General features: G+C 53.1%; 66 protein-coding genes and 2 pseudogenes (2 of these 68 running past the window's edge). 17 read left to right on the top strand and 51 right to left on the bottom strand.

Annotated elements, in window-relative coordinates; all coding sequences use genetic code 11:
* The 3 genes in view from pseC to G7K71_RS14675 are tightly spaced (at most 38 nt apart) and all read right to left on the bottom strand, a layout consistent with a single transcriptional unit that may run on beyond the window.
* Positions 1–99, bottom strand: the 5' portion of a protein-coding gene (gene pseC, locus G7K71_RS14685) for a UDP-4-amino-4,6-dideoxy-N-acetyl-beta-L-altrosamine transaminase (RefSeq protein WP_166347836.1). The gene continues 1,137 nt to the left of window position 1, outside the view; 99 of the gene's 1,236 nt are visible here — the first part of the coding sequence; it begins with the start codon at positions 97–99; the stop codon falls past the left edge of the window.
* Between the two features lie 38 nt (positions 100–137).
* Positions 138–554, bottom strand: a complete 417-nt coding sequence (locus G7K71_RS14680; RefSeq protein WP_166347833.1) for a putative toxin-antitoxin system toxin component, PIN family — start codon at positions 552–554, stop codon at positions 138–140.
* A complete protein-coding gene (locus G7K71_RS14675; protein WP_166347830.1) occupies positions 551–847 on the bottom strand; it encodes a type II toxin-antitoxin system Phd/YefM family antitoxin in 297 nt (98 codons plus the stop codon). Before G7K71_RS14675 ends, G7K71_RS14680 begins: the two co-directional genes overlap by 4 nt.
* A 420-nt stretch (positions 848–1,267) precedes the next feature.
* On the opposite strand from G7K71_RS14675, the gene G7K71_RS14670 reads away from it, so the two are divergent.
* On the top strand, positions 1,268–2,053 hold the full coding sequence (locus G7K71_RS14670) for a hypothetical protein (RefSeq protein WP_166347827.1): 786 nt from the start codon (positions 1,268–1,270) through the stop codon (positions 2,051–2,053).
* 194 nt (positions 2,054–2,247) lie between these two features.
* The gene (flgM, locus tag G7K71_RS14665) at positions 2,248–2,550 is read left to right on the top strand and encodes a flagellar biosynthesis anti-sigma factor FlgM (protein ID WP_166347825.1); all 303 of its coding nucleotides are present in this window, start codon (positions 2,248–2,250) and stop codon (positions 2,548–2,550) included.
* A 42-nt stretch (positions 2,551–2,592) separates the two neighbouring features.
* Here the strand turns inward: flgM and G7K71_RS14660 are convergent, their stop codons facing one another.
* On the bottom strand, positions 2,593–2,964 hold the full coding sequence (locus G7K71_RS14660; RefSeq protein ID WP_166347822.1) for a flagellar protein FlaG: 372 nt from the start codon (positions 2,962–2,964) through the stop codon (positions 2,593–2,595).
* 174 nt (positions 2,965–3,138) lie between these two features.
* On the opposite strand from G7K71_RS14660, the gene G7K71_RS14655 reads away from it, so the two are divergent.
* The 5 genes from G7K71_RS14655 to G7K71_RS14635 all read left to right on the top strand — a co-directional run bounded on the left by G7K71_RS14655 (position 3,139) and on the right by G7K71_RS14635 (position 7,589).
* Positions 3,139–3,633: a flagellar protein FlgN gene (locus tag G7K71_RS14655; RefSeq protein WP_166347819.1), complete on the top strand. Its 495-nt coding sequence runs from the start codon at positions 3,139–3,141 to the stop codon at positions 3,631–3,633.
* A gap of 30 nt (positions 3,634–3,663) precedes the next feature.
* A complete protein-coding gene (gene flgK / locus G7K71_RS14650; RefSeq protein WP_166347816.1) occupies positions 3,664–5,049 on the top strand; it encodes a flagellar hook-associated protein FlgK in 1,386 nt (461 codons plus the stop codon).
* A gap of 164 nt (positions 5,050–5,213) precedes the next feature.
* Positions 5,214–6,476 carry a flagellar hook-associated protein FlgL gene (flgL, locus tag G7K71_RS14645; RefSeq protein WP_166347813.1) on the top strand — a complete coding sequence of 421 codons (1,263 nt, stop codon included), beginning with the start codon at positions 5,214–5,216 and terminating at the stop codon, positions 6,474–6,476.
* Positions 6,477–6,712: 236 nt separating this feature from the next.
* Complete coding sequence (locus G7K71_RS14640; RefSeq protein WP_121451313.1) at positions 6,713–7,123, top strand: nucleotidyltransferase family protein; 411 nt, start codon at positions 6,713–6,715, stop codon at positions 7,121–7,123.
* Positions 7,065–7,589, top strand: coding sequence for a hypothetical protein (locus G7K71_RS14635; RefSeq protein WP_166347810.1), 525 nt, complete (start codon positions 7,065–7,067; stop codon positions 7,587–7,589). Before G7K71_RS14640 ends, G7K71_RS14635 begins: the two co-directional genes overlap by 59 nt.
* Before the next feature lie 104 nt (positions 7,590–7,693).
* On the opposite strand, the gene G7K71_RS14630 is transcribed toward G7K71_RS14635, so the two are convergent.
* The 11 genes from G7K71_RS14630 to G7K71_RS14585 all read right to left on the bottom strand — a co-directional run bounded on the left by G7K71_RS14630 (position 7,694) and on the right by G7K71_RS14585 (position 15,270).
* A complete protein-coding gene (locus G7K71_RS14630) occupies positions 7,694–8,563 on the bottom strand; it encodes a type VII toxin-antitoxin system HepT family RNase toxin (RefSeq protein WP_166347807.1) in 870 nt (289 codons plus the stop codon).
* Positions 8,564–8,606: 43 nt separating this feature from the next.
* Positions 8,607–9,188: a Uma2 family endonuclease gene (locus G7K71_RS14625; RefSeq protein WP_166347804.1), complete on the bottom strand. Its 582-nt coding sequence runs from the start codon at positions 9,186–9,188 to the stop codon at positions 8,607–8,609.
* Between the two features lie 126 nt (positions 9,189–9,314).
* Positions 9,315–9,983, bottom strand: a complete 669-nt coding sequence (locus G7K71_RS14620) for a Uma2 family endonuclease (protein WP_166347802.1) — start codon at positions 9,981–9,983, stop codon at positions 9,315–9,317.
* 42 nt (positions 9,984–10,025) lie between these two features.
* On the bottom strand, positions 10,026–10,277 hold the full coding sequence (locus tag G7K71_RS14615; protein WP_027356853.1) for a hypothetical protein: 252 nt from the start codon (positions 10,275–10,277) through the stop codon (positions 10,026–10,028).
* A 16-nt stretch (positions 10,278–10,293) separates the two neighbouring features.
* On the bottom strand, positions 10,294–10,800 hold the full coding sequence (locus G7K71_RS14610) for a hypothetical protein (protein ID WP_166347799.1): 507 nt from the start codon (positions 10,798–10,800) through the stop codon (positions 10,294–10,296).
* 139 nt (positions 10,801–10,939) lie between these two features.
* Positions 10,940–11,182, bottom strand: coding sequence for a Uma2 family endonuclease (locus tag G7K71_RS14605; RefSeq protein WP_313884990.1), 243 nt, complete (start codon positions 11,180–11,182; stop codon positions 10,940–10,942).
* Complete coding sequence (locus G7K71_RS19115) at positions 11,158–11,334, bottom strand: hypothetical protein (RefSeq protein ID WP_207712922.1); 177 nt, start codon at positions 11,332–11,334, stop codon at positions 11,158–11,160. Before G7K71_RS19115 ends, G7K71_RS14605 begins: the two co-directional genes overlap by 25 nt.
* 722 nt (positions 11,335–12,056) lie before the next feature.
* A complete protein-coding gene (locus tag G7K71_RS14600) occupies positions 12,057–13,310 on the bottom strand; it encodes an MBL fold metallo-hydrolase (protein WP_166347796.1) in 1,254 nt (417 codons plus the stop codon).
* Positions 13,311–13,426: 116 nt separating this feature from the next.
* The gene (locus G7K71_RS14595) at positions 13,427–14,854 is read right to left on the bottom strand and encodes a flagellin (protein WP_166347793.1); all 1,428 of its coding nucleotides are present in this window, start codon (positions 14,852–14,854) and stop codon (positions 13,427–13,429) included.
* A 24-nt stretch (positions 14,855–14,878) separates the two neighbouring features.
* On the bottom strand, positions 14,879–15,091 hold the full coding sequence (locus G7K71_RS20280) for a DUF234 domain-containing protein (protein WP_395858283.1): 213 nt from the start codon (positions 15,089–15,091) through the stop codon (positions 14,879–14,881).
* 26 nt (positions 15,092–15,117) lie between these two features.
* Positions 15,118–15,270 carry a hypothetical protein gene (locus tag G7K71_RS14585; protein WP_166346276.1) on the bottom strand — a complete coding sequence of 51 codons (153 nt, stop codon included), beginning with the start codon at positions 15,268–15,270 and terminating at the stop codon, positions 15,118–15,120.
* Between the two features lie 95 nt (positions 15,271–15,365).
* Between G7K71_RS14585 and G7K71_RS14580 the strand changes: the two genes are divergently transcribed.
* The gene (locus G7K71_RS14580; protein ID WP_166347791.1) at positions 15,366–15,710 is read left to right on the top strand and encodes a helix-turn-helix domain-containing protein; all 345 of its coding nucleotides are present in this window, start codon (positions 15,366–15,368) and stop codon (positions 15,708–15,710) included.
* A 79-nt stretch (positions 15,711–15,789) separates the two neighbouring features.
* Here the strand turns inward: G7K71_RS14580 and csrA are convergent, their stop codons facing one another.
* The 3 genes from csrA to G7K71_RS14565 all read right to left on the bottom strand — a co-directional run bounded on the left by csrA (position 15,790) and on the right by G7K71_RS14565 (position 16,968).
* On the bottom strand, positions 15,790–16,038 hold the full coding sequence (csrA, locus tag G7K71_RS14575; RefSeq protein ID WP_166347788.1) for a carbon storage regulator CsrA: 249 nt from the start codon (positions 16,036–16,038) through the stop codon (positions 15,790–15,792).
* Positions 16,039–16,653, bottom strand: coding sequence for a flagellar assembly protein FliW (gene fliW, locus G7K71_RS14570; protein WP_166347785.1), 615 nt, complete (start codon positions 16,651–16,653; stop codon positions 16,039–16,041).
* A 66-nt stretch (positions 16,654–16,719) separates the two neighbouring features.
* Positions 16,720–16,968 (bottom strand): hypothetical protein, encoded by a 249-nt coding sequence (locus tag G7K71_RS14565; RefSeq protein ID WP_166347782.1) that lies wholly within the window; start codon positions 16,966–16,968, stop codon positions 16,720–16,722.
* A gap of 177 nt (positions 16,969–17,145) precedes the next feature.
* On the opposite strand from G7K71_RS14565, the gene G7K71_RS14560 reads away from it, so the two are divergent.
* From G7K71_RS14560 to G7K71_RS14545, 4 genes are all read left to right on the top strand, one after another.
* The gene (locus G7K71_RS14560; protein WP_166347779.1) at positions 17,146–18,750 is read left to right on the top strand and encodes a flagellar hook-associated protein 2; all 1,605 of its coding nucleotides are present in this window, start codon (positions 17,146–17,148) and stop codon (positions 18,748–18,750) included.
* Between the two features lie 237 nt (positions 18,751–18,987).
* Complete coding sequence (gene fliS, locus G7K71_RS14555; protein ID WP_166347776.1) at positions 18,988–19,380, top strand: flagellar export chaperone FliS; 393 nt, start codon at positions 18,988–18,990, stop codon at positions 19,378–19,380.
* Positions 19,381–19,791: 411 nt separating this feature from the next.
* Complete coding sequence (locus G7K71_RS14550; protein WP_166347774.1) at positions 19,792–20,196, top strand: hypothetical protein; 405 nt, start codon at positions 19,792–19,794, stop codon at positions 20,194–20,196.
* A gap of 16 nt (positions 20,197–20,212) precedes the next feature.
* Positions 20,213–20,422, top strand: coding sequence for a Uma2 family endonuclease (locus G7K71_RS14545; protein WP_166347771.1), 210 nt, complete (start codon positions 20,213–20,215; stop codon positions 20,420–20,422).
* Between the two features lie 10 nt (positions 20,423–20,432).
* On the opposite strand, the gene G7K71_RS14540 is transcribed toward G7K71_RS14545, so the two are convergent.
* From G7K71_RS14540 to G7K71_RS14515, 6 genes are all read right to left on the bottom strand, one after another.
* On the bottom strand, positions 20,433–20,795 hold the full coding sequence (locus tag G7K71_RS14540) for a flagellar protein FlaG (RefSeq protein WP_166347768.1): 363 nt from the start codon (positions 20,793–20,795) through the stop codon (positions 20,433–20,435).
* A 98-nt stretch (positions 20,796–20,893) separates the two neighbouring features.
* Entirely contained in the window at positions 20,894–22,246 is a 1,353-nt protein-coding gene (cheB, locus tag G7K71_RS14535; protein ID WP_313884989.1) for a chemotaxis-specific protein-glutamate methyltransferase CheB, read from the bottom strand.
* A gap of 43 nt (positions 22,247–22,289) precedes the next feature.
* A complete protein-coding gene (locus G7K71_RS14530) occupies positions 22,290–24,434 on the bottom strand; it encodes a chemotaxis protein CheA (protein ID WP_166347765.1) in 2,145 nt (714 codons plus the stop codon).
* 46 nt (positions 24,435–24,480) lie between these two features.
* On the bottom strand, positions 24,481–24,975 hold the full coding sequence (locus G7K71_RS14525; protein WP_166347763.1) for a chemotaxis protein CheW: 495 nt from the start codon (positions 24,973–24,975) through the stop codon (positions 24,481–24,483).
* 86 nt (positions 24,976–25,061) lie between these two features.
* Positions 25,062–25,841: a flagellar motor protein gene (locus G7K71_RS14520; RefSeq protein ID WP_013822901.1), complete on the bottom strand. Its 780-nt coding sequence runs from the start codon at positions 25,839–25,841 to the stop codon at positions 25,062–25,064.
* A gap of 23 nt (positions 25,842–25,864) precedes the next feature.
* A complete protein-coding gene (locus tag G7K71_RS14515; protein WP_166347760.1) occupies positions 25,865–26,626 on the bottom strand; it encodes a flagellar motor protein MotB in 762 nt (253 codons plus the stop codon).
* 190 nt (positions 26,627–26,816) lie between these two features.
* Here G7K71_RS14515 and G7K71_RS14510 point away from each other — a divergent pair, with 190 nt between their 5' ends.
* The 3 genes from G7K71_RS14510 to G7K71_RS14500 all read left to right on the top strand — a co-directional run bounded on the left by G7K71_RS14510 (position 26,817) and on the right by G7K71_RS14500 (position 30,183).
* Positions 26,817–27,944: a methyl-accepting chemotaxis protein gene (locus G7K71_RS14510; RefSeq protein WP_166347757.1), complete on the top strand. Its 1,128-nt coding sequence runs from the start codon at positions 26,817–26,819 to the stop codon at positions 27,942–27,944.
* Positions 27,945–28,012: 68 nt separating this feature from the next.
* A complete protein-coding gene (locus G7K71_RS14505; protein ID WP_166347754.1) occupies positions 28,013–28,186 on the top strand; it encodes a hypothetical protein in 174 nt (57 codons plus the stop codon).
* 434 nt (positions 28,187–28,620) lie between these two features.
* A complete protein-coding gene (locus tag G7K71_RS14500) occupies positions 28,621–30,183 on the top strand; it encodes a methyl-accepting chemotaxis protein (RefSeq protein WP_166347751.1) in 1,563 nt (520 codons plus the stop codon).
* Positions 30,184–30,377: 194 nt separating this feature from the next.
* Here G7K71_RS14500 and G7K71_RS14495 read toward each other — a convergent pair whose 3' ends face one another.
* From G7K71_RS14495 to G7K71_RS19550, 10 genes and pseudogenes are all read right to left on the bottom strand, one after another.
* Positions 30,378–31,547, bottom strand: coding sequence for a tyrosine-type recombinase/integrase (locus G7K71_RS14495; RefSeq protein ID WP_166347748.1), 1,170 nt, complete (start codon positions 31,545–31,547; stop codon positions 30,378–30,380).
* Between the two features lie 45 nt (positions 31,548–31,592).
* Entirely contained in the window at positions 31,593–31,802 is a 210-nt protein-coding gene (locus G7K71_RS14490; RefSeq protein WP_166347745.1) for a helix-turn-helix domain-containing protein, read from the bottom strand.
* A 146-nt stretch (positions 31,803–31,948) separates the two neighbouring features.
* The gene (locus G7K71_RS14485) at positions 31,949–32,620 is read right to left on the bottom strand and encodes an SOS response-associated peptidase (protein WP_166348478.1); all 672 of its coding nucleotides are present in this window, start codon (positions 32,618–32,620) and stop codon (positions 31,949–31,951) included.
* 70 nt (positions 32,621–32,690) lie between these two features.
* Positions 32,691–33,854 carry a DNA polymerase IV gene (gene dinB / locus G7K71_RS14480; protein WP_166347742.1) on the bottom strand — a complete coding sequence of 388 codons (1,164 nt, stop codon included), beginning with the start codon at positions 33,852–33,854 and terminating at the stop codon, positions 32,691–32,693.
* A gap of 1,008 nt (positions 33,855–34,862) precedes the next feature.
* Positions 34,863–35,297 carry a nucleoside 2-deoxyribosyltransferase gene (locus G7K71_RS14475; protein WP_166347739.1) on the bottom strand — a complete coding sequence of 145 codons (435 nt, stop codon included), beginning with the start codon at positions 35,295–35,297 and terminating at the stop codon, positions 34,863–34,865.
* A gap of 31 nt (positions 35,298–35,328) precedes the next feature.
* The gene (locus G7K71_RS14470) at positions 35,329–37,236 is read right to left on the bottom strand and encodes a metallophosphoesterase (protein WP_166347736.1); all 1,908 of its coding nucleotides are present in this window, start codon (positions 37,234–37,236) and stop codon (positions 35,329–35,331) included.
* Positions 37,237–37,442: 206 nt separating this feature from the next.
* Positions 37,443–37,625 (bottom strand): annotated as a pseudogene (locus tag G7K71_RS19555) (transposase); the annotation flags it as partial.
* A gap of 23 nt (positions 37,626–37,648) precedes the next feature.
* A complete protein-coding gene (locus G7K71_RS14460) occupies positions 37,649–38,584 on the bottom strand; it encodes an MBL fold metallo-hydrolase (protein ID WP_243174923.1) in 936 nt (311 codons plus the stop codon).
* 261 nt (positions 38,585–38,845) lie between these two features.
* Positions 38,846–39,046, bottom strand: coding sequence for a DUF3006 domain-containing protein (locus tag G7K71_RS14455; RefSeq protein WP_166347733.1), 201 nt, complete (start codon positions 39,044–39,046; stop codon positions 38,846–38,848).
* On the bottom strand, positions 39,033–39,302 hold the full coding sequence (locus G7K71_RS19550) for a hypothetical protein (protein ID WP_243174922.1): 270 nt from the start codon (positions 39,300–39,302) through the stop codon (positions 39,033–39,035). Before G7K71_RS19550 ends, G7K71_RS14455 begins: the two co-directional genes overlap by 14 nt.
* A gap of 258 nt (positions 39,303–39,560) precedes the next feature.
* Here G7K71_RS19550 and tnpA point away from each other — a divergent pair, with 258 nt between their 5' ends.
* Both tnpA and G7K71_RS14440 read left to right on the top strand, forming a co-directional pair.
* On the top strand, positions 39,561–39,683 hold the full coding sequence (gene tnpA, locus G7K71_RS19920; RefSeq protein WP_279286349.1) for an IS66 family insertion sequence element accessory protein TnpA: 123 nt from the start codon (positions 39,561–39,563) through the stop codon (positions 39,681–39,683).
* Positions 39,684–39,712: 29 nt separating this feature from the next.
* Positions 39,713–39,901: pseudogene (locus G7K71_RS14440) on the top strand (transposase domain-containing protein); the annotation flags it as partial.
* Between the two features lie 221 nt (positions 39,902–40,122).
* On the opposite strand, the gene G7K71_RS14435 reads toward G7K71_RS14440, so the two are convergent.
* From G7K71_RS14435 to G7K71_RS14355, 17 genes are all read right to left on the bottom strand, one after another.
* Complete coding sequence (locus G7K71_RS14435; protein WP_166347730.1) at positions 40,123–40,875, bottom strand: DUF1670 domain-containing protein; 753 nt, start codon at positions 40,873–40,875, stop codon at positions 40,123–40,125.
* A gap of 51 nt (positions 40,876–40,926) precedes the next feature.
* The gene (locus G7K71_RS14430; RefSeq protein WP_166347727.1) at positions 40,927–41,403 is read right to left on the bottom strand and encodes a hypothetical protein; all 477 of its coding nucleotides are present in this window, start codon (positions 41,401–41,403) and stop codon (positions 40,927–40,929) included.
* Between the two features lie 17 nt (positions 41,404–41,420).
* Positions 41,421–42,032: a DUF1670 domain-containing protein gene (locus G7K71_RS14425; protein WP_166342966.1), complete on the bottom strand. Its 612-nt coding sequence runs from the start codon at positions 42,030–42,032 to the stop codon at positions 41,421–41,423.
* Positions 42,033–42,077: 45 nt separating this feature from the next.
* The gene (locus tag G7K71_RS14420; RefSeq protein ID WP_166342965.1) at positions 42,078–42,980 is read right to left on the bottom strand and encodes a DUF1670 domain-containing protein; all 903 of its coding nucleotides are present in this window, start codon (positions 42,978–42,980) and stop codon (positions 42,078–42,080) included.
* Positions 42,981–43,348: 368 nt separating this feature from the next.
* Positions 43,349–45,583 (bottom strand): S8 family peptidase, encoded by a 2,235-nt coding sequence (locus G7K71_RS14415; RefSeq protein WP_166347724.1) that lies wholly within the window; start codon positions 45,581–45,583, stop codon positions 43,349–43,351.
* A complete protein-coding gene (locus G7K71_RS14410; RefSeq protein ID WP_166347721.1) occupies positions 45,570–46,736 on the bottom strand; it encodes an AAA family ATPase in 1,167 nt (388 codons plus the stop codon). Before G7K71_RS14410 ends, G7K71_RS14415 begins: the two co-directional genes overlap by 14 nt.
* 485 nt (positions 46,737–47,221) lie before the next feature.
* Positions 47,222–47,797 carry an HD-GYP domain-containing protein gene (locus tag G7K71_RS14405; RefSeq protein WP_207712921.1) on the bottom strand — a complete coding sequence of 192 codons (576 nt, stop codon included), beginning with the start codon at positions 47,795–47,797 and terminating at the stop codon, positions 47,222–47,224.
* A 139-nt stretch (positions 47,798–47,936) separates the two neighbouring features.
* The gene (locus G7K71_RS14400; protein ID WP_166347718.1) at positions 47,937–48,200 is read right to left on the bottom strand and encodes a stage V sporulation protein S; all 264 of its coding nucleotides are present in this window, start codon (positions 48,198–48,200) and stop codon (positions 47,937–47,939) included.
* A gap of 24 nt (positions 48,201–48,224) precedes the next feature.
* Positions 48,225–48,809: a stage II sporulation protein M gene (locus tag G7K71_RS14395; RefSeq protein WP_313885013.1), complete on the bottom strand. Its 585-nt coding sequence runs from the start codon at positions 48,807–48,809 to the stop codon at positions 48,225–48,227.
* A 24-nt stretch (positions 48,810–48,833) separates the two neighbouring features.
* On the bottom strand, positions 48,834–49,982 hold the full coding sequence (locus G7K71_RS14390; RefSeq protein WP_166348475.1) for a type IV pilus twitching motility protein PilT: 1,149 nt from the start codon (positions 49,980–49,982) through the stop codon (positions 48,834–48,836).
* 118 nt (positions 49,983–50,100) lie between these two features.
* A complete protein-coding gene (locus G7K71_RS19545) occupies positions 50,101–51,069 on the bottom strand; it encodes a transglycosylase SLT domain-containing protein (RefSeq protein ID WP_243174921.1) in 969 nt (322 codons plus the stop codon).
* Positions 51,070–51,135: 66 nt separating this feature from the next.
* Positions 51,136–52,089 carry a hypothetical protein gene (locus tag G7K71_RS14380; RefSeq protein ID WP_166347712.1) on the bottom strand — a complete coding sequence of 318 codons (954 nt, stop codon included), beginning with the start codon at positions 52,087–52,089 and terminating at the stop codon, positions 51,136–51,138.
* Positions 52,074–53,879: an HD domain-containing phosphohydrolase gene (locus tag G7K71_RS14375; RefSeq protein ID WP_166347709.1), complete on the bottom strand. Its 1,806-nt coding sequence runs from the start codon at positions 53,877–53,879 to the stop codon at positions 52,074–52,076. The genes G7K71_RS14380 and G7K71_RS14375 overlap by 16 nt, the downstream gene beginning before the upstream one ends.
* Entirely contained in the window at positions 53,876–54,169 is a 294-nt protein-coding gene (locus tag G7K71_RS14370) for a late competence development ComFB family protein (RefSeq protein ID WP_166347706.1), read from the bottom strand. Before G7K71_RS14370 ends, G7K71_RS14375 begins: the two co-directional genes overlap by 4 nt.
* A complete protein-coding gene (locus G7K71_RS14365; protein ID WP_166347703.1) occupies positions 54,166–54,450 on the bottom strand; it encodes a hypothetical protein in 285 nt (94 codons plus the stop codon). Before G7K71_RS14365 ends, G7K71_RS14370 begins: the two co-directional genes overlap by 4 nt.
* A 48-nt stretch (positions 54,451–54,498) precedes the next feature.
* Positions 54,499–55,236 carry a type 4a pilus biogenesis protein PilO gene (locus G7K71_RS14360; protein ID WP_166347700.1) on the bottom strand — a complete coding sequence of 246 codons (738 nt, stop codon included), beginning with the start codon at positions 55,234–55,236 and terminating at the stop codon, positions 54,499–54,501.
* Positions 55,220–56,467, bottom strand: partial view of a hypothetical protein gene (locus G7K71_RS14355; RefSeq protein WP_166347697.1) — the 3' portion only. It continues 213 nt past the right edge of the window; 1,248 of the gene's 1,461 nt are visible here — the last part of the coding sequence; its start codon lies beyond the right edge, outside the window; it ends in the stop codon at positions 55,220–55,222. Before G7K71_RS14355 ends, G7K71_RS14360 begins: the two co-directional genes overlap by 17 nt.

Here is a 56,467-nt window from a genome sequence, read left to right as displayed (position 1 = left end):
AATCCACTGCCGGGCATAGGGAAGATACGTTTCCCGCACGGGTTTACCCCCGGCAATGGCGGGTATTTGTAGATCAAGGTGGTCGGCACGAGTTCCCATGTGCAGGTTATTGCTCCTTTTTCAAGTTTTTTGATAAACTATACACAAAGCTTAACAAATTCTGCCGGTGAAACAATGATAATACCCTGGAACTCTTTCAGGGCTAAGAGGTGCTCATCTCCGGAAACAATGTATTGAACCCCACCCTCCAGCGCGCACTCCAGAACTCTATTATCGTCGGGATCATTTTCTATAACGTTTAACTGGAAATCAGGAGATACCAAAACTGTATTTTCCAGGTCAAGGAATTGCTCTAAAATACCCTGTCTCTCATTGATTGTACCTACCTTATTAAACCTTGGACGCAGCAATACCTCCAGATATTCCTCCAACAGTGACTGGCTTATAACAACGGTGAGTTTGCCTTTCGCCCAAAAATCTACAATCATTCCAGGAGGCCCGTTCGGAATGAGAATACCGGATATAACAACATTAGTATCCAGAACTACCCTCATTGCCTGTATCCTCTTTTTCGGTTCCTTACGAGCCGTACCTCTTCCAGAACATCCTCTTCCGTAATCTTTGCCTTCCCGGCACTGGACCTGATCTTTTCCATCGCCAGCTGGAGGGCTAAACGCTTACAATCTTTTTCAATTTTTCGGAGCCGGCAATATTCCTCATAATTAAGCAGCACGCTTTTGGGTTCACTGTTAACGGTGAGTATAACCGGCGCCGCGCCGAGGGTCAGTGATTCGATAATGGACGTAAGTCTGGGCCGGGCCTCGTTAATCCCGATAATCCGTTCCATGATTGATTCCTCCATTAAAGAATAATTTAATGTTAACATTATTGTATTCTTTAATGTTTCCGCTGTCAAACCCTGCTTTCATTAAGTGGCCGTGTAGAATTTAAGTAGGTGCCAGAAGGGGATTGACCCGCCGAAAAAATGAGACCGTAATTATATTTTCTCAGGAATACGGAAAATGGTATAATAGTGCCGGAATGCAGAAGCGTGGGTGATTTACCTTTGCCGCCTTGCGGGCAATTGATCAGATTGCCGGTAAAGCCCGGGCTTTATTAGAGGAAGTGAATGCCAGAACCGGTCCCGTGCCCGACCGGGATCTGGTGGCCATGGCAGCCTATCTGCATCATTATTCACACGGACCCTGGGTCTTTTAAGAGCAAAATGGATCGTTACTTAATTTATAACCGGGGGGGGGTGGTTCCTATGAATGAAACACATGAAACAAGGGACATAAAACAGAGGTTTTATACTTATTTTGACAAAAATCAGGCCAGCGTGCTGGCAGATATGTACGACATTTTACGCCTGCAGCTTAGTGATATCGTGAGGGCGCGTGATTTTAACGAATTAAAAGAGATCGTCAGAGAATTGGGTGAGGCGCAGAAAAGGACGGAAGCGAGAGTTGATAAACTAGCCGAAAAAGTTGAGGAGATGGCTGAGGCACAGAAGAGAACGGAAGCAAAGGTTGAAGAACTGGCTGAGGCGCAGAAGAGAACGGAAGCAAAAGTTGAAGAACTGGCTGAGGCGCAGAAAAAAACTGAACAAAGTGTCAAAGCACTGGCCGAGGAGATGCGTGGTCTCTGCCGCATAACCGCAGACCTGAGAACCGAACAAAACGGCCTGGCCAAAAGCATGGCCTACGCCCTGGAAAACGAGGCCTACCAGAAGCTGCCGGCCTACCTGAAACAGCTTGGTATTGCTGTCACCGAAAAGTTTGTCCGCAAATATATAGGTGAAGAGGAAATCAACTTCTTCGGCCGCGGGACGCAAAACGGCGAAAACATAATCATCGTGGGAGAAACGGAACTTAAGTTCACCAGTGCCGGTAAAAAACTCGGGCAGTTGAAGCGAAAGGTTGCCGCCGTGGCCAGGGAATACCCCGGCACAAAAATAATCAAACTTCTGGTCACCCATTTCGCTAAGCCCCAGGCCCTGGAAAAGGCAGAGGCGGAAGGAGTTATCGTGGTTCAAAGCTTCGAGTGGCTGTAGGTTTTGATTTTCACATCCACCACGATCATTCCACTCCAATAAGTTAATAAGTTAAGTGCCTGGCACCAAATATTTTCCGCAACAACAGCTAAAGAAATTCCGGGTTTCTTCCGAATTAAAGTTAAGAGGCCACCCTTTCCAGGCTGACGGCGGGGAAACCGCTACGCACGGTTTTAACAGGGGGTAGATGGGCAATGAGGATTACCAATAATCTTGATCCCCGGCAGGTCATGGACGTTTACCAGAAACGTCTTAAGATAGAAGAAAACAAGAAGAACGGCAACCCCAAACATTCCCCACCGGCCGATTCCTTGGAAATCTCCGAACGGGCCCGCGAATTACAGCTTTACCGGTTACATTTAAAAAAGCTTCCCGAAGTCAGGGTTGAACTGGTTGAATCGGTAAAAAAACGGCTTGCGGAAGGCACCTACTTTATCAACCGGGAAAAGGTGGCGGCGGGCATCATGGAGGAGCGCCGGCTGGACAGGCATGTGTGATGCTTTTTACCCGCCATTTCCCGCGCCACAGCGGGTCCGGTGCTAAATAAACCTGTCCAGAATCAGGCCCAGCATCTTTTTCACGCTGGCCACAATTTTCAAGGCCCATTCCGGAGGGATCTCCCGGATTACTTCCTGCGTCTCGGCGTTAATCACCTTTACCATGATTTCCCCGCTTTCCTCGTGCAGGACGAACCGCAGTTCTGTGCGATAGAGCTCCATGGTTTCGTTGATCCGGTTGACGGCTTCCCGCACCTCCTCGACGGTGGGCCTTTTATCCTCCCCTATTTCTTCCATAAAAAGCGCCTCTTTATCCCTTTGTTCCCCGGCGCCGGGGACATCATTCTTGAAGGTTTGGGACACCCTCACCATAGAGGAAAAATCCGTTCTGACAGCTGGTTCCACCTTACTCATCTTCATCCTGCCTTTCACTGTATAAAGCTTGCTAACTTTTTTATTCGTCATGATATGGCAAAAAATTAAGGTGGCAGAAAGTTTTTTCGGAAACGAGAAGCTCAAGGATATTTTCCTCCTGCCGAAGATAAGTAAAGTAGAGAAACGCTTTTTTTTGATGAGCGGTGACCGGCTATGCAGGGACTTATGGAAGAACTGGTTTCCATATTAAAAGCGGAACTGGCCGCGCTGGAAAAAATGGCGGTGGCGGCAGAAAAGCTAAACGACGCCCTGCGCAAAAACAGCGGAGACTCGTTGAATGAAGCAACGAGAGAGCTGGAATTCCTGGCGCGGCAGATGGAGGAATTGAAAGCGGCCAGCACCAGGGTGCAGGAATGCGCCGGGCGGGCCTGCGGCCTGTCGCCGGGGGCACCGCTGGCGGAACTGGTTGCCGCCCTGCCGCCGGTGCCCGGCAGGCAGGAAGCAATGAACCTGGTGGCGGAACTGCGGGGGAAGGCCCGGGAACTGGCGGATTTGATCCAGCTCAACAACCTGCTGGCCCAAAACGCCCTGCGCTTCTGCGATCGCCTTTTAAGGGCCATTGCCCCGGCCCCTGCAAAGACATACCTGCCGGACGGCGCCATGGATAAAGGCGGCACCGGCCCGTCTTTTGTCGATAAATCCGTGTAAACCCCTCAAGAGAAGAGGTGCATTTTTCGCATGCCCGGAACGTTCTTCGGCCTGGAAATCGCCCGGCGGGGGCTTTCGACCCACCGTACGGCCATGGACATCACCGGCCACAACGTGGCCAACGCCAACACGCCCGGCTATACCCGGCAGGAGGCGGTCATCGCCGCCACCGACCCGTACGCCAACCCGACACTGGGCAGCAGGCTGCTCCCGGGGCAGCTGGGCACCGGCGTGGAAGCGACCATGATCCGGCGCATCAAAAACGAGTACCTGGACGTGCAGGCGCGGGACAGCATTTCCTCCCGGGAGTACTGGCAGGTGCAGGAGGAAATCTTCGGCCGCATCGAGGCCGTCTTCCCCGAGCCCGTCGCCAGCGGCATTGCCAGCACCCTCACCAGGTTTTTCAATACCTGGCACGACCTCAACAATACTCCCCAGGACCCCGGCGTCAAGGCCGCCGTGGCCGAGACTGGTGGCGAGCTGGCCACCATGATGCGGGAGGCGTACCAGCAGCTGGAGGATATTTCAGGAAGCATTTTGAAGGTTGGCTCCGACGGCAACGTTACCGGCGGCCAGCTCAAAGACCAGGTGGACGCGGTAAATGAAATCCTGCGGCAAATCCGGGAACTGACGGAGTCCATCAAGCGGGTCTACGCCCAGGGCAACCAGCCCAACGACCTCCTGGACAGACGGGACCTGTTGCTGGACCGGCTGGCGGAGTACGGGCCGGTGAGCGTCACCTACCTGACCGACGGGGGTAAGCCGACGGGGGAAATTGCTTTGACCTTCTTCGGGGTGGATGTGCGAGCTGCGGACGTTACGGTGGGGCTGAAGCTGGACGGTGCTCAATCTTCTTTGCTGCAGATTGGGGGAAAAAAAGTTCCCCTGACCGGCTATCCGGGAAAAGCCGGCAGCCTGGCGGGGCTGGAGGAAACCCGCTTGAGGATTGCCGGGTACATGGAAAGTTTTAACAAACTCTCCGAAGCTTTAAGGGATGCCGTCAATGAGGCTTTGGAACAGGAATTTTTCACCCCCCTCAGTTCACTAAAAGATGGCAATTTTGCCGTAAAATCGGATATCTTGAGCAATCCCTCCACCATTAAAGGCGAAAGAGCTCTCTACGTTGCCCGCTTGGCCACCATTGGGCAGGCCGATTTGGACGGCGCCACTTTCGGCGAATACTTCCACGCCCTGCTGGCCGACATCGGCGCCCGCTCCGGTAGCGCATCGAACATGGCCGGCACCCATCGTGCCGTCGCCGAGCAGGTGGAATCCCTGCGCCAGTCCGTGTCCGGGGTCAACCTGGACGAAGAACTTTCCCGGCTGATCCAGTACCAGTACGGCTACCAGGCCAGCGCCCGGGTGCTGGCTACCATCGACGAAATGCTGGACTACCTGATCAACAGGACCGGTTAAGTAGGATTAATAGAACGTTTTACAGACTTTGAACTTCTTCACGTCCCGGCTCCGGTAGAGGGTTAAGTAGGATTAATAGAACGTTTTACAGGCGTGAAAAGGTCGTGTTGTCAGACGCCAGGAATAACGGCAAAAGATAAATCCCTGATGCGGAGGGAAAAACAATGCGCGTTACCCACATGCTGGTTGCCCGGCGCACTCAAAACTACATCCAGGACGCCATGCAGAGGTTGGCCCGCACCCAGGAGCAAATGTCCACCGGCCGCAAAGTACTGCGCTTGAGCGATGACCCGCCGGCCCTGAGCCAGCTCCTCAACGTGCGCGCGGCGGTGGAGCGGAACAAGCAGTACATGCGCAACATCACCGACGGCCTGAGCTACCTGGACGGGGCCGACACCGCCCTGGGCACGGCGGGCGAACTTTTGCAAAAAGCAATCGAATACGCCATCCAGGGCGCCAACGGCACCCTGGAACCGGACGACATGGCTGCCATCGGCGAGCAGATCGACAAAATGATCGACGAACTGGTGGATATAGCCAACACCACCGTGGGCGGGAAGTATATTTTTGCCGGTACGAAAAACGACCAGCCGCCGTTCTGGCGGGATGGCGACAAGATATATTACGGGGGCAACCTCGAGCGCGTTTCCCGGGAGATCCTGGACCAGGCAAATTATACAATTGATGTTCCTCCTGTTACCTATACAACAATAAATCTTGGTTATCCTCTTGACGGTGGGAGAGGAATAGGTAGAGATGAAACTTCTGCAAAAGCCGATGGTAATTTAATCATTGAAACTAGTAGGAATGGGGTTGTTAATAAGTTTGAAATACCGTTTTCCGCCGGGGAAAGTTACTCAAGTATTGCAGAGAAAATTACCGACATGGTTCCTGGTGTTTGGGCTACTTTTATTGATGATAATGGACCCAACCAAAATGCATTTATAATTAAAAGTGCCAGCGGAACACTCAGCGTAAAGGAAGCCAGCGACGGAACTCTGGGTGCTTCAACTACTTTCGCGTCACATCCTGAAACTGAAGATGTTGTCCCCGGAGTTTTCGGCTTTTATAATGAGAATAGTCATGAAGTAGTTGGCGGCGTTTTCGAAGTACTGATGAAGTTGGCCCAAAGCCTCAAAGATGGTGATGTGTCCGGTGTTCATAGCTCTATCGGGAAACTAAACGACCAGCTCGACCATATCCTGCGCTACCGTGTGCAGGTGGGGGCCCGTACCAACCACTTCGAGTCGGTACGCAGCCAGCTCCAGGACCAGGAGGTACGCCTCACCCAGGTGCTGAGCAACCTGGAGGACGCTGACGTGGCCCGGGTGGCCGTGGATCTTTCCCGCCAGCAGCTCGCCTACCAGGCGGCCCTGGCTGCGGGGGCCAGAATTTTGGAAACGTCTCTGCTGGACTATCTACGCTAGCCGTTTTTACACCTGGCCCGTCCCCCATCTTTAACCCATCTTTAAGAAGAAGCTGGAAGTTTACAGGAAACTTCCAGCTTCTTTTCTGCATTTCCGTAAATGCGGCAGGTCCGTAAATGCGGCGGGTCAACGGGGCTGTTATGCTTTTCAACTTTCTGGTATAATAGTGCCGGAATGCAGAAGCGTGGGGGATTTACCTTTGCCGCCAAAAAGAGGGTTATAAGGGATGCGGGACGATGAACAATTACCGGAAATACCTGCAGGGCCACCTGAAAGAAGTGGCCCGGGAAGAAAAAGAACTGGAGCAAAAAGCAGGCCTGGCCCGGGAAAAGGCCGGGGAAATAGCCCGGCAGCTGGCCCGCCGGTTCGGCGTAACAAAGGTCTGCCTTTTCGGCTCCCTGGCCACGGATGATTTTGATCAGTTTTCGGACATAGATCTGGCCGTGGCCGGCCTCCCGGAAAGGGAATACCTGAAGGCCTACGGGCTGGCGGAAGAGATAGCCCGCCCTTTTGCGGTGGATCTGGTGCTGCTGGAAAATGCCGTGGAAACATTAAAGGAACGGGTGCAAAAAGAAGGGATCGTCTTATATGACCGCCAGGGAGAGGAAAATAGCCCGCTTAAAACGCCTGATATCGGAAATAAATGAAGACTTGCGGGCAATTGATCAGATTGCCACTAAAGCCCGGGCTTTATTAGAGGAAGTGAATGCCAGAACCGGTCCCGTGCCCGACCGGGATCTGATGGCCATGGCGGCCTATTTGCATCATTTTTACACTGGTGTGGAATCAATGTTCGAGCGCATTTCGCGCCAGATAGATGGTGGTCCGGTTAAGGCCGGAGACTGGCACCGGGAACTTTTAAGAAGCATGGCCGTAGAACTGGAAGGACTGCGGCCCGGGGTCATATCCCGGGGATTAATGGAAGAGCTGGATGAATACCGCCGCTTCCGCCACCTTTTCCGCCATGCCTATGCCGGTGAGCTGCGCTGGCTGAAAATGTGCCACCTGGCGGAAAATATGGGCGATATCCTGGGTCTTTTAAAGGGCAAAATGGACCAGTTCAAGACATTTGTTACGGGTGTGATCGAAGAACTGGAAAAGAACATTGAATAATCGCAGTTTTACCAGTGGGCCTGTTTTTTACAAAAAGCATTGGTGAATGGGTGATTATACGCATGGGCGTCTACCTTGGATTGGACATTTGGAAATGCGACGGGTCAATGGGTCTGTTGCTCAAGATAAGAGGTGACCTGGCGGGCAAATTCTTCGAAATCACCCAATTCTCCGGTGACGGTTTTATAAATTGCCCGGTAATCCAGGCGCCAGTAAACGTGAACGATGGCATTGCGCATACCGGCCATACCTTTAATCCGGCGGGCGAAACGGTGATCCAGCAATCCTTTTTCCCCGGCCAGTTCGATCAGGCTGGTGGTATCATACTCACTCAACGCCACCCCTTTGACTGCCAGAAAGTGCCGGCAAATATCCAGGACACTTTCCAGGGCGATACGCAGGTGATGCACGCACAGATCCCGGGTGTCAAGATCAATGGTGAATTCCTCGTAGGACGAGAATCGTGCGCGCAGGTCCTTTAACCGCTGAACCGCCTGATCCATTTGAGATAAGCAGGTTTCAATCCGCTCGCGGTTAAGCCTCCTCCCGGCCACAAGCAAGCCCCCCCTCGCCCGTTCCCGCCAGCATGTGTTGTACTCGCACTTAAAGTAAAGGTAGTCTTCGTAATCGAAAAAGGTATCCGTGGCAAAGCGGGCAAAGCTTTCTTCATCTCTACTGTAAAGCAAAATACCTTTAGTTAAAGCTTCCATCTTCAGCGCCGGACTGCACAGGTTCAATGCGACCAGGTCTACGTCCCGGCGCTTTATGAGCGCGGATAGTTCATCAAAGGTCTTCAGGTAACGTTGAAAATGATAGTCCGAAAAAAGTACGGCCACGTCCAGATCCCGGGGAGTCGCCGGGGGATCTTCAACGGCAGAACCGAATAAAAAAGCCAGTTCTATCCCGTGCCGCTCATAAAAGGGCGCGGGTATTTTTAATAACTCTTTTGGCAACCTTTCCGCAACTGCCGGCATTTGCCCCTCAACACCTCCCCGAATACCCACAGGCCCTTATGAATTATGGCAACCCCAAAATGTCCCGGGCTTTCACTTCCAGGCCGGGCAGAACCGTAGAGGTGATGAACTCTTCATCCTCTTCCTCGTACACCCCGGTGCGCTGCCAGTCTTTTTCGCCGGGCACAAATACCTCCACCAGCCGTTCCTGCGGGTCTACAAGCCAGAATTCCCTTACCCCGCTCTTGAAATACTGCCGGCTTTTCCTGCCCCGGTCCCGCCGGATGGTGCCCGGCGAAAGAACCTCCACCACCAGATCCGGGGCGCCGTTGATCCGTGTTTCTTCTATAATGCCAAGCCGCTCATTGCTGATAAAGATTACGTCCGGCTGGAAAGTGTTCATTTTTACCGGTTCGTCTAAAACCACATCCAGGGGGGCAATAAAAACTTGCCCGGAGCCGGTTCTCTGGGCATATTGATCAATTATCTTAAAAAGCCTGCCTACCAAAAGCTGATGTCGTGTGCCCGGCGATGGCGCCAAGACCAGTTCCCCCTCGATCAGTTCATAACGGTTGCCATCGTCTATCTCCAAATAGTCGTCGTAAGTATAGAACTTTTTGACTTCTTCAGCGGGCTGAGTCACCATGGGCTATCCCCCTTTCATCGCAACGCTGCCCCGGTTATTTATGCCTTCCAATATGGTCAGATGGCTAAAAAGGTGAATCCGTTGTCATTATTAGCCCCGGAAGAGCAGGAGCCGTTATTTACAAGCTCAGATCACCCCGATCTCGCGCAGCGCCTCCACCCCGGCTGGGGGAGGGTCCTGCCAGAGCCAGGCCACTTTTAGCCGGAGGCCGGGGATAACTTCGGAATGGTAGACTCCTCCGGCACCGGCGGTGTGCAGCCGGTAGCGCCCGTCTTCCCCCAGGCGGTAAAATTCCGCCTGCTGCCGGTCAGGATCGATCAGCCAGTACTCCTTTACCCCCGCCGCCTCGTACTCCACGTACTTCTCGCCACGGTCCCTGGCAAAACTTTCCGGGGAGGTGATCTCCACCACCAGGTCCGGAGCACCGTCGAAATAGGTGGGCTTCAACCGGTGCAACCGCTCCCTGCTGATAAACACGATGTCCGGCTCGCGCCCCCGTTTTAGTGGTGCAGGCAGCTTGATGGTAAAAGGCGCCGGAATTACTTCGCCCAACTGCCGCATGAGAACGAAGTTTCCCAGCAAATCTCCCAGGAACCTGGCAATTCGCTGGTGCCTCACCGCCGCCGGGGTCAGGACCACCACCTCCCCGTCCACCCACTCCGCCCAGGTATCCTCGTCCCCCCACGCCAGGAACTCCTCGAAGGTCATGCGGCCCGGCGTCTCTTCGGATTCCCGGTCAACCGCATAAGCTACGCTGGTCTCCCGCACCGCTTCTTTTCCGGCCTGAGTGCTCATTTACTCACCTTCCTGAAGTGCCTGGCACCAAACACTCATAACCTAATATCTACTAGCCTGAAATATAAATTCAACATCACCCGTTGCCCAGCCAAGCCCTGCCAGTATTTTTAATTCTCCTCCCCATTGCAGTTCTTTTATTGCTTGTGCTAATTCTTTTTTTGCTTCTTCAAAATTTTCATTTCCCTTGTTATTAACTTCGAGGTATCCGCGAGTTAATCTGTTTAACGTAGACTGTTTGGGTTCCCACGGCTTATTAAATATTATAGAGCGAATAAACTCAACCGCAGTCATTTCTCTCACTCCCTACTTATTTCAGTACCCTGGATCTCATTTCTTGAATTTCCTTAAAGCATTCAACAAGGGTATTTTTTAAATCAAGCAAGCTTTCCGGTTTCATTTCATAGACAAACGCTCTCTTAGAGGCAATATCAAAAGGCAGCCTTATTTCTTCTCCCTGCCTCCAAATAAGAATAACCTCATGAATCCTTTTAAAGCAATGGGTTAAGCCGAGTTCATACATTACATTCGGGTTGTACCCGGTTACGTCTACTACAACCTGACCTGCTACGAACAATGCCCTTAAAATGTCATTAATAATATCCCCACCCATTTTTCTGTTATCAATTCTGTAAACCCATAGTCCACATTCCCTGGCGGCAGGTTCAATGGCATCCATTAACACTTTGTCGCTATCATTGTTAAACGGTGAAAATACCAGGCACATTCTCTGATCCTGTTCAAACTCACCAGCTAACAAATACTTTCTTAAATCCAGCGGATACACAATTGATTTATAGGCATCTGCAATAAGCATATTCGATCCAACTCCTCAGTAATTCATCCGAGCCTGTTGTACTTCTCTTTTTTCCTTCCAAAACATTCCATTCTAATTTAAGTTTTAAAACTTTTTTGTCAACCTTTCCGCAATTGCTGGCATCCTCTCCCAGCACCACTCAGTACAGCAATCTATCTTTTTCGTTTATACCAATCTGCGATAATGCCAAGCCACTCATTACTGATTTTGACTTTTTCATCGGGCTGTGGAGGCCGGGGATAACTTCGGAATGGTAGACTCCTCCGGCACCGGCGGTGTGCAGCCGGTAGCGCCCGTCTTCCCCCAGGCGGTAAAATTCCGCCTGCTGCCGGTCGGGATCGATCAGCCAGTACTCCTTTACCCCCGCCGCCTCATACTCCACGTACTTCTCGCCACGGTCCCGGGCGAAACTTTCCGGGGAGGTGATTGGAACTCTTCGAAGGTCATGCGGCCAGGCGTCTTTTCGGATTCCCGGTCAGCCGAATAAGCTCCGGCGGTTTCCCGTACCCTTTCTTTTTCGGCCTGAGTGCTCACTTCCTCACCTCCCGGTCAGTATGACAGGGCGGCAGACATCAGAAGTTTTCCTTAGCAACATTATACCATTCAAATGCTTCTCCTAAAGGGTTCATGCCAAAAACCCCTTCAAGGTGTCGATAAACTGTTCCTTTGTCAACCTGGCATAAATCTTTCTCCCCCGCTCCTGCAAATACACCCACCCTTCATCCGGTGATAGGAAAAGGAACGTTTCACGACCTTTGAGCGATTCCATATCCACCATCCGGTGCTTCCAATTGAAACCCATTTTGCTTAAAAGTGCCGCGGCCACGGGATTATCGCTGTTAATGTAGTTGCGCCAGTTTTGAACAGACGGTCGTGGTCAATCTGATTTTTGTTCATCAAGCCGTATCCTTTTTTATCCTGGTTACAGTTTACACCGGGCGGGTGCGGGCCGACAAGGGTTTTTTCCAGCGCTACGTCGCAAGGCAAGCCGGGTTTGCAGTGTTCTCGTTATGCTGTAAAACTGTTTAAACCCATTGCCCGTTCAGACATAAGTTAATAAGTTAAGTGCCTGGCACCAGATTCGACTATAAACGTTCGTTCCTCCCGGCTGTCCCTCATTCGCTGTTCCATATTATTTGAAAATATCCTCTCTTTCAGTACCTTAAAAATCATCCCCGGCGTTCCGCTTAATCCATAGACTAATATACTTACTACCATCGAAGCATCCAAAAAATGGACAATAGCCGCGGGATTCACTAACCGTTACTAGGACATAAACTTAGGGCAAGACGTGAATAATCGTTAACCCAATAGAAGGCGTTCCCATTTTTCGTAATATCCTTGATAACAGATTCGCTCGGATGATGGTATCGCTTATTGTTAATCCCGGCTGAAGCTATCCACAGTCGACAGTTTCTGGCGTCGCGCATCAAAGCTGCATTCCAGCAATGCTCGGAACCGTGATGTGGTAGGAGACAGACGGCTACTGATTCAAGCTTGCTGCCCATATGCCGTCGGAATTCATCGTATTTCTCTTTTAAATTCAAATCACCCGTAAGCAGTTGGCCGTTGACCGGCTCTGATAATTCTGATAGCAAAGCAACAAGGCAGAAAGGACACTCCGTAAAGATACATATGGGTGGTAAATATAGATGCATGGTAGTCTTAGGGTTACAATGTACAGTTATCGACCCACGTCCAACCAGCGGACCGTGAAATAATACTAACGAAGTGGCGTTTATATCTTTGCTCCCTGTAACTCTTTCATAGCAACGTCTTATTTTAGCTCTCGTTTTTTGGCAACGCAAAAGGTTTATTATATTTAGAGAATTTCCTATGCGGGAAAAACAATTTTGGAAATTTTGAAGGCATAATTGCTCTATTTCACGAACATAAAAGACAAACTCCCATATATTCCTCAAAGTAATTTTTCCGTGGTGTGTTTTGGTTATGATTCTATTTTCGCGATAATATGTCAACCATTTGTGCTGGGTTTCTACATCTTCTTGCTCAAAAGGGGCTTGAGCCTCCTGTCCTGACACATCCTCTAATTCGATCACTAAATCGCCGAGCCTAAGTTGATCAGGTTTGCGGCCGTTTCCCCGAATGATTAGTATAATTTTTTGTACTCCTTTGTCCAGCAAAAAATCAATAGGATTAATCATAAAATCAAAATACCATCCCTGCGGTCGATTGGTGCATAGAAGCAGTAAAGCTCTTTCTAGAGGCGAAACATATGGCAATATTACTAGCTCCACCGTGGTCTTTTCAAACAATTTATCCAAGCCGGATACATGATCGTAATCAAGATGCGATATTACTACAAGCGGTATCACCGGTTTTGAATGTGAAAACGTTTGACAATACCTTTCAATCGCATTTCGTACAGATTTTACCGATCGGCTACCACAATCATATACGAAATTAAAATCACCGATCCGCCCGGTATAAAAAAGTCCTTGTCCCACATTATGGAAATGGAAATGGCAGTTAGGATCCTGTTGGCACATATACCCCACCCTGCAAAATAATCATAGCGAAGAGAAGCGGATGATTTACCAATTGAAACAAGAAGAGAGGCTACGGCAATGCGCCAAGGCCTCTCTTCTTTCCACTAGTGAAAGGCTTACCGCAACAACTGCAGCACCTGCTGCGGCTGCTGGTTGGCCTGACTGAGCATGGCCGTGGCTGCCTGCTGCAGGATGCTCAGCTTGGTGTATTCCATCATTTCCTTGGCCATGTCAATGTCGCGGATGCGGGACTCGGCGGCGGTGATGTTCTCCTTGGCCACGTCCAGATTGGAGATGGTGTGCTCCAGGCGGTTTTGCAGGGCACCCAGGTTGCCGCGTACTGAGGAAACCTGCGCGATGGCATTATCAATGGTAGTCAGAGCGTTGTTGGCGCCGGTTTGGGTGGTAAGGTCGATGTTCTGCACACCCAGGCTCTGGGCGTCCATTTTGTCCAGGCTGAGGGCAACATTTTGATCTTTGTTGGCTCCTATATGGAAAAGAATTTGTCCACCAGGTGAGATGATTATGGTGGCAGTGTCAGGGTTACTGTCCGTAGGTGCTCCTTCTTTGGCAACATCAAAATCAATCTTCAAGCCTGTGACACTGTAAGACAGTGTATTACCTACAGCTTTAAGATTTATGGCGCTGCCGCCGCCCTGAGGCGTTAAAGTAGCCACTGCATCGGTACCTGCTGCGCTGTAAACGCCGATGTCCGTGCCTGTGTCGGTGGTTATTCCGAGATCCTTAAGAAGATTCTTTACCCCACTGACCTGAATAGTCTGGTCGCTACCTTTCTGGGAGGATATTAGCTGGATACCACCATTGGTTCCACCAGTAGCAGCCGTAACACCAGTTCGTGATGAAAAGGCATTTATCTTGTCTTTTACGACGTCAATTGTATCCCCCTGGGCTATATTAATTGTCACACCGTTAATCACGATAGCACCATCAGAAGATACTCCAGTTGCAACAAATGCACCCGCATCCCCTAAATACGCCTTACTCGCGTACTGGGACACCGTCAGGGTGTAGCTGCCCACGTCCTGGGAGCCGGGGTTGACATCGATTTTGACTCCGGCACCGGCAAGATCGCCACTTGCTCCACTAACCGTAACAGCACGGGCCAGTTGACCGTTTAAAAGCTTCTTTGTGTTGAACTCGGTGGTGTCGGCAATTCTGGTAAGTTCGTTTTTTAACTGGTTAATTTCCGCCTGAATGGCCGCGCGGTCGCTCTCAGTGTTGGTGTCTGAGGCGGCCTGCACTGCCAGCTCCCGCATGCGCTGCAAGATAGAGTGCGTTTCGTTTAGGGCACCTTCTGCCGTCTGGATGAGGGAAATGGCGTCCTGGGCGTTACGGGCCGCCTTGTCCAGGCCCCGGATCTGGCCGCGCATCTTCTCGCTAATGGCAAGGCCCGCCGCGTCGTCCGCTGCCCGGTTGATGCGCAGGCCCGAGGAGAGTTTCTCCAGCGACTTAGCTGCAAGTGAATTGTTCACGCTGAGCTGCCTATACGTGTTCAGCGCCGCAATGTTGTGGTTGATGATCATCCTTCCCATTCCTCCCTGAATTTTTTACTCGCCGCCTTCCCTGGCGGCGGCTTTGCGAAGGCGTTGGTACCGTCGGCCGCCCGGTACTCGCCCTCTGATTATATTTTCGGAATGACCTGAGGAAGGTTTAGGGGGGAGAGTATTTACATTCTCCGAAAAAATGGCTTTTTCTTTATGGTTAAAGCCCAGGTGGTCGATTTCCGTATTCTTATCCCACCAGCGCCCGGCTTTGGGGATGAGAAAAGGCAGCTTCCCGGCGGCACTTAACCGCGACAGCTTCTCCCGGCAAACTTCTTGCCTTTGCCCAATTCATCCCAGAATATTTGCAAAATAGAAGGCATGGCCGTGTTGGCCTTGACCAGGTAGGGAAATTCAGCGATCACCAGGACCGGTTTTTTGCGGGTTGCACCGGGCAAAAATTGCCAACAGAGCGATGATTAACAGTTCACTATAGAATGTTACCTCGACATATACTGATCCGTAACTATACAATGGAGAAGAGGTGATCGAAATGGCAAAAGAAGTCTTTTCTCCGGAGGAAGCTACCGGTTATCTCGGCGTCCACACCCAGACCATTTATAAACTTTTACGGGCCGGTAAACTTCCGGGAAGAAAAATTGGTCAGTTGTGGCGCATTCCCAGGGAAGAATTGCTCATGTATTTGCGGGGTTCCGAAAGAAAAGGGAAAGCCGGCGAAAAGAAACCGGAGGCCAAAAAAACAAAAAGGGCTCCCGCAGCAGGATGCCCGGTAAACCCGGAACTTTGGCAGTTGGCCGGTCTGTTTTCGGGGGGTCCTCGCGACCTGGCCGAAAACCACGATAAATATCTTGCTGCGGCGGAGGAAAAATGCAAATGACCGTTCTTTGGAACACAAGTGCAGTGGTGGCTTTTCTCCGAAAGGATACCTTTATGAGCCGCCGGGCGCGTAGCAGGCGCTACTTGCAGGCGGCTTTTTCGTTTTTGTTTTCGACCTGCGCTCTCAGCCTTGCCGCCAGCTCCCTTGTGACCAGGGCGGTGCGGTTTTCCTCCTGCACGTCCCGGTAGATTTCTTCCCGGAAGACGGCCACCTCCGGCGGCGCCTCGATGCCCAGGCGCACGAAATCGCCGCTGACTTCCACCACCACGACGCGGATGTCCCGGCCGATGACCAGGGACTGGCCTTTTTTCCTGGTGAGTACCAGCATTTATTTCCCCTCCCCGGCGGGTTCCGCCCCTTCGCCCGTCCCGGCATCGCCCGGCGGGGATTTGGGCCCGGTTCCGGAAAGGTACCGTGGCGGGGGGTCTTGCTGGGGCCGGGGGTGGTTGGGGGAGACCGGCTGGGGCTGGGAACGGGAATGAGCCGGCGGACAGGGTTCGCCGGTTGGTCCGGTTTCGGGCCCGGCCGGTTCCCGGTTTTCCGGCCGGGGCCCGCTCAGCGGGTGCCTGATGGAGTAGCGCTCGTCCACCAGGACCACCTGGCGGGCCGTGCCGGTGGCCGCGTTGACCACAACCGGGGCCAGGAGGTTGACGGTGGCGTGGGCCAGGCCCCGGCTGGCGTTGACGATGCAGAAGACGGCCGCTTCCTCCGGGGTTTTTATGCCCAGGGCCCGAGCATCCTCCTCGGGCAGGTCGAACTCGTAGTTGGGGAAAAAGGCGAAAGGGTTCAACAGGATGAAGCCGGTGTTTTCGTCCTGCAGGGACTGCAAAAAGAAAAAGGGCGAATCTTCCGCTGCGGCCACCAGTTCGAATGCGGTCAATTCCGCGGGCAGGCCCGGCAGCCCGGCGGGAAAAGTGATGGTTTTGCCCCGTTCATACGCCAATGCTATTCCTCCATTCTCCCAAAAAACTGCCTGCATGGCAGAGGTCAGGTTGACTCAATCAGCAGTTTAACGCACATAAAGCTCCTCCCGCTGCCACTGCCGGTCCCTTTCCTGGTCCCCTTTTTTTACCCGGCTCAAAATGAACTGTTTTTCCCGTTCCCAGGCTGAGATGTCCCTTGGGATTGAGGGTCCGGCGGCAAGGTGCGCTTCGATGGCGCGCTGGATTAATTCCGCTTCCGTTACGCCCGGTTCGCCGGCCCTTTTTTTCAACAGGGCGTCGTGGTGGGGCTTGATATATACCTGCTTCCGGATCAACTCGAAACACCTCAAAAAAACTTATTAATACACCATTAATACATTACTCTGAAAAGATCAAGCCTTTTCGGAGCCGAAATTTTATTTTGGAAGCCAGCAGCGTCTCAAGTCTTATCAAGTTTTCGCCCCGGGTTCCGATATTTTTATAGTAGAAACTTACGTTAGAAGGTGATCGGGATGACTTCCATCCTATCCGCCACTTCCAGCCTGCGCATCGGCGGGCTGGCTTCGGGCATAGACACCGATTCCATTATCAAGGAACTGATGAAGGCACAGAGGATACCCCTGGACCGGCTGCACCAGGAAAAGCAGATCCTCGAGTGGCAGCAGGAGGACTACCGGGCCATCTACGACAGCCTGCGTGCCTTCCGGGACAGAGTTTTCAACATGAAGCTGCAGGCCACATACCTGGCGAAGAAGGCTTCTTCGTCCAACGAGGCCGCTGTAACCGCCACGGCCAACCCTACCGCCACGCCCGGGACGTATACTGTAACGGTGACGCAACTGGCCACGGGGGTGTCCAAGGTAAGCCAGGACGCCCTGCCGGATGAATACAATAACGAGACCAAGACCATCAAAACCCTGGCTGAGCAGTTTGGAATAACGGGGACTATCTCCTTTGAACTCCAAGGCAGCAATAGCAAAGATAATGAGTTCACTAAATTTGAATTTGAAACCGGGAAGGATACTATCTATGACGTCGTCAAGAAGATCAACGACGCCAACCTGGGGATAACCGCCTCCTATGACTCCAACTTGAACCGCTTTATCCTCGCCACCACCTCCACGGGCGCAGCGGCGAAAATAGTAGTTGGAAATGATTCACACAACTTCCTCTCCAGTCCCGATGGGAGTAAAAATAATTATTTAAAACTCTTGCTTAAAGGTGACGGTGGAATTTACACTGATCGTAATCTTTCTTACTATAATACCGGCCAGGACGCCGAGTTTGACCTCAACATCGGTGACGCCACCGTGCAGAACTATACGAGCCCCACCAACACCCCGACGGTGGCCGGCATCACGCTCAACTTAAAGCAGGCCGACCCTAACAACCCTGTCACCATCACCGTCTCCAACGACACCGATGCCGTCTTCAACGCCATCAAGGACTTTGTCAACGCCTACAACGAAATCATAGACAAGATCAACGGCAAGCTCACGGAGCCCCGCTACCGGGACTACCTGCCGCTTACCGACGAGCAGCGGGAACAGCTTTCCGATGAGCAGGAAAAGAAGTGGGAGGAGAAGGCCAGGAGCGGCCTCCTGCGCGGCGACAGCCTCCTGGAGAGCGTGGTTTCCAGGATGCGCGCCACCATGTCCGCTATCGTGCCGGGGCTGGCTGCCGGGTACGACACGCTGGCCGATGTTGGAATCACCACCCTTTCCTACGAGGAAAGGGGGAAGCTCTACATTGACGAAGCCAGGCTGAAAGACGCCCTGCAGAAAGACCCGGACGGGGTGATGAATTTATTTACAAAGAGTGCAGAGAATTATGCGGAAAAGGGCATCGCCATGCGGCTTTACGACGACGTGAACAGCGCCATGGCCCTGATTTCCGCCCGGGCCGGCACCAGCAGTTCTTACAGCACCGCGGACAGTAGCGCCATCGGCAGGCAGATAGCCGCCATGAACGAACGCATCAGCACCATGGAAGAGCGCCTGCGGCAGCTGGAGGACCGCTACTGGCGGCAGTTCACCGCCATGGAGCAGGCCATCCAGCAGATGAACGCCCAGAGTGCCTGGCTGGCCATGCAACTGGGCATGGGCCAGGGCCGTTAAGGGTCGTTTCCCGCAGGGAATAAGTATTCAGTCAAACCGTGAGGACAATGCCGCATCCAACCGGGTTCGCTGAATACTTACGCCGGGAAAGCCGGGAAAATGATAAAAACGCACCGCGAATATCGCCGGCAAAGGGGTTCCCGGTGCCGGCCAGCAGGTGAAAAACAGCGGCGCGAAAGCAGAAAACGGTTGAAAAGCGGCAAGAAGAAACGCGTATCCAAGGGGTGAGTTTTAAAAATGCAGGCGGCTTCAAACCCCTACCAGCAATATCTCCAAAACGCCGTGCTCACCGCCGAACCGGGGCGGCTGACGCTCATGCTTTACACCGGCGCGGTCAGATTCATCCGCCAGGCCAGTGACTGCCTGGCCGCCCGGGACATCCCCGGCGCGCACCGGGCAAACCTGCGCGCCCAGGATATCATCATCTACCTCCTGGAAACCGTCAACCGGGAGATGGAAATCGGCAAAAACCTTTCCGCCCTCTACGATTACATGTACCGGCGCCTGGTGGAGGCAAACGTGAAAAAGGACGCGGCTGTCCTGGACGAAGTGGCCGGGCTGCTGGAAGAACTGGCCGGTACCTGGGAACAGGCCCTCAAACTGAAAGGGCAACAGGTGGCGGGAGGTTGATTGTGTATAAACCCCTGAGTGTAATTGTTCAGTAAAACCGCTACCACCGGCACGGTGCCGCGTTGTCCAAAGCGAACGACTTGCGGAGCGCTGGTAACAGCACCCGGCGAAGCGAGGTTAACCGGACTGCGGCGCGAAACCAGCGGCACCGAAATGTAGCTTTAGAAAAGGTAACTTACTGAAACGGCAAAAAGATGACAGTAAGGTGCAACTGCCATGCCGCATTTGCAGCGCCGCTAGTCCGGTCCGAAGCGAGCCGCGGTGCTGTCAGCGCGGAGCACTGGAGTGAGCGTGGACAACACGGCACCATAGTGGGGTCACTGAATATTTACCAGTTATCCCCAGTCTTGAGAGTTTAGTTCGAAAGCAAGCGACTTGAGCCAGGCGGACGACCAAAGGGATGATTCCACAATGTCCCCACAAAATCAAGACGAAAAAAAACTCAGGCTCCTGCAGGAAATGCGCGGTGAAGTGCTGGCCTTAAAGGCCGTGCTCGAGCGCCTGTGTGCGCTCCAGGATGGGCCGGCGACGGAGGAATCACTGGGTGCTGTTTCCCGGCACCTTGCCGCCATTGAAGAGATAAGAGCAGGGATTGATGAGCTGGACAGGGCGGGTGGCTCCGGCACGGGCGGGCCGGAAATCTCCGCCCTCCTCCTTCAGATCGACGGGATCCACCGGCAGAACCTCCGGCTGGCCGCAAAGGTGCGGGAGCGCCTGGCCGGAGCGTTGATGGACCTCCGCAGGGCCGGGCAGGCCAGGGCCTACATGAAGAAAAACGGTGCCGCCGGAGGTTATTTTGTAGACCGGCGGGGGTAAAAAAGGAAAAAAGGGTGTGTTATACCAAAAAGTCGTGGGGCGTTTTTACGCCCGTTTGGAAAGGCTTCTGTCCGGTACACCTTGCGAGCCGTTTGTCGTGCCTACCGACGTCGTGTTTTCGGAATACGACGTGGTGCAGCCCGACGTGTTTGTGGTATGTGACCAGGGCATCGAAGTTCCCCTCCGGGAAATATTTGAGACAGTGAAGCCTATGGAAAAAAGATAATTGATGATTTTTAAAGGTACTGGTCCAACAGCAATCCAATGGTTTTATGCGGTTCCCGCGCCGCCTCCAGCACGATATGGCCGGGAAATTCCCCTTTTACCGCCCCTGTACCCTTTTCGACCACTTCCACCCGGAGGTTTTCCCCGTCTTCCCGTACCAGAAACTCCAGGGGCTGGTTGTAGGCCTCTGCCGCCTGGTTCAGCCGGCCCACTGCGGCCACCAGTTCCTCCCGGCTGAAGCCCCCTTCTTCCGGTGGAGGCGCACCCTGGGGAAAGACATCCTCCCGCTTTACCGCCGCCGGAGGCTCAATCCGCCGCAGCGGCGCCACCTCTTGAGACGCCAAAGACTGCAATCCACCCGCTCCTACTTTCATAATCAGCCCTCCCTTCCCAATATTTGGATTTATTAGTTATTACTACTTTCCAATTACCCTGTTTGGGCTCCCGCAATCCCCTATTATATTTTCACGGCCTACACCAGCCTGGCGATCTCCCTCGCCACTTCTCCCAGGGGGACGACTTTCAGTGCCGCCCCCAGGTCTATAGCCGCTTTGGGCATGCCGAAGACCACACACGTGGATTCGTCCTGGGCGATGGTGGGGCCGCCTTTTTCCCTGATGGCGGCCAAGCCCCTGGCGCCGTCCCGGCCCATGCCCGTGAGGAGGACCCCCATGACCCGGGCTCCAAAAACCTCCGCCGCCGAGAGCATCACCCCGTCCACCGAAGGGCGGAACCCTCCGGGAGGTACGGGCCCGCTGCCGGCATCCAGGTGAACAGTAACGTGACCGGGCCGCCCGCGAAAGGTGAGGTCGAAACCGGCCGGGGCCACCAGCACCCGGCCCGGGATTACCGGGTCGCCTTCAGCGGCGTGTTTTACCGGCAGGCGGCTGCGGCGGTTCAGGTGTTCGGCCAGGGGGCCGGAAAAGCCCACCGGCAGGTGCTGCACCAGCACCACGGCGGCGGGAAAATCTTCCGGCAGGGCGGGAATAATCACCTGCAGGGCGGCCGGGCCGCCGGTGGAGGAGCCTATTACGACCAGGTCGATGCGGGCGGAGCGTTTTGGTACCACCACCAGCCGGGGCACAGTGCCGCCGGCCGTGGTATCCCGGTCCGCCTTCGCCCTGCCGGCATCAGCGGCCCTGCCGGCCGTGCCGGCCGGAGCCCCGGACGGTGAACGGCTTACGGGACGCAAGACGGTCGGCATGCTGGAGGGTGTACCGGCATGCTGTTCCGGAACGGAGCCTATGTCTGCCGGTATAACCGGGGGCACCTCTTTCCTGCCGGAGACGCCGGCCGGTTTGTCCGGCGGGCCGGGAAGCGTCCGGGCATCCTCCGGCCTTTTTCCCCGGGGGGGCGGCAGTGAAGGCCCGACCTTTCCAGCGGGAAACGGGTGAAATGCCATGCCCACCCCGGGGCGTACCAGCTTGCTTGCGGCCACTGTGGCGGCGGCGCGCAGTTTTTCCACCAGCTCGTCGACCATGGCGTCCAGCCGGCCCGGGCCGGAGGGTTTGGCCACAAAATCCACCGCTCCCAAAGACAGGGCCCGCATGGTGGCCCGGGCGCCGGCGGTGGTGTGGGAGCTGAGCATGACCACCGGGACGGGGCATTCCTTCATCACCCGCCGCAGTACCCCCAGGCCGTCCAGTACCGGCATTTCCAGGTCCAGGGAGACCACGTCGGGTTTCAGGGCGCAGATCTTGGCCACCGCCTCTTCACCGTCCGCCGCGGTGTCAATTACATTATACCCCCGGCTTTCCAGCAGGCGGGTGATTAAACGGCGCATCAAGGCCGAGTCGTCCACTACCAGCACGCGAATCGCCGCCACCTCAAAAACCCCTTTTCAGTCAATTAATGGTTATAAAATAATTCTACCCCGCCCTGCTCACCTCATAGATAATTTCTTCCACACCGGCGTCCTTGACAATACCCCGGGCGTCCACAATCAGAGCCACTTTGCCGTCGCCCAGGATGGTGGCTCCCGAAAGACCGGGTACCTGTCCCAGGTAACCGCCCAGGGACTTGATCACGATTTCCTGCTCGCCGATGAGCCGGTCCACCACCACGCCCACCTTTTTATCCCCGGAGCCCAGGATAACCACCGAAAGCTTGCCTTCCTCCTTGCTTTTCTCCTGGAAGAGGTGGGCCAGGCGTACCAGGGGCAGCACCTGGCCGCGCACCACAATGACTTCGGCGTGGCGCACGCGCCGGATTTCCCCGGGTTTCAGCGTCAGGGTTTCCAGCACATTGGTTAACGGGAAGGCGTAAACGTGATCCCCCAGGGTCACCATCAGTGCCCGGATGATGGCCAGGGTCAGGGGCAGCTTGATGGTGAAGGTGGTGCCTCTGCCGGGGGCGGTGGTAAACTCCACCGAGCCGTTTATCTGCTCGATCTGGTTGCGCACGATATCCATGCCCACTCCCCGGCCGGAGACGTCGCTTACGGTGCCGGCGGTGGAAAAACCGGGGGTAAAGATGAGGTCCAGGATTTCCCGGTCACTGGCCCGGGCGGCCTGTTCCGGAGTCATCAATCCCTTCTCTATTGCCTTCTGCCGGATTTTGTCCGGATCCATTCCCCTACCGTCGTCGGACAAAGTGATCACGATGTGGCTCTCCACATAAGCCGCCTTCAAAAGCAGCCGGCCGCTGCGGGGTTTGCCCAGGCGCACCCTTTCTTCAGGGGGTTCAATACCGTGGTCCACGGCGTTGCGCAAAAGGTGGATCAGGGGGTCACCAATGACTTCGATTACGTTGCGGTCCAGTTCCGTTTCCCGGCCCTCGATGATAAAGTCAATTTCCTTGCCCATTTTATGGGCCAGGTCGCGCACCATACGGGGCAGGCGGTTGAACACGTGGGCAACAGGCAACATGCGCGCCTTCATGATTTCTTCCTGCAGGTCGTTGGTCACCTGTCCCAGGTGGTTGGAGATTTCCACTATGTTTTCCACCAGGTCGTCGGAACCGTAGCGGCTTTCGAAGACTTCCACGAAACGGTCCAGGCGGGTGCGGTCGATAACCAGTTCCCCCACCAGGTTCATCAGGGTGTCCAGCTTTTGCACGTCAACCCGCACGGTTTTTATATTGTCCTTGCCCGGTGGCGCGGCTTCCTTTTTAACCTGCTGCCTGGCGGCGGCATCCGGGGCGGGGGTTTGTTCCCATACGCGCAGTTTAATCGGGCGGACCTCAACGCTGCTCACTTCGGCAATGGAAAAAACCAGATCGTGCACCTCTCCGGCGTCTTCTTTGGTCAGCAGCACCACGGTGAACCCTTGCTCGTATTTACCTTCCTGTAAATCCTCTGCCGGAGGGACGCTTTTGATAATTTCACCTATTTGCTGCAGGGTTTCAAAGATTAAAAAGGCCCGCACACCTTTCATCTGGCAGCCCTGGTCGATGCCGATGTCCACCTGGTAGGCCTGGAAGCCCCGTACTTCCGCTTCCCGCACCACCTCTTTCACCGCATCTTCCAGTTCCAAGACGGTACGGTAGGGCTGGTATTCACCGGTAGAAACCATAGCTGAGGCGCCCGGGAAAGCGGCAGTTGCGGCAACCTGGTCTGCCGGTGGCGGGGAAACCGGTTCTGCAGCATGCGCAAGATCCCCGGCAACCCCTCTGCTGCCTGCCGGTTCTGCCGCTTCACAAGTTTGCATGTACTGACGCAATTTCGCAATAACGCTTGAAATGTCTATATCCTGGGTCTTTCCGGTGATCTCGTCTTTCAAAAGTTTTAAGGTATCGAGGGCTTCAAAAAGGGTGTCCACGAGGCTTTCGGTAACGTCCATCTCTCCCCGCCGCAGGCGGTCGAAAAGGTTTTCAATTTCATGGGTCAAGGTGGACATCTTTTCATAGCCCATGACGGCCGAGGAGCCTTTAATGGTATGGGCGGCCCGGAAGATTTCCTGGATTACTTCGGGGCTGCCCCCGTTCCGTTCGAGCAGCAAAACGTTATCGTTGATTACCTGGAGTTTCTCCTCCAGCTCTTCCAAAAAGACGGCAATTTCCTCTTCGGTAAACATTCCAGCCACCATCCTTCGCTAACCTAACTCCAGGAACAGGCAACATCTATGAAGCAGAACGTTCTTCAACCTGCCGGGCAAGTTCCTGTAAAGCTTCCTTCTCCTCCTGGCGGAAAACCCGGGTGGCGTCCAGGAGAATAATCAGGCGCTCGTCAACCAGGGCAATGCCCTGCAAGTAAGCGGCGGAAACCCCCGCGACCATGGGCGGTGGGGGTTGGATGCTTTCCCGGGACAGGCGTAATACTTCCGAAACCCCGTCCACCATCATCCCGGCGGTAGCCCCGCCTACCTCGACGATGATGATGCGTGTGTTTTCGGATATGCTGATAGGAGCCAGGCCCAGGCGGTGCGCCAGGTCGATTACCGGAATTACCCGCCCCCGCAGGTTGATCACCCCTTCCACAAACGCCGGGGCACCGGGAATGGCCGTAATATCAGTAGCCCTGATAATTTCGAGCACGTGGCCTATGTCTATGCCGTAGGTTTGCTCCTTCAAGCGGAATACCACCAATTGCAACTCACCCTGCTGGTTTTTGTTCATCCAAACCTCTCCTTTGATGGGGTATAAATAGATCAAAGGTGCCGGGTGCTGTTAATTACCGGCACCGGGACAAAAGGTTACTAAATTTACTCTTCATCAGACCTTTCCTCCTGTTCCTGCCTGGCTTCGGGCTTCAGGAAGGCGGTCAAACGTTCCCGGATAAGTATGGGGTTGTACCCGGCCTGCAGGGAGACGATACCCTCCAGCATCAACTGGCGCAGGAGCATTTCCTTTTTGCTCAGGTTTTGCAGCTTGGCCGCCAGGGGCAGCCAGAATACGTTGGCGCTGGCCACGCCGTACAGGGTGGCGATGAAAGCCATGGCAATGGCCGGCCCCAGGGTTTCCGGGGATTCGATGGAGCTGAGGACGTGGACCAGGCCCATCACCGTTCCGATGATGCCCATGGTGGGGGCATAGCCACCGGCCGCCTCGAAGATGCCCGCTCCCACACTGTGCCGCTCCTGGATGGCGTAAAGTTCAGCTTCCAGGATACTGCGCACCAGGTCCGGGTCAGTGCCGTCCACGACCAGCTGGATGCCCTTGCGCAGGAAGGCATCATCTATTTCATCCAGGCGGTTTTCCAGGTAGAGCAACCCCTCACGCCTGGCTTCGTCGGCCAGGCTGACAATTAGCTCGATGGTTTCGGTAGGTTCGGGAATGGTGCGAAAAAGCCCTACCCGGAAAAGCCGGGGAACCTGTTTTAAGTCGTTTATGGTAAAACTGAAAATGGTGGCGCCTATGGTACCTCCGAAAACGATCAACGCGGCCGTAGGCTGCAAAAGGGCGGTGGCATGCCCTCCCTCCAGTATAAAGCCGCCCACTAAAGCCACTACCGCGATTACAAAACCAAATATGGCAAGGTCCATCAGTCATCCCTTTCCCGCATCTTTTAATCCAGGGGTGCCGCCGGTAACGACCCCGGTTCGGCTCCCGTATACTTGCTGCGCAGGATCACCAGATCCACCCGGCGGTTCAACTGCCGGTTGGCTTCCGAGTCGTTAGGCACCCGGGGCCGGTATTCGCCGTAACCCACGGCGGAAAGGCGCTGGGGGGGAAAGTTGGCCGTGCGGATCAATTCCTTTACAACGGCTGTGGCCCGGGCTGTGGATAACTCCCAGTTTGAGGGGAAACGTTCCGTGTTAATGGGTAGATTGTCGGTGTGTCCTTCAATGCGTATGTAGTTGGGGGTTTTCAGCAGCACCGGGGCTACCGCGGCAATGATCTCCCTGGCCCGGGGGGTGAGTTCCGCCGAGCCCAGTTTAAAAAGGACTTCTTCCTGGAAGCTGAGGACGATGCCCCGCTCTTCAATGGTGGCCGAAACCCTGGCCCCCAGGCCCTGTCGCTGTATTGAACGTAAAAGTTCCCGGCGGATATTTTCCATTTCCGCATTATCTGCCACATCCTGCGGCGTTTCCACCTGTGTACCGCTGATCCCCGGAACCACCGAGGGTCCCAGGTTTTCCAGGATAACCCCGCCGCCACCCATGGCTTTACTTAATGATTCGGCCAGCATGCGGAATTTCTTGATATCAACCTGGCTTAACGAGTACATGACAATGAAAAAGATAAGCAGCAGGGTGATCATGTCGGCATAGGTGATCAACCATCTTTCCATGCTGCCATAACTGGTTTTGTGACTCTCTTTTTTCACGGGGAAATAAGCTCCTTCCTTCTGGGCATATTGTCAAACTACATAACCATTATTCTCCTCGGGTGGAAAACTTCCTCCCCCCGGAATAGTTTTTTGATGACAATTTTCTCCCATTTGTTAAGAATGCTAAAAATATTCCGAAAGGTTATATATAAAGAATATTCCTGTACGGACAAGTGGGGGGATGATAGTGGGTAAATTGCGCCGCCAACTAACATTAATGACCTCCGTCCTGGCCCTGCTGGCTGTAGCCGTCACCCTTTTGGCCGGGTGGTTGACCCACGGCAACGGACCCGCAACCCTGGCCGGGGCGGCGGCCGGTGTATTGCTGGCCGGAGCCCTGGCGGCCCTCTCCTATTCTTCTCTGCAGGCCACAGTGAACATGGTCATCGATAAGACGGATAAAGCCATTGCCGGAGATCTCACCGAACGGATTGAGGAACGCAACTTCGGCTGGGGGGAAATCAACCGGCTGGTGACAAATGTCCGCAAGGTATTGAAAGGGGTACATAAATGGTTCGGGCTGGTACGGGATTACTCCGAGCAGCTGACCACTTCCACCGCCCAGATCATCTCCGGCACGGAACAAATCAGCACCGGCAGCCAGGAACAGGCCGGGCAGGTGCAAAAACTCCTCCAGGGAATTGAAGATCTGGCCCGCTCGGCCAGGCAGTCGGCGGAAAAGGCCCGGGAAACGGCAGCCATCGCCCGGGAAACCGACCTGACCGCCCGGAAGGGGGGTGAAGCGGTGGACAGGGTAATCAGTGGGATGAGCCTGATCCATGAAAAAATTCGAACCCTGGATGAAAGCTCCGCCCGCATCGGCCAGTTCGTCCAGCTGATCGAGGATATCGCCGCCCAGACCAACCTGCTGGCCCTGAACGCAGCTATTGAAGCGGCCCGGGCCGGAGAACACGGGCGGGGGTTTGCGGTGGTGGCCCAGGAGGTACGGGAGCTGGCGGAAAATTCCGCCCGGTCCACCCGGGAGATTACCCAGCTGGTGGCGGGCATCCAGGGAGCTACCGGAGAAAGTGTGGCGGCAGTGCAACAGGGACTGCAGATTACCGGGGAAGTGCAGGAGGCATTCCGGAATATTATCTCGCAGATCGGGCGCACTGTGGAAAGCATTGAAGAACTGGCCTCCGCCGCGCAGAAACAGGCGGCCAGCACGGAGCAAATGGTGGGCGGGGTGGAAGCCATTGCGGCCGTCGCCGAACAGGCTGCCGCCAGCTGCCAGGAAACGGCCGCCATTACCAGCGAATTATCTACCCTGGCCGAAAAGTTAAAGTCCGTGGCGGAAATCTGGAAGTTTAGCTAGCGGCTCGGGGTGCGGATACCGTACTACCGGGCCTGGAATGAGGAAATAAATGCGGGGACCAAAAAGGGTTGGAGGAAACAGGCGCCCTCACCGCCATCCAGACGACCATTGGCAAAGGAACCTTGGAATTCTGTGGCATCAAAAATGTCACCTACAAAAACTGTTTTGCAGTACCCACGGTAAGTGACGAAGAGAGGAAAAGGTACCTGGAGGAAATCGCCTCCCTTATCCAACAGCTTTGAGCACTAGCCCTCCGTTTGGCGGGGGGCTAGTGCGATTTGTTATTCCCTGATTGAAATCAGGGTAATTCCCGGCGCGAATCTTAAAAAAAGAGGATAGCATGGAATTATGTAGAATTATGATTTGCGGCAAGGACTTACATTGGGGAAGTATAACATTTTTTCGGATTAATTCCTGGATATTGTTTGTGAAGGGAGGTATTGGATGCCCAATGGATGCGTGTTCCTACACTATATATCGGTGAACAACAGGTTTCTAAAAGAATGTGGTATTGCTCTAATTATGTAATTTGTTTTTATTAGTTATGCTCCATATTTATTGCAGAGAGGCTTCGCTCAACCGGTAAAAGCCATAAGAAGAAAAGTAGTCAGGGGGTTTTTTACAGGTCAGACATGTGATTGTGATATCAATCCCTATTTCTTGTGGAGGGATAAAAATGCAAATGTCCATGCTGGTACGAACCTGCTTGATGTTTTTGGCGGTTGTGCTGCTTACCGCCCTGGTAGCCGCAATAGGAATTATAAAAATAAGAGAGGTCAACGGGTATCTGGCGGAAATGAACATTCAGATGGAGCGGGTTATTTCAGCGGACAATATGAATAACCTGACAACCAGGGCGGCCGTTGCCGTCAGGAGCTACCTTGCCGAGCCACGGGAAAGCTACCGCCAGGAGTTTGTGCAGGTGATCGAGCAGAACGGCAAGACCGCAACCGACCTTGCCGCCAAAGCCAGGCGCCAGGAAAACCGGGAATTTGGGGAGAAAATAGCTGCTCTGAACGATCAATACCGGCGGGCGGTGTTGGAGGAATTCTTCCCCCTGGCCGCTGCGGGGAAAAAGGACGAGGCAGCCCGGCTGCTGGCGGGGCGGCTCGCCAGTTTAGAACAGGAACTGACCGGAACAACGAAGGCTTATGCCAAAAAACGACAGGAGGAAATTCAGCAGGTGGAAGCGGCGGCCAGAGAAAGTGCCGCCGGAGCGCAGAAACTTTTATTGTTCCTGGCTTCAGCCACCCTCCTTGCGGCGCTGGCAATCGGAATAGCCTTTTCCTTCTGGCTGAATGGCAGGCTTAAAAGGCTGATTAAGCAGGTCGAAACGGTGGCAAGCGGAGATTTAACGGTGCAGGTAAAGGTGCGGCGCCGCGACGAAATGGCCAGGATTGCCGGCGCCTTCAACGTCATGATCTCCAGCCTGCGGACGCTGGCGCTGGGGATCAAAGAAAAAAGCAATCTGCTGACCGATTCCGCCCAGGAGCTTTCGGCGGCCAGTCAGGAAGCGGCGGCGAATGTAGAAGGGATCGCCGGCACCACTTCCGAAATTGTCGCGGTGGCTGAACAGGCGGCGGCCAGTTCAGAAAGTGCGGCAGAAGCCTCCCGGAACGTGGAGCAGGCGGCCCTGCAGGGAAACACAGCGGTGCAGGAAGCGGTGCGGAAAATGCACGGAATCAAGGAGACGGTGGATAAAGGAGCCCATGCCGTACGCCGGCTGGGAGAGCGTTCGGATAAAATCGGCCAGATTGTGCATGTTATCCGGGGAATTGCCGACCAGACGAATTTGCTGGCTTTAAACGCCGCCATTGAAGCCGCCCGGGCGGGCGAACACGGGCGCGGGTTTGCCGTAGTGGCAGAAGAGGTGCGCAAGCTGGCTGAGCAGTCGGCGGCAGCGACAAAAGAAATCGGCGAACTGATTGGCGAAACCCAGCTGGAAATGCAAGAGGCAATTACGGCGATGGAGCTGGGCGCACGGGAAGTGGACAGCGGCGTTCAGGTCGTGGAACAGGCCGGCCAGGCACTGATCGAGATTCTCAAACAAATCAAGCACAATGCCGAACTTGTCGAACATGTGGCGCAGGGTGCCGAGCAATCCAGCAGAGGAGTGCAGAATCTGGCGGAATCTGCCGACCAGATCAACAGCATTATCCAGCAAATTGCCGCCCAGGCCCAGGAGCTGGCGAAGGTAAGCGAAGATTTGCAACAGATGATTGCGAAACTGAAACTTTAGGCCGTTCCTTGGATAAAGCAAAAAGCCCCGTTTTCCGGGGCTCTGCTTTTTCTGGTGGGCACGGCTGGTTTCGAACCAGCGACCTCTTGAATGTGAGTCAAGCGTCAGAAAAAATGGGAGCCCCGAATTTGCTATTAAAATCAAGGTTTTGAGGCTATCCGGTTAATCCGGTCGGTCTAGTTGCTAACATTTTGCTAACCGCCTTGGATCGCCTTATCTCCCGGACGAGTTTTCTGGTCAATGAGTAATTTGTCTACGTTTTTGGCAGCCTCTTTTTGTACCCTGGGTACCAGGTGAGTATAAGTTTCCATAAGAGTCTTGGTATCAGCGTGTCCGAGGCGAGCGGCGGTTATCTTTGGATGCTCCCCGGCCTCCAGCATGAGGGTGGCATGCGTGTGGCGGAGGTCGTGGAAACGGATGCGGGGAACGCCCGCCTTTTTGATAAGGGATCTGAAAAGCCTGCCCGCGACGTTGTCGGGTCTCAGAGGCTTGCCGTCTTTGGTGCAGAAGACCAGTCCGTGATCTTTATATGCAGGACCCAGTTTCAGTTTTTCTTGGAGTTGTAAAGCCCTATGTTTCCTTAGCTCCTCTACAGTCTTCGGAGAAAGGGCCACTGCCCTTTTGGATTTTTCTGTCTTAGGTTCGTCGAACTTCAGCCTGCCGTTTATGACCACCAGCGTCTGGCGCACGAACGCCACGCCTTCGTCCAGGTCCACGTCCTGCCACCTCAACCCCAGGAGTTCCTCCCGCCTCATGCCGGTGGTCAGTGCCATGAAAAACAACGCATAAAGCCTTCTGCTTTTCCTTTCAGCGATGTCTAAAAATTTCCATATTTCATCTGCAGTCCAGGTGATTTTTTCTTTGGTTTCGTTCCGCGGTAGCTTTACGCTTTCGGCCACGTTTTTCGGTATAAGCTGCATTTGGACACCGAAGTTCAGTATTTCTTTGACTAGGGAAATGATGTAGCGCACCGTTCGGTTAGAGTAACCTTCTTTGAGTTTTCTGGCACAGAGTTCTTGTAGGTGGAGAGTTTTTAGCTCACCTATGTTGATGTGGCCGATTTCGGGTATGATGTGAGTGCGGAGCACGGTTTTGTAGTTTTCCTGGGTATTCTCGCGGAGGTTCGCGGAGACGTGAACATCGAACCATTTCTGGATAAGCTCGGTGAAGGTCATTTTATGGGGTTCGACGTAAGTGCCTTTTTCGATTTCATTTATCAAACGGGCCAACTCTCTCTCCGCGTCTTTCTTCGTGCCTTTGACCGTGACCCACTTTTGCCGCCTTTTATTAGTTACCGGATCTCTCGGTAATTCCACCACCACCGTCCAGGAGTTTTTGCTCCTTTTTCGAACATGACCGCGCATCCTCCGATCCCTCCTCTAAAAGAGAGGGCCGGGCGGGATAAACAATTATTTGCTCCGCCCGGCATTTTTTCCTGCAATCATTTTCTCTAATTCGTGGCGCGGCACCCTGATGTGCCTGCCCACCCTGAACGAAGGTATTACACCCTGGCGTATCAGCTCGTATGCCGTTGAGCGCTTTAATCGCAAAATTCTTGCCGCCTCCATCACGGTCAAAACGGGCGGTAGTTCACCGAGATTGGACATGCTACTGTTCATGTCTTCCCTCCTCTGAGGTTTTTGAAAAAGAAAAAGCACGGTCGTTTTTTCGACCGCGCCGCATTTGAACTGGGTATATATGCTCTAACTTTTTCTGGTCCTTGGAGTTTTCCGGCATACAATTGACCGGGCTTAACAAGCGGGTATTACGGTTCTGCACTTCTCTCTTCCAGAATGAGCTCGGGCATGTCGTTTTTTGGTGAGTTGACCAGTTTCGAAACGGGGTAAACATGAAGCTTTCCCTCATAGGGGTGGAGAATTTTTTTCAAGGTGCGGAAATCTCCAGTCTCAAGCCACTCGACGTACTCTTGCTCGTCGCTGAGTATGACAGGCATCCTGTTGTGGATCTCCTTCATGGATTCGCTTGCCCCGGTCGTAATTATTGTAAAAGAAAAGACGCTTCCTTCTGGGGAATCCCACCTATCCCAGAGACCGGCAAAGGCAAACACCTCTTTACCGGGAAGCACTATCCTGTAAGGGGTGCTCTTTTTCCCCTCTCTTTTCCACTCATAAAACCCGTCGGCGGGAACCAGGCACCTTCTCCGGTATCGAAAGGAGTCCCTGAAAGAGGGCTTCGTCATAACAGTTTCAGCCCGCGCGTTGATGAGTTTATTCCCCATCGAGGCGTCTTTCGCCCAGTGAGGGATAAGGCCCCAGCGCATAACCTTAAGAAGCCATCCGGATTCCTCTCCGACGATTACAGGGACGGCCTGCCCGGGTGCGATGTTATACCGCGGAGAGTACGGAATATCAAACGGGACGTGGAAGGTTTTGCTGATTGTTTCCGGATCAGCGGTTAAGGTAAAGCGACCGCAGATGACGAATACCCCCTTCGTGGATAGTGAATTTCCCGCCGCTAAGAAGAAGAAAAGTTCAACAACGCGGTCATTATCCGCGCTTGGAGAGGATTTGATTCCGTTGAATCAACGCCGCCCTTTTCACGACATCCCTGCCGTACTTTTCCCGCAACTCATCCACCACTCGGCACACTCGCCCGTCTCTGTCCGGTTCCGCAAACAGAGATAGCTGCTCACATGCCCCGTCGTCCAGGTTTGACACCTGTATCCCGACCAACCTCCAGGGAGGCCGGCCGCAGTTATCAAGAAAAAGCTCCCGGGCTGCTTTGTAAATAGCCCCGTCCTCATCAACGGAATTGGGCAGCGTCCGGGACCTGGTGATGGTGCTGAAGTCGCTGAAGCGTATCTTTACCGTGACCGTCCGGCCTTTAAGCCCTTTCCTGCGCAGACGGTAGCCGACCTGCTCGGCCAGCTCCAGGAGCGTTTTCAAAACCACTTCCCTGTCGTACACGTCCCTGGGAAATGTTATTTCCTCACCTACAGATTTGATTTTTCGCACCTGTTCTATTTCCCGGGTGTCAATCCCGTTGGCGTACCGGTGGAGAGTCGCGCCGAAACTGCCGAAGACCCTGACCAGTTCGTTTTCCGGAAACATCGCCAGCTGGCCGATTGTCCTGACCCCAATTTGGCGCAGCCTTTCTTCCGTATGCGGCCCTACTCCGTGCAGTTTCCTCACCGGCAGCGGCCAGATCACCGCCGGCACGTCCTCCGGCTTAATCTGCTTTAACCCGTTGGGTTTGGCCATCTCACAGGCCATTTTCGCCAGCAGTTTGTTGACCGACACCCCGATGGAAACGGGCAGGTTCAATTCCCGCCTCACCGCCTCCCGGATAATCCTGGCCGTTGCCATTCCCCTGCCGGAAGGCACCGCAAGGTATGCTTCATCGATGGATACCGGCTCTATTTGCGCGGCGAACCGGGCATAGACGACGAATACCTGGGTAGATACCCGGCGGTAGCGGGCCATGTCAACCGGGAGAAAAACGGCGTTGGGACACAACTTGACCGCGCGGTTCATGGGCATGGCCGAGCGGATACCGTATTTCCGGGCTTCGTAGGAACACGTGGCGACCACGCCGCGTTCGTCCGGGCGGCCGCCGACGATGACCGGCCTGCCCCGGTATTCGGGGTGGTCACGCTGTTCCACGGAAGCGAAGAAGGCATCCAGGTCGCAGAGGAGGATATCGCGGGACATGAGGATCACCAAAATCAGAAAATTAATCCCTAGATCTGATTGGATTTTCTTTCCCCTTCCTGAATGGCCTGACGAACGTGAAACCTTCGGACACTTCTATTCCGTACTGCCGTACCCTCTCTATCGCTTCGGGACGTGCCGACGATTTCTTAACCCGCCTCAGGTAGCCGGCCACTGCGTGCGGTGATGAGGCTTTCCTCGCTGCCGGGAGCTTGCGCCGTACGGTCCCAGTACCGCTGCCGCTCCTGCCTATGTACACTGTCTTCCTGCTCCGCACTCCGCCTTCCCTGGGGAGGAGGACGGCATGCCCGCGTTCCCCCAAATATACACGGTTTCTGATTTCCGCGTTCCTGGCCGTGATCAGCTTACAGGTAATTTTTTGTGATCACAATGATAGAAGTAGAATTAATAGAAACCTAAAACAGCAATCACTATTTCATTTGCCCAATGAACAATTTTAGTGCTTAAGTAAAGGACTTTATCTACGGCTTGATCTTAAGCCCATCATCAGTAACCGGATTCTCCGTCTCGAGTATCATTTCACAAAAAAAGACTAATAAAGACCAGCGGCTTCATGAGTTTGGTATCAATGGTAAGGCTTTTATAGAGGCACAAGTTGACCCTTAAAAACCTTGATACCGAAAGACTCCGCTCCGAGGATGGAGAGGTAAGCCAGTCAACACACAACCATAACAAGAAGATTTCTCACCTGTACTTTGTCGGCAAAGCAAACTTCTAAAGATAACATTTAACTTGACTTTGACACCTAAAATTTAGAAAGCCTTGAAGCTGTAAGAATGAGGTTACTTCCAATTCCTGGACCCCTTAAATTGTGCCACGCGAAAAGTCGAGTAATGACAAGGGTTTCAGGGATCGCTGTCAAAGTCCAGTTTAAGAACTCCCTCAGCAGGGCGTTATCTTTTCTGCTTTTCGTCACTCACACAAGACTAAGGCTGCTAACGTAGGTATTACACTTAATGATTTTAGGGCTGATTAATAACCTTTAAATTAAGAACATTTACTTTTATATTGATCTAAAACATAATAAAGTTGATTAATAGCATCATCAAAATCATTAAAAATTATTTCTGACATAATAACTGGAATACCACGAGGAAATCGTGAAATAACTTTACCTCTTTCATATAAAAGAATAATTGGAATATGTGAATTTTCCGCATAAGCCAACTCCATTCCTACTCCTAAAGAAGGAACACCTATATAAGCAATTAATAAATCAGATGCAATAACTTGCTGCTTATCTCTTTCAAAAACTTCCTGAGGTGTGATATCAGGATTTTTTTCAGGATCCGTATTCAAATGTGGCAAGTACACCTGTAAACCTTTTTCTTGACACACTTTAGCAATTCTTTCATAAAAGTTTTTAATCTTCTCAGGATTTTGAAGACCTGTTAATGCCCCTGATATGTAAACTTTTTTCATAATTTAACACTCACCCCTATAAATATTTTAATTATTTAATTTTAAATTTTATATTATTTTTTTGGGAGTGGAGTTGTTCCCATACCTTTTCAAGTACATCACCATTAAGGATCTGCATCCTTTGATCCTGTTTACACTCTTCCTCAGTAAACCACTTATAATGATACCTAATTTCATGTTTAATATTACTACAACATATCGTTTCAAGAAGAGCATTATTTTCTGTTTCAACTAAATGTATAATAAACTTATATCGAGTTAACAACCCTGAAGTTGGCGATACTCTTATTCTTTCAACATCAAAAGCTTTAACAATTTTAAACACAGAATAGGAATTAATACCTATTTCCCTGCAAAATTTTTTGATAAACTCATCACTTTTTCGAAAAGCAGGTAGCAAATATGTTTTCCATCCAGGTTCAATTTGTTCCCGCAAAAAAATTGCAATCTCACCCGTGTATTCTTTAATAGCTGGTAACAAAATGAGATCATATTCCTTTTCATCACTAATATATTTGTTAATTTCATTTGAATTATTATTTTTTATTAATTCTGTAATTGCATTAAAAATCTCCCACATAGATTTTAATAAAAAGTCATCTATTTTTTGATCATTACCTATGCTTAGGATTTTAGCCATTTCTGTTAATTGTATGAGGTTTAATAGGCAGAGTTCTTGTGATAACGTTAGGGGATAACTGATAATTTTGCAATCATTTTCAATAAGACTAGTAAAAACACGAAATAACGACGAAACTATCTTTTTATCTTTATTATCTATATCATAAGCAACTAAGCCAAGATCATGAAAAATCCTTTCAAGATGATAAGATATATTATCGAATGAATTAAGCTTCTTACTATGAGAGAGGGGATCTAAATTACATAAAATATTACTTATTCTCTTTTTAATACTAAAGTACAACTTTTGCGTTCCATATGGTATGAACCTTTCACTTATGGAATCAAAATAAAAATGCGTTAATTCCAAGATATCATTAGTAAGAATAAGTAAATTGAACCCGTTATTCGAGTTAGAATGGGCAAGACTATTCCCTCCAATAATTATTAATTTTTCTTTAGGGTCAAGAGTATCTCCACTCCGTAAGTCTATTAACTTTATAATGCTGGCCGAAGCTACATGTTTATGTCCATGTAAAACAATTTTATATTTATTTTTAATTAACCATTCTATAAATTGCTTTGCATCAAGAGTTAAACTATAGTTCCCTTTCTCACTTAAAGGTACTATATTTTCCACAGGTATCAAATGGTGATGTAAAAACGCAATATTAATAGAAGTCTCTTCAGGTAATTGTTTTTCTACTTCTTGCATCTGGTCTACTCCTATGATTCCCAACCCCTCCCGATATTTTTTTTCGGAACCGTCATATTTATAATCCAAACGGGTTGAATCAAAACCAGTTACTATAAATTTTACATCGCTTTTTAAATCAAATTTTTTAAACATCGTAATAGGATAATCTTGGTTGCTAATATTTTTCTCATCAATAAGCATATGGTTTCTAAATTTGTTTTGAAAACAATTCCATATATTATAGCGGGCCTCTTTATATGAATTATTTAAGCTTTCGGACAATTGATTTTCAGGCCATAAAATATCATGATTACCTGGTACTGCCAATACGTTTTCAAATCCAATTTCAAGCTTAATTGCAATCTCACTTATCAATTCAAAACTTTTTTCTAGTTGATCACAAGTTCCTTTATCAGTAAGATCACCCGAAATTACAATTAGTTTTTGAAAATCTATTGCTCTTTTTTCTTGAAGAAATGGTAAAACCGCATCCCTCAACAAATTTGGCAAATCCGGTCTACTTGGTTTTGGTATATTTTCCTGAAATGCTTCAGAATATCTATAACATTTTTCGTTTGAAAAATGTATATCCGAAATATGAAGAACAACAATTCCTGTCAATAATGCAATCCTCCTTTACTACAGTATATTTCGCTTAAAAAGATAGCTACTGGTTCTACTCGTAATTTTGATAGTTTAAGCTACCACCCCCCAGGAGTCTGTCTAAGAATTCAGCTTTAGGAGAGTCGCTATTAAGGCAAAGCAACCATTTTATACCAGCCTAATACGGGTGTCATCTTAGCTGGGGTGATAATCACGGTGTTCCCTTAGCTAAACGACCATGTTACCTTTTCCTTGTTACCAAATAGTTTCAAAATTTGTGAGTAAGACACATAAAGTAGCCATTCCCCGCGAACTAACTCCAGTCCGCGGAGCAGGAACCTCCGAAAGCCTCGGAACTCTTTGATTTGGCCAAATACCGGCTCAACCGTTTGCTTCCGCAAAGCATATTTAACCTCTACTCGAAACAGTTTTAAGGGTTACACCTCTTACAAGGAGTATACCCGGCACTGATAGCCTCTTCCCGCGTCTTAAAGTAGACCCGGTTATGTTCTGCTGGCAGTGTGGAACACGACGGAAGGTGAAACTTCCTGCTGTTCTTGTTACCTATGTACCCGCCTCCACTCCTTGTCGGAGTCACCGGAGCCGCCGGTGCAACCATGCTACCGGTATCAGGCGCCCTCGGCCTGATGGTACTGCCCAGCTTTTCCACAGTGATGTTCTTCCCGTCGGACGTAAAAACCACGGTACCGTCCCGGTCAGTCCGGTAAACCTGGACTCCGGCATTCGCCAGTTTAGCGAGCGTCTCCTTGTGCGGGTGGCCGTAGTCGTTCCACGCACCAACAGAAATGACCGCATATTTCGGGGCCACCGCTTTCAAAAAAGCTGGGGTAGTGGAACTGCTGCTGCCGTGGTGCCCCACCTTGAGCACGTCCGCCTTCAGGTTCGCCCTGGAAGCAAGCATCTCTTCTTCCGATTGAGCCTCAGTATCTCCCGTCAGCAGGAACACCGTACTGCCGTATTGTATCCGCACCACGGCTGACCAGTTGTTCAAGTCTTCGTAGCCAGTGCCTACGGGGGCAACAAAGTTGACTTTCAGGTTTTCCTGGTCGAGCACCGTGACGCCGGCCCTGGCGCTGGAGATTTTCAAGCCCTTCTCTTTTACTGCCAGCAGGACGTCCTCGAAGGTCTTCGTAGTGGTGGTCACCCGGGGCATGTAGACTTGACCGATATCAAATGCCCGGATTACGTTATCCATGCCTCCGATGTGGTCTTCGTGGGGGTGGGTTGCCACCAGGTAGTCGATCCGGGAAACGCCCCTGCTTTTCAGGTAGCTGACCACAGCCGGGCCGTCGTCATTGTTCCCGGCGTCCACCAGCATGTTCCGGCCGTCCGGGAACTGGACCAAAATGGAGTCGGCCTAGCCCACGTCGAGAAAGTGGATTTTCAGCACCCTATTCCCGGAATGTTGAGGACTGGCAGCCGGCGACCTGCTTTCCTGGTTATCAGTTGAAGGTACCGACGGGGCAGTTGAGGCTATCGTTTTTGCGTTTGCAGCAGGTTGATCTGATGTGCTTGTACCGAAGTTACCGCAGCCTTCGAGGACGGCCAAGAGAAACGCCAGAATCAGGGCGACAATAGCACATCGCTTCATCATCCCGGCCACCACCTAGTCCTCGAAAAGCTCGTCCGCCAGCCGCTTGATGGCTCCAGCCCTGGTATCAGTGGCTTCTCTGTCCAGGGTTATATGTATATTGATAACGTCTCTTTCCCGGGCTTCGGGTGGAATCAGGACTTTTGGAATATTGAAGGTCTTCCGACCGAATTCGATAACGGCCCAGTCTTCTTCAAACCGGTCAATGATTAACATTCTCCCTCTCTCCTTTGAGTGTTCTTTTCCTGGATACTTTTTCTTTTCCGGGGGCCAAAATCCTGCCGTAACCGGGAGAAATAAGATTTGTTATCTCCGTCCCGGCCCTGCCAGCCTTCGCCCGGTAGTATTCTACAACCAGCCTGTCCACCTTCCGGCTGGCCGCCAGGAGCTTTTCTTTATCGCCCGGATCTGTAGTCAGCAGTTCCCTCCTGGCCTTCTCCAGCCGTAGAATTGCCCTACCAAGGTCCAACAAAAAATTCCCCCTTTCGCCATTTTGCACCAGATCCAATTGAACCACTTTCAGGAAAATGCATCAAGAAAAACCCTGTCGAACGGTGACGGATCGACAGGGTTTTCCTCATCAAAAACTACAGAAGGTATGAAATTTTCCAGCTTCACGGCCAATTAATTGAAGAAAGAAAAGAAGGTAAGCGTCAAACCCTACTCACCTGGCACAATCCCCGGGTTTATAGAATAATCTTCCTCAAGAATACGGGTAGAGGAGTTTTTTATGACACGAAATGAACTGCAAAAACTGTGGGAGACCCGGATTGCCGAATATCGTGCCAGCGGGCAGAGTGCTAAAGCATGGTGCGCTGCCCACAATGTAACCCCCCGGCAGTTGTGGTACTAGCTCCGGAAGTTTAAATTGAAAAACCGCATGGTGCACGGACCAGCGCCATCACTTACAGCATCATAGAGACGGCAAAGGAGAACGGATTGAATCCTTTCCAGTACCTCAGCTATCTCTTTGAAAAGCTTCCCAACCTGGATTCCAAAGACAGTAGCGCTCTCGAACAGTTACTTCCCTGGTTCGATTCGCTGCCTCTTGTCTGCAGGGTCAACAGCTAAACCAGGGTCATGTCCCCACCTGATTGCAAGGTGGGGGTCATTTTACGCTTACCGCAAAGGGCCATGGCGGATGGCCCACGGGCCAATGAGCAGAGCCCTGGGCAATGCCTACTGGCAGTCCCAGGACTTGATGAGCTTAACCAAACGCTATTCTTATCTTCGTCAAGCTTGGTGAACCGCCGGATGCGGACCCGCATGTCCGATAGTCTAGATGGCCCGAATCACAAAATTTCGAGTCCTTGCTTGCGCAGATAGCCTTTGAAGGCGTTACGGTCCGGGAAGTGCTCCTTGACAATCTCGAGGTGCTCAAGGATAAGGTAACGGCCGTGTCCGGTTACCCTGGCCATGAGATCTACGGGCAGATCGTAGAGATAGAGGACCAGTACGGACTGGAACACCTTGAGGTAAGCATCTACGGCTTCCGGAGTGTGGTGGGTCAGGCGGGCGATATCCCTGGTCAAGTGGCCCTGGACGGAGAGAGTGATGATAATGTGCTTGTGGGTCATGGCTGTGCCCGCGTCAAGAATAGTTCCCGGCGTTGGGAGAATGACTTGATTAAGCTGCATGTAGTTTTGCATCAGCATCTGAACTACCGAGTAGGAGCGAAGGAAGAGCAGCTGTAAGTCAACCTGGGGGAGTAGCGCTCCCTGCAGGTAAGCTTCCGTACATACCCGAGCCACTTGCTCCATGTGCAGCTCGTTGAGTGCCTTCAAGTCCCGAATGGGACGGGCTCGCTCCTCTTGGGTGGACAATGTGAGGACAACAGGGACGAGGATGCGACGGGCAAACTGAAGGCCGGGAGGTTTGTGTTTCTTGGCGCTGAGGGCCAGCCAGACGGCTTGTCCGGGTTTGAGCTCGGAACGCAGGGGACAATATGCCTCTCGCTGGGCCGCCAGAAAGTCAAGCATAGCGTTGGCCCGGGCGGTTCCAACTCCGGCTTCACCGGTGAGGAATTCCAGGAGCGGTTTCCGCACGGCGGACGGGACCGATACCTCACCAGGATTGGGGCGGTGAATCGGCCTGACTCAAATCTGGCGGGGGTCGATGAGCCGGGCGCTGTCTGGCATACGCATTCGTTTGCAGCCACCTGGCTCCCACCTTGGCAGGAGAGCTCGGGGATTGACGAGCCGCCACACGTCTTCCAGGCCACTCTGCGGGTCCACCTGCCTCAATACATCCAGCGTCGCTTGTTCGACCCGGGTCTTATGGCGGATAAACGCCCGATCCTCGGCTAAGTGTTTGGCCCATTCCGGTTTCAGCAATGGGAGAGCAACCTGCCGACCGCGGTACTCAACGAGCAATTCACCGGGTTTGACCCGTTGGACCCCGTGCTCGGTCTCGAAAGCGTCCATGGCCGCATTGAAGCGTTCTACAAGGGTCTCGGCAAGCCAGGACTCATTGGCCAGGTCAAAGCGAAGAGCGACTTCCAGTTTCTGCGCGGTGACCAAATCCTTGTCCAGAAGGGTTTTGTAAATTCGTGGACCCTTCCGCGACTTTTCCAAATATTCCGCCCCCTTTATTACCCCTTTTTGAGGTTTTGGCTCTCGAACAGGCGGCTAAGTTGCATGAGCATGAACTGGTAGTCAGGCGTGTTGTACTTGCGGTAGAGGGAGGCGTGTTTCTCCACCAGCTTCATGGAGCAGCCGATGGTCTTGCGAATGAGAGGCAGCGGCATGCCGCGCTCCAGCAGTCCCACTACCTTGGCGAAGGTAAGCAAGTAGTTCTCAATACTAGAATAGCTATGGCCGGTCCGTCGTACAATTTCCGTCTCGGTGTAGCCCAGGAGGTATAACTCGATGATCTTGGCCGCATGAGTTTGACCGGGCCCCATGTCGGCAATGTTTCCCCGAGTAGGCAAGATGATTCGATCGTGCTCTTTCATAAGACGCTGGATCACCCCGGGGTGGACGCCTAGGAGAAAGGCGAGGTCCGGTTGAGTGAGAAGCCCGCCTTGGACCCTGGCCTGAGTGGTATAGCGCAGCATTCGTTCCCACTTCAATTTCGAGGAGGCGTCCAGGGTGGCTATCTCGAGGTCTCCCTCGCTGTAGTAGGATACTTGGACAGGTACGAGTTCACACTCACTGAGCGCCTTTCCAGGCGGCTCATGGTCTGCCACTGCGTAGTATACCACGACTTCCGGGGGGCGCTCCTGCGCCAGATTCTCCGCAGCCAGTTCCTACAGTAGGGCTAAGTAGCTGTGGGCCTTGGCCGGTGAGAAGCCGTGTTGCGATTGCAACTCGGCCAGAAACAAGTTGCGAGCATCATCAACCGCCAGGGGAAGAGGGCAGCCGTTAAGGAGTCGCCCGGGTAGCGAATCGGCCAGCTGGGTAGCGCCACCAGTCCGCTGTTCGAGTTCCTGGAACTCAATGACCAGATCTGGATGAAGGCCAAGCTGCCGGCCAATGGTGCTGGCGTCCAGCCCGGCCCTGGTCAGTTGGGCTACGTGTAGGTAATCCATCTGATACTGCTGCCAGGTGGTGGGGCTTAACCAGAGCCGCTCACGGACTGTAGCAGGTTTTACACCGGCAAAGAACTGCTCCATAGCGGCCGTGGCGCGGAACACCCGACCTTGGCGGTACTTCTTGGCCACCCCCGCTACCGGCAGCCGGATGCCCTCCTCCCATAGGGAAATAAGCCGTTCCCGGATGGACTTCGCCGTAATATTGGTGAGGAAACACAGCATGCTCGTGGACAGGGATGCATCTTGCCAGTAAGCCTCCTCGATGAGCCGGGCCAGACGGGCGTTCTGCAGTGCCTTCAGGCCGAATTCGCGGTATACCTCCAAGTCGTCGTGACTCCAGGGTGTGAGTACCACCTCCCGCCGGGGGAGTTCCTGGGCCGATCGCTTTCGGTGTACTTCTCGCCCAGCCAGTGCGGGGAACACGATCTGTTCCTCGGAGCGCTTGACCAGCGAGCGCGTTAAGAGCAGGTACCCCTTCTGGGCTACAAGCCCTGCTTCGCCAGCCGCTACCCCAAAGCGTTCCCGCGTCTGGTGGAGCAGCCAGGAATACACGGTCTTAACGGCCACGGAGTCTACATGGCTGATGAGTTTCTGCCGGAAGAATTTGGCTCGACCCATGAGAGAACCGCCCCCTCTGTAAACTGGACACAAGCCTAGTATACCGGGGACGGTTCAAGAAGTCTATATTCTGTAAACGCTTTCTGGGCTCAATTCGGGCTATCTGGGTTGATGGCGGTGGTGTGAGAGGACGGGGGCTAGCCGCCCCCTCCTACTCGATGCCTGGGGACCAGTGTCACTCTGGAACCCAGACCCTCTCCCTCCCTACCGCCGATACATGCGATAAACAACCTAAATCATACGTTTTACCCTTTCCCGACGTACATGTTACAATTCAACTTATGTACATGCAACTAGATAAAATATTTTTGAGCTTATCTAATTTAAGTATTATTTGATTTCTAATCAGTTAAATATTTAAACTAATTTTAAATCGAACCAACAACAGGCACTTGAATTGTTGTAAGTGGTATAAACCTTCCCTGCGCTTCACTTAGAACTTCATTATATATATCTAGTTCTCCAGAAAGATCTTCAATTGTAATAGCTAATGCATAAGGAACATTAAAATCATCAGGTACGTCCCATCTAGTGTGAAGCTGCAGCCACACCTGCCATTCTCCGCTATTAAACCTTGAAAAAGTATTATAAAAGTGGTGACATGAATCCCACTTCCACCTACCATTACCACCACTTGGATTTGCTAATAGCAAACGCAGATTACTTCCTACTTTATGAAGGGATGCGGAAATATATGCTCCAAGATATTCAGTACCTTTTGTCCTATCCAAAGGGGGCTTAGTAACACATGTAACTGTTACCTTTGCCGTATTTCTTCCAGGTTTCGCTGCTAAAATAGAAGGCATCCAAAATTTTACCCTTTCTTTAGTTAAGCGATTTAGTTCACCAGTGCGAACAAATGTTACTCTTGAGGATGTAGAAGAAATACTTCTTAACGAATTTGATAAGCCCTTTCCATATAAATAGGCAATATATTCTTCCTCTTCAGGTTGTAATCCTTCCTCGTCCCAAAGTGGTATGGCTCCATGATATAGTAGTGCTTTTGCTAAAAGAATATCGCCTCCCGGGATTTGCGAAGCAATTACAGCCAAATCACCTGCAACCACCGGTGCTGCGAAGCTAGTTCCGGCTTCAGGTATTAATTCACCAGTGGGCATGAGTACAATAGATTTTAAGTCTATAGGAACTTCTGGACCATTTCTTGATAAACAGATAGTACCACTGTATGCAACAATATCAGGTTTTGGGAAACCTGCAAATCCAGGTCCTTTCCTACTATATGGTGCAATTTCGTTAGCTTTAGAAATACTGCCTGTGTGTTCACCGGCAACAACGGCTCCTACCACAATTCCTAGCATTGAATCTCCTGGTGCTGCAATCCGACTATCATCATCATCTAAAACATCCTCCAAAGTACTAGCTGTTCTCCAAACATAATGATTTCCAGACGATATTACAAATTGCACATTATACAACTGCATAAGATTATCTAATTCATAACCTATAATACTCATTTCATCGCCATCTATAGGGCATTTAGCATTAGCCGAAAGATTAAATATTTTTGACATTTCCGAAAGCTCATTAATCGCTTTTTGTAATCTCTTAATGAATACATTTTCCGGCACTTCACCATCAAGAACTACAGCATCTACTACTCTAACCCTAGGAGTTAAAATTCCTGCCTTAACTTGTTGACCTAAATTATCCCCAAATATTGCTCTACTTGCTACTTGAGTTCCATGGGGATCTCCCGTAATTACAGCCCCATCTGGTATCCATCGAGCCACAATGAGCTGATTTAAAGGAGCAGGTAAATTAATGCCAGTATCAAGAATAACCACAATTGGCAAGTTATCAATATCAATTTCAGGATTTAGTTTAAATTTATCGTCTAATGACACCATACTATTTTCTTTTATCACAGAAAAAAACCTTGTTTCTTCAACTCGGTAAATAGCATCATCTAATGATAGTTTTTCTAATGCCATTGATGGTACTATAGCGCGTATAACAGGCGTACCATCGGAAAGATAATAGTCTTCCACTACCCTACCATTGGCATGGGTTATCGATTCTTTTAACTTTGGTAAAGCTTTTTCATATATACTCTGGTCAAGATTCGGAACTAGTAACAATTGGATATCAACTGTTTTTGGTGGTTTTTCTCCTTGGAAAAACAATCTACGAACGCTACTTGACTGTTTATCGCTTACTGTAAATGGCTCAAAACTATCAATATACTGAAAATCAGAATATTTACCATGAGACTTATAATTTTCAATCCTATTGCGCAAACGCTGAAACAGTTCAGGTGTTGTCGAAACCAGTGCAGTTCTTTTATTTTTAACAACATTTAACCTTAAACCATTATTTTTTAAAAAGTCTCTTCTCTTTTTGTTATCAATCTTTTCCTCGTCTGGAAGCAGTACCTTAAAAATATACAATTCATCTGAAAGAGTACCTTTTTGGGGCAGATTTTTATAATAGGTAATTATATTTTCTAATGCAGATGAAAGTTTTTTTCCGTGCTCAGAGGGTATTATATTGCGAGGACGGTCACGTCCGGTAGGATTATGTTCAAGGCGTACAACCTCTTCATCAGGTATCCACAAATGCGGCTTGCGGTCATTTTTGTTCATTAATCCACCTTCCTTTAATTTTATCGTTTATTGTTGACTTTGGAATACCCAAAACTCGCTCTAAAACCCTTAATGAAACCCCCCTTTGTCTCAACTGCCTTATATTTATCCAAAACTCTTTACTATTTTTTTCGGAATATAAAGTTACATGCTTAATTATTATTTTTAATATATCTTCAGTACTGATAGTTGAACCTGGGTAATTAACAAAAAGATTTTTAGCAGTTGTTGAAACTATCTCCTTAATTTGAGAACAGTTCATACCTTCGCATACCTTAGCAACTAAATCAATATCAAGATCACTTGATATAGGGTATTTATCCAACATTCTTTTTAATAATAATTTTCGCTGATCAATATCTGGAAGTTCCAACATAATTACCATATTAAAACGCCTCCATATTGCTGGATCAAGTAAATGTTGATGATTAGTTGCAGCTATCAAAAAAATACTATCTGACATGTTATCAAAATTTTGCAGAAGTGTTGTTACAACTCTTTTTAATTCCCCTAATTCATGCGCATCATCACGTTTTTTAGCAATTGCATCAAACTCATCCAAAAAAAGAACAACTCGTAAGTTTTTAATAGAATCAAACACTTTTCTAAGATTAGTCCCAGTTTGACCAAGAAAAGAAGAAATAAGTCCATCTAACCTAACATAAGCCATTGGTAAACCAAGTTCATTTGCTAATGCCATTGCGGTCATAGTTTTTCCACACCCTGGTGGACCACATAGAAGCAGCCTGTTTATGGGTTGTAACCCCTGTTCCTGCAACAGAGCTGCATTTTTTTGTTCTCTAATGATTTGCATAAGAATTTCTTTCTGTTCGACCGGTAGAATTACATCATTTAACTTAATGTTTGGATATATTATCTCGTACAACTCTAAATTACTTTCTCTATCTCTGGGTGCCAGTTTTAATAAGGAACCCTGAGCTACAAATCTGGAACTCGATACCGCGTTTTCGGTGCATATGTCGGTATTTTGTTTGTTAATATTTGGACGGTAAGCATTTCTTAATGTTTGAGCCAAAGCTATGTTGCCTTTTCTCTCTTCATCATCGGCTAATTCAAGTAACGCTTTTTCAAAAAGAGACTCCTGTCCGGAACAATGAGCCTCAATGAGTCTAACAACTAATCCTGCCTTCATAAAATTTACACTCCTTGCTTGGAAGTCCGTCCATTGCCGTACATCAGATTTATAATAACATGATATGCCTGACCTTGCCAATATGTATTTTTAAAATATATCCGAACACATCCGGACAATTATATAACGAGCATCAACCTCAAAAATTTTCTACCGGGCTAAATAGCTATTTTCGTTTCAATCCCACACCCTCTCCAACACCCACCCATCTTTACTCCTAATTAAATCGCACACTATCCCCTGTTTCGTTTCGCAACGGTACCTCGGCGGCCCTGGGTTGCGCCACCAGCATATTACGGTACAGCTGGCCATACAGCTGGTTATCTGGTGCCACTGATGGTGTCAATGAAAAACTAACCGGGCAATGTCCAGTACGGTTCCATAATATTCTATTGGTATTGTGAACCTCCCCCGGGACAAGTCCGGGGGAGGTTCACATTAGCATATCATCATACCATGACACTAGTACAAAACACTAGTATTTTCTATATTCCCACTACCTTCCCTATCACTACTTCCCCAACCCCTGCCAGCACTCGGATCACCTCTCCCGGAAACTCCTGCCGCTTCAGTTCCGCCAGAGCCTCGGCTTTCGTAAAGCTCCTGTCCCGATAGGTCCGATGTTCCAGAAGTGCCGTAAAAACTTCCACCACCGCGACTATCACTGACAGCGGGTGTATCTCCCTATTTTTCAGCCCGTTCGGGTAGCCGGAACCGTCCGGCCTCTCGTGGTGTTCTCTAACAACACGGCACACCGGATCCGGCATGTCAGGCCAGTACTCACGCAGGTAATACTCTCCTGTTATAGGGTGGACTTTAACCAGCTTCCGGTCATCGTCGCTCAAACGGGTTTTACTTACCAGTGCTAATGGCCAGGTAATCTTGCCGCAATCGTGGAAAAAGACCGCCTGTATGAGCCATTCCAGTTCTTTATCCTGCATACCCAGCGTCCGGCCCACCGCCTCGGCGTACACCGCCGTGGTAACAGTGTGATAATATAGCATCTCATGCCAGGCCAGCATTTCCATAACCAGCATGTTCAGCCTCTGGTATTTGAGCATTTCTGAAAGCTACCCGGGCAGGTTCGGGTGATGGAGAATAAGTGTGTGCACTTGCAAAATCACCTTTCTTGAACAGCACTTGTCGCAAAAAAAACAAAAGCCGGGCGCCCTGCAAAAGAGGCTACCCGGCCAGCCAGCATCACCGCCAAAACACGTGCAGTTGTACCGCCGTCTTTTCAATTCCGTCCATCTCTATCCGCGTCAGCCCCGGCACTGTCTTTAAATCAGCGCCCTCCGGGGCCGCCAGGCCCCGAGCCACGGCTACCCCTTTCACGGCCTGGTTTATCGCCCCGGCACCAACGGCCTGGAGGACGGCTTTCCCGCCGTTTTTCCTGAGCACTTGATACAGCGCCTTTCCGAGTTTTCTGGCGTCGGTTCTGGAAGATACCCTGAGCAGTTCCAAGTGACATCCCTCCCGCAATTTATATTATCCTACAAGTCGCATTATTTCCGGCGTGATCCATATTTCTATCACTGCCGCCGCCGCAAGCAGGGGAACCACCGCCTGCCGGAACATCACAGCTTTCCGCTCAAAAGTGATCCCAGACATCCCGGCGCCGCAGGCCAGGAACAGCGCCGAAAACTCCGGTATCCCGTGAGGCACAAGTCCAGCGGCAAGCGACGCTGTGCTCGCCCCCGATTTCCAAAGCAGACAGCACACGCCCGCCAGGACGGCACCGTTCACAACGAGCACTATTACGGGCATCAGTCTGCCAAGGCGGGCCGCCTTGACGGCGACCAACCCCACCACAGCTGGAGGCAGCCTCAGTGCAGTTGCTAGCCGCACCCGCAGGTGATCTGCCGCGGAAACGACCTGCTCGGCAAACAGAGCCATCAAGACCACCGACAGATTCTTGAAAAAAATGAAGACGGCCAGCAGAGGTTTATCTTGCGCTACCGGACGTACGTAGTGCTCTACCGCCTGCATCACCGGGGTTAGCAGCCACGGCTCCTGCCCCAGGTACAAGACGCCCACGAACGCACCCGCGGCGAAGACTGCAACCGCCAGCACTACCTGCACCGCACCCTGCCGCAATTAGAACCCTCCCCCCAGGTAGCGGTCGAAGAGTTTCTGGTCCACCGCTTTCTCGGACGCGGCTTCCCTGTCCACCAGCCCGGTCAGCACCAGGTCGGCCAGCGCCTTATCCAGGGGGACCATGCCTTCACCGGCCCCGGTCTGTATGGCTGACGGTATCTGATGGGTCTTGCCCTCCCTTACGAGCGCCCGTACGGCGTGTGTGGCCACAAGGATTTCCACAGCGCATACCCGGCCCTTCCCGTCCTTCCTGGGTAGAAGCTGCTGGGACAGCACCCCCTGGAGGACGCCGGAAAGCTGTACTCTGACCTGCTGCTGCTGGTGCGGGGGGAACACGTCGATGATCCGTTCTACGGTCTCTGCCGCCGTATTCGTGTGCAGAGTCGAAAATACCAGGTGGCCCGTCTCGGCGGCAGTTATCGCCGTGGCTATCGTCTCCAGGTCGCGCATCTCGCCCACCAGGATTACGTCGGGGTCTTCCCGCAGGGCCGCCCGAAGGCCCTCCGCGAAACTCTCCACGTCCTCTCCTACTTCCCGCTGATTGATCACGCTCCGGTTGTGCCTGTGCATGTACTCTACCGGGTCTTCCAGGGTTATGACATGCTTCTCGAACGTCCTGTTTATGTGGTCCACCATGGCCGCAAGAGTCGTGGACTTGCCGGAGCCCGTGGGGCCGGTCACCAGTACAAGCCCCCGGGGGAGTTCGGCGAACCTCCGCATGACTGCCGCCGCGCCCGGGGCGTGGGAGAAGAGCTCGTCCAGCGGGGGTATCCTGCTGGAAAGAACCCGGCAGACCGCCGCGTGGTTGCCCCTCTGCCGGTAGACGTTCACCCGGAAGCGGGACAGGCCCGGCACGGACCGCGCAAGGTCGGCGTTCCCCTTCTTCTCAAACTGTTCCAGGTGCCGGCCATTCTTAAGCAGTTCCGAAGCGATCTGTTTGGCCAGCGTAGGCGTCAGCGGTTCCTTCGTTTCAGGCCAGAGGGACATGACCGCCGCGGCCTCCCTCCGCGTACTCCCGGGGCCGGAAGCCGCCAGTTCGGTCAGCTTCCAGAGCCTGCCGTGCAGCCGCAGTACCGGCGGTACCCCAACGGTCAGGTGCAAATCGGACGCTCCGCACCGCACCGCCAGGATCAACAGGTCGTCCACCAGGCTCTCACCACGATAGGGGAGGCTGTCCAGGGTATTCGGTATGCCCTCGACTATGTTTTTTAAGGGAATAGAAATAATATCACCCCCAACGTACAGATCATCGTGCGGAATAGAGAAATTAATTCCCGCTTTCCAGCACGTTCAATACCTTCCTGACGTACTCCCGCGTCTCCGGGGGAATACCCCCATTCCTTTCGACAGTCCCCGGCCCGGCGTTGTACGCCGCCAGGGCAAGCTCAAGATTTCCGAACCGGTCGAGCAGGCCGCGCAGGTACCTGGCGCCCGCCCTGACGTTCTGGGCAGGATCGAAAGGGTCAGACACGCCCAGCGATTCCGCCGTTTCCGGCATCAGCTGCATGAGGCCCAGTGCCCCCTTCGAAGAGACCGCACCCGGGTCGAAATTTGACTCTACAGCGGCCACGGCTTTCAGAAGTTCCGGATCGAGCCCGGCTTCCCCGGCCGCTTCTCGAAACAGCGGTTCCAGCTCAGCGGGATTTCGAACCGGGCGGGTTTCCTCTCTTACTGCCCGCCTTATGATCGCTTCCCTTTCTTTTTCTACCACTCCAGCTTCAGCCGTAAACCGCGACATCTCCGGCCACAGCAGGGCCACCGGATCGAGTGCCCTGCCGCCGCGCTCGGCCCGCAGGGTCACGGGACCTTTCGCGAGGCCCAGGGGACCGCCCGCACCGATGGTTTCTCCCGGCCTGACAGAAATCCGCTCCAGACCCGCGTAAGTCAGTACCGTCCTGCCGGAGCACTCCAGCTTCACGGTACCCTCTCCGGCAGCAACCACCGTGCCCGGAAGCGCCGCTCCGACCGCCGTACCGAAATCCAGCACCGCGAAGGGCCTGTAGCCGTCCTCCCCGAACCCGTAGTGAGCCAGGACGCGGGAAGGCCGGGCTGCCGTGGTCATAGACGGCGGCCTCTCTACTGCTCCCCTCGAAACCTCGACAGTAGATACTCGCTGTTCCCCAGGGACGTTCCCCCCTGTCTGTGCACCGTTCCCCAAAAACCACCAGCTTCCGGCTAGGGCTGCGGCAACTACAACCGGCACCAATTTTTTAAACCAATCAACCACCTCCCACATCAACCACCTCCCACAAAAAAACAGGAGAATCGACCGTCCGACTCTCCTAATTCGAATAATCAGTGGCTATTGTTTTTCCGCTACCGCCAGCATCCGGGCTACCGCCAGGACCGAGCATTCCACCACGCCCCAGTCGAAGACTCCGTCCCTGTGGCACGATTCCACCGTGACCGACAGCGGCCAGTAGGAAAGCACCAGGCGCATCAGGTAGTGCCCGAAAGGGTCGTCCTTCAGTTCGGCGTGAGACGTGATTTTGCCCGCCGACACGGCTGCCCGGCTTCCCGTGACGTGAAAGCGTTTGGGCTGGAGCAGGAAAAGCTCACATTCCAGGGTGAGGCCGCGCAGCCAGTCTCCCGCCCAGAGCGGTTCTCCCTCCCGCACGACGAAGCCTAAGCGGTCCGCAAAACTGCGTTCTCTCGCTTCCAGGCGGAGATTTCCGTTCTGCCTCGCCCGCTCCCGCACCGCAAAAATGGCGTCTAAAAAATGCTCCGTGTCGGCCATCACCCCACACCCGGCCATCCTTGCCAGGAAGAGCAGATCGCGGGCGAACATACCCGCCCGGATCAGCGGCCGGACGTCGAGGGCGGTACCCGGGTTGCCGGAATCTCGTACCGGCTCCCGAGGCGGCGCGTTTTCCACGAAAACCGGCACTCCGGAAGCCGCCAAAATCTTCAGCCTCACAGCGCGGTCTTCCAGGAACCGCAGGAAGTCCTCGCAGTCGCCGACTTCTCCTTCTGCCGCAGTGCCCCCGTGAACCACCGCCCAGTCCGGCCTGGTTTCGGCCAGCCATGCGGCGGACTCTTCCAGCCGGAACTCTTCCAGCGGCGGCAGGTGCACCGCAGCGGTAAACCCGTGCGACCGCAGCTCCCGTACAGCTTCAGCAGCGGCCTCCCACCCGCCCGGCGGAACCCTGACTTCGCCGCCAATGGACGGCCACACTTCCCGTGCCCTTTCCAGGACGGCAAAGAACCGGTCCAACCCCCGCTCCGGCCAGACCGGGATCGCTAAGATTGTGCGCAATTTTTCTTCTCCTTCCTCTTAACCAACTTTACCAGCACTTCTACCACCCGGGGGTCGAACTGGGACCCCGCGGCGGTCATGATATGCCTCAAGGCCTTCCCCCACGGCAGGGCCGCTTGGTAGTGCCTGCCCGCCGCCATGGTATCCCATGCGTCAGCCAGAGCCACGACCCTGGCCAGGAGCGGTATTTCCTCTTCTTTCAGCCCGTCCGGGTAACCCCTCCCATCCCACCTCTCGTGGTGGTGCCGCACGGCCTCCGCCACCGGAACCATGGCCCAGACAGAACCGAGCATCTCCGCTCCCGCCACCGGGTGCTTCTCGGCAAGAAGCCGTTCCTCCGCCGTCAGCGGACCTCCCTTCTGGAGTACCGCCGGGCCGACGCCGAGCTTGCCGATGTCGTGGAACTTCCCCGCCAGGTGGGCGAGCCTGATCTGCTTTTCCGGCAGGCTCATCTCTTCCGCCACCGCCCGTACCAGACGGCCCACGCGCAGGCAGTGCGCCCGCAGGCCCGGCTCCACCCTGTCCGCCAGCGCAAGTACGGAGCCGAACACGGCTTCGGCTTCGTCAAGCGAGAGGCTGTCGCCGTACCGCGACAGTGCCGCAGCGAGGGCCAGAGAAAAACTCCCCCGTCTGGCCTTCGATTCCTTCAGCCTGGAGTCCGCCGCGGCCAGAAGCCTCTCCGGGTCTGCCGCATCATCCGGGAAAACAGCCACACCCCACCCCGCGCGTATGGCCCCGTGAGGCAGGTACTTTGCGGCGGGCGCAGTTTCCAGGCGGGAGTCGTCAACCACCGAGCGGGCGAATTCCTCTGATTCCGTCAACCCCGCGCCCGGCAGAAGCACCGCAAATTCATCCCCTCCTGTGCGGGCCGTCGTGGCCCCGGACCATTTTCTCGCGGTTCCGGACAGGATCGATGCGAAGAACCGCAGTACTTCGTCGCCCGCACCGTGCCCGTAACGGTCGTTCACCAGCTTTAAACCGTCCACGTCGAACAGTACCACTGCCGCCCGGCCAGTCCCCGCCAGGGCTTCTTCTAGATTCTTCCGGAAGCCGAGTCGGTTCAGCAACTCCGTCAGCGGGTCCAGGACGGAAAGCCTCCGCAGTGCCTCCCTCTCACGGTCGCCAGTAGAACTGGCCGCGTCCGGGAGTACTCCGCTGCGGAAGAGTTCCACGGCCAGCCTGGAAACCGGACTCAGCGGCAGGTTGAGCGTGCGGGCAGGTTCAAGAAATTCCGCCGCCACGTGTTCCTCCGCAAAGCGCGGCCAGGCCAGGACGGAGGCCAGCACCTCACCCGGAGACCGGCGGCACGCAAACTCGAAAAGACCCACGGGCTGGGCTTTCCCCGGGGCCAGCGCCAGGCCGCGGAAGGACAGGGTACCGTCTGCTTCCGAGAGTCCGGCTTCCTCCCGGAGCTCCCGCAGGGCCGCGGCAAGCAGAGCGTTCTCCCCGCCCGCGTCCAGCACTTCCACCGTCCCGGTGACACTGGCGGTACACACACCGCTCTGGATCGCCAGGGTATTTTTCCGCCGGAGCACCAGGACTTTCCTCTCCGCATGGATAAGTATGCTCACGGCCAGAGGTTTACCAGGAACATCCTCCCACGCTCCGGGCTGCCCGGTAGCTTCTCCAAGGTTGGCGGCCACTACGAATCGGGCAAAACTAGCAGGAGCCAACATCAGTTCCGCACCTTCGCCCGAAATAGTGAAGCGTCTGACAGCTAAACAGTCCCCTGCCGGATCTCCCGCCTCAACCACCACGCTCAGGCTGTTCAGCGGCAGGAATGAGATCACAGACGATGATCCCCTTTCCCGTGCCTGGGGCTGGCGGCCACCTGCCGGACAGCGTTTACGATTGCCGCCACTACCTGGCCTTTCAGCGGTGCCCGGTCCAGGGCCGTCCGCGTCAGAACGACACCTTTCTCCGAAGTGACGTAGCACGGCGGCAGTTGATTGAGGGCAAGCGCCGCCACGTCTTCCCGGCAGCGCGGGCAGGTGCACACCTCCGGGTTCCTCCTGGCGTACTCTTCCAGCACCGGGGACAGAAGGTCGTTAACCACCAATTCTGTGTAATTTTGAATCAAGGCATTTTACCTCCCTCAATAAGCAGGTTCCGAGCAGAAATGCATGCCATCAAACTTAATCCCGCACCCGCCAGCATGACCACAGGCCAGGCCAGCCAAACGAACCAGGCCGACCGGGATGGCTTCATCTCCTTCAGCCAGTGAGCCGTGGAAAAAATCCCCCCGCCCAGAACTACAGCATACCAGCTCAGAAATTTGTCCGGTCCGGCTAACAGGTAGCACGGCCCGGCCAGCAGTCCTAACACCAAAGCCAGGATAATTTCGCGCTTCTCAGGTTTCAATTCACCACCCCTGAAAAAAAAGAAAAGGCCGCGTTTCCACGGCCCCGGTCATTTAACGACAGGTAGATTCTCCTGCGGAATAGGTCCCTCCGGCTGTGCCGTCCCGCCGGGCTGTTCTGGAACCTGCTCTTCCGGCACCACCAGCGGGAAAAACGGGTCGTACTTACCGGATTCGCCCGGCACCCTCTCCCGCGTTTCAGGCGGGTTCAAAGAATAAAGCACCAGCGTGATATCCGCTTCCACACTGCCGGGAACTTCTTCTTTTTCCGCCGCTTCGATTTTCACGGCCCGGACTTCTCCGGGGTTGGCCAGGCGCTCAATCTTTTCCACCGCTGCGAGAACTGCCGGGAACGTACCGGAGAGTTTCACCTTTACAGGCAGAGCCCGCAGGTGGTTCCTGTAGAAAGCCTCCACCCTCTTTTCGGGCTCGAAGTACAGCAGTTGAGCTCCCGGACTGCGGGCCGCGTCTTCTACGTCCTTCAGCGTGATCCCGGTCTCCGCGTCCCGCCAGAGCTTTGTTTTTGCCGTTTCCCAGCGGAATCGCACCTCCTCCAACCGTTCCTTTTCGGCCGGGAGCGAAGCGGCTTCGGCCCGCGCGGCCCGCAGGTTGTCCCGCGCATTTGAGAGATCTTTTCTTGCCTCCGAAGCGGTCTTCACACCGTGCCACAGCAGGGCGGCGCTCAGTGCAACCACCAAAACGGTAGCCAGAGCGACCATCAGCTTCTTCTCCCTGTCCTGCCTGGCCGACCACCAGGCGGCCAGCCTCTCCTTAACGTTTTTCAGCACCAGTTTCGCCCCCTTTAACCCGGGCCGTCATCTCGAACCGGTACGCGCCTGCTTTCTCGTCGTACTCCACCTTCAGCGACTCCACCCTTTCACACCACGGCAGGGCAGTCAGGTTGTCCCTGAAGAGGCCCACTGAAGCGGCGTCCAGCGAGAAGCCTTCCAGCCGCATCCGGGACGGCTCCGGGGGCAGTTCGAGTTCCCGGATCTGCCCAGCGGCGGGTTTTGGCTGTCCGTTCTGTTTCAGTGCTTCCTCCGGGTTTTCCCCGTCCGTGTTCACTGCGGGATCCTTCTGTACCTTTCTGGGTGCGGAACTCTCGTCCTTTTCGGGGGTTAGCTCCAGCCCCGTCAGCCACACTTTTGAAGGTGCGGCGTACCGCACATCACTCAGGATCGGAGCCAGCGGGACGGGGTCAAACGACTCCACTATGCCAGTCCAATCTTCCAGCTTCTTTCTCTCGGCGCGGATTTCCCTGACCTCGGCCACCTTCGGAGCCAGCGCGGCAGCCTCCCGCTCCAGGGAGCGCGCCTGAACCCCGCAGGCCAGGGCGTATGCGTAGGGCGCCGCCAGGGCGAAAAATAACCCTGCGGCAACAGTCCACGCTTTGATCCCCGGAAATACTGACGCACCCTCCGGGATACGCCGCGCTTTCCGCATTTTCTTCGGCAGGAAGTCCAGTTTCGGTTCCGCGAAGGGCCACAGGGCCAAACCCAGGGCGGTAGCGAACCGGGCATCTTCGACTTCCCCGGAGGGACCGAACCTGACAACGGCCACCTCCCCTGCACCGTACTGAGATTGGTAATAGCCCAGGGTGCGCCGGACCTCAAACTCCAGGTTTTCCCCGGTGATCTCCCGCGCGAACTCCAGCCTGTCCCGCCCGCAGGCGACCCTGGCCCCCGAGGGAGAGACTTCCACCGCCGCGAGCGATCTTTCTTCCTGTCCGGCCAGGAACTTCGCCGCCCGCCACAGGGCGCAGACCCTGAGATCTGTCGCCAGCAGCCTCGCCCCGGCGTCCCTCAGCGGGACTGCCTTCTCCTTCACCAGAGTCTCCGGTGCGGCGGCCGCCAGCACCTCGTACTGGCCGCCCGGGAACTGTCCCAGGACGGCGAACCGGACGATCGACCCCTCCGGCGCGTCGGTAAACTGCCACCTGACGGCGTCGGGTATACCGCTTTGACCGATGTCTCCTGGCAGCCGCAGGGTTTTAACCATCACGTCCTCCCCTGCCAACCC

It is taken from the genome of Desulfofundulus sp. TPOSR (genome assembly GCF_011393055.1).
In the GTDB taxonomy this organism is placed as follows: Bacteria; Bacillota; Desulfotomaculia; order Desulfotomaculales; family Desulfovirgulaceae; genus Desulfofundulus; species Desulfofundulus kuznetsovii.
This window is presented reverse-complemented; position numbering and strand designations above follow the sequence as displayed.

Coding starts and splice junctions, on each gene's coding strand:
- G7K71_RS14680 (WP_166347833.1), bottom strand. CDS start 554: ATGAGGGTAGTTCTGGATACTAATGTTGTTATATCCGGTATTCTCATT.
- G7K71_RS14675 (WP_166347830.1), bottom strand. CDS start 847: ATGGAACGGATTATCGGGATTAACGAGGCCCGGCCCAGACTTACGTCC.
- G7K71_RS14670 (WP_166347827.1), top strand. CDS start 1,268: ATGAATGAAACACATGAAACAAGGGACATAAAACAGAGGTTTTATACT.
- flgM (WP_166347825.1), top strand. CDS start 2,248: ATGAGGATTACCAATAATCTTGATCCCCGGCAGGTCATGGACGTTTAC.
- G7K71_RS14660 (WP_166347822.1), bottom strand. CDS start 2,964: ATGAGTAAGGTGGAACCAGCTGTCAGAACGGATTTTTCCTCTATGGTG.
- G7K71_RS14655 (WP_166347819.1), top strand. CDS start 3,139: ATGCAGGGACTTATGGAAGAACTGGTTTCCATATTAAAAGCGGAACTG.
- flgK (WP_166347816.1), top strand. CDS start 3,664: ATGCCCGGAACGTTCTTCGGCCTGGAAATCGCCCGGCGGGGGCTTTCG.
- flgL (WP_166347813.1), top strand. CDS start 5,214: ATGCGCGTTACCCACATGCTGGTTGCCCGGCGCACTCAAAACTACATC.
- G7K71_RS14640 (WP_121451313.1), top strand. CDS start 6,713: ATGAACAATTACCGGAAATACCTGCAGGGCCACCTGAAAGAAGTGGCC.
- G7K71_RS14635 (WP_166347810.1), top strand. CDS start 7,065: ATGACCGCCAGGGAGAGGAAAATAGCCCGCTTAAAACGCCTGATATCG.
- G7K71_RS14630 (WP_166347807.1), bottom strand. CDS start 8,563: ATGCCGGCAGTTGCGGAAAGGTTGCCAAAAGAGTTATTAAAAATACCC.
- G7K71_RS14625 (WP_166347804.1), bottom strand. CDS start 9,188: ATGGTGACTCAGCCCGCTGAAGAAGTCAAAAAGTTCTATACTTACGAC.
- G7K71_RS14620 (WP_166347802.1), bottom strand. CDS start 9,983: ATGAGCACTCAGGCCGGAAAAGAAGCGGTGCGGGAGACCAGCGTAGCT.
- G7K71_RS14615 (WP_027356853.1), bottom strand. CDS start 10,277: ATGACTGCGGTTGAGTTTATTCGCTCTATAATATTTAATAAGCCGTGG.
- G7K71_RS14610 (WP_166347799.1), bottom strand. CDS start 10,800: ATGCTTATTGCAGATGCCTATAAATCAATTGTGTATCCGCTGGATTTA.
- G7K71_RS14600 (WP_166347796.1), bottom strand. CDS start 13,310: ATGTGCCAACAGGATCCTAACTGCCATTTCCATTTCCATAATGTGGGA.
- G7K71_RS14595 (WP_166347793.1), bottom strand. CDS start 14,854: ATGATCATCAACCACAACATTGCGGCGCTGAACACGTATAGGCAGCTC.
- G7K71_RS14580 (WP_166347791.1), top strand. CDS start 15,366: ATGGCAAAAGAAGTCTTTTCTCCGGAGGAAGCTACCGGTTATCTCGGC.
- csrA (WP_166347788.1), bottom strand. CDS start 16,038: ATGCTGGTACTCACCAGGAAAAAAGGCCAGTCCCTGGTCATCGGCCGG.
- G7K71_RS14560 (WP_166347779.1), top strand. CDS start 17,146: ATGACTTCCATCCTATCCGCCACTTCCAGCCTGCGCATCGGCGGGCTG.
- fliS (WP_166347776.1), top strand. CDS start 18,988: ATGCAGGCGGCTTCAAACCCCTACCAGCAATATCTCCAAAACGCCGTG.
- G7K71_RS14550 (WP_166347774.1), top strand. CDS start 19,792: ATGTCCCCACAAAATCAAGACGAAAAAAAACTCAGGCTCCTGCAGGAA.
- G7K71_RS14540 (WP_166347768.1), bottom strand. CDS start 20,795: ATGAAAGTAGGAGCGGGTGGATTGCAGTCTTTGGCGTCTCAAGAGGTG.
- G7K71_RS14530 (WP_166347765.1), bottom strand. CDS start 24,434: ATGTTTACCGAAGAGGAAATTGCCGTCTTTTTGGAAGAGCTGGAGGAG.
- G7K71_RS14525 (WP_166347763.1), bottom strand. CDS start 24,975: ATGAACAAAAACCAGCAGGGTGAGTTGCAATTGGTGGTATTCCGCTTG.
- G7K71_RS14520 (WP_013822901.1), bottom strand. CDS start 25,841: ATGGACCTTGCCATATTTGGTTTTGTAATCGCGGTAGTGGCTTTAGTG.
- G7K71_RS14500 (WP_166347751.1), top strand. CDS start 28,621: ATGCAAATGTCCATGCTGGTACGAACCTGCTTGATGTTTTTGGCGGTT.
- G7K71_RS14495 (WP_166347748.1), bottom strand. CDS start 31,547: ATGCGCGGTCATGTTCGAAAAAGGAGCAAAAACTCCTGGACGGTGGTG.
- G7K71_RS14490 (WP_166347745.1), bottom strand. CDS start 31,802: ATGAACAGTAGCATGTCCAATCTCGGTGAACTACCGCCCGTTTTGACC.
- dinB (WP_166347742.1), bottom strand. CDS start 33,854: ATGTCCCGCGATATCCTCCTCTGCGACCTGGATGCCTTCTTCGCTTCC.
- G7K71_RS14475 (WP_166347739.1), bottom strand. CDS start 35,297: ATGAAAAAAGTTTACATATCAGGGGCATTAACAGGTCTTCAAAATCCT.
- G7K71_RS14455 (WP_166347733.1), bottom strand. CDS start 39,046: ATGTTAATCATTGACCGGTTTGAAGAAGACTGGGCCGTTATCGAATTC.
- tnpA (WP_279286349.1), top strand. CDS start 39,561: ATGACACGAAATGAACTGCAAAAACTGTGGGAGACCCGGATTGCCGAA.
- G7K71_RS14420 (WP_166342965.1), bottom strand. CDS start 42,980: ATGGGTCGAGCCAAATTCTTCCGGCAGAAACTCATCAGCCATGTAGAC.
- G7K71_RS14415 (WP_166347724.1), bottom strand. CDS start 45,583: ATGAACAAAAATGACCGCAAGCCGCATTTGTGGATACCTGATGAAGAG.
- G7K71_RS14410 (WP_166347721.1), bottom strand. CDS start 46,736: ATGAAGGCAGGATTAGTTGTTAGACTCATTGAGGCTCATTGTTCCGGA.
- G7K71_RS14405 (WP_207712921.1), bottom strand. CDS start 47,797: ATGCTCAAATACCAGAGGCTGAACATGCTGGTTATGGAAATGCTGGCC.
- G7K71_RS19545 (WP_243174921.1), bottom strand. CDS start 51,069: ATGTGGGAGGTGGTTGATTGGTTTAAAAAATTGGTGCCGGTTGTAGTT.